This window comes from Blautia sp. An249 (assembly GCF_002159835.1).
GTDB lineage: Bacteria > Bacillota > Clostridia > Lachnospirales > Lachnospiraceae > Blautia_A > Blautia_A avistercoris.
In genome coordinates, this window is the sequence record NZ_NFJL01000008.1 from 57,672 (window position 1) to 112,629 (window position 54,958).

A 54,958-nucleotide genomic window follows, 5' to 3' on the forward strand; every position below is an offset into this window, starting at 1 on the left:
TGTGGGGAACTGTGCTGGCTGTAATATTACTGGTGCTGGTTATAGGAGGGCTGATCTGGGGATTCCTGAAAGGCCCCAAATACAAAGGGCCTTTGAAATACCGTTACAACGTACCTCTGGTTCTGGTGGGAGTTCTGGCTTTTGCCGGACTGACCCATCAGGCACTGGATAAGAGAATACTGTCCAACTATTTCGGCAATATTGCTTTTGCCTATGAGGATTACGGGTATCCCTACTGCCTTATGACAACGATTTTCAATACGGGAATTGACTGTCCGCCGGATTATTCTGAGGAAGAAATCCAGAGGATTACAGACAGTGAAAAGGAGCTGCCAAAGACAGAGACGAAGAATCTGCCCAATATTTTATTTCTGCAGTTAGAATCCTTTTTTGATCCCACCCTTGTAAATTATCTGGATATATCGGAAGATCCCATTCCCACGTTCCGGAAACTGATGGAAGAGTATTCATCCGGATACTTTAAAGTTCCTTCGGTGGGAGCCGGAACAGCCAATACGGAATTTGAGACCATTACGGGAATGAGCCTTCACTATTTCGGACCGGGAGAATATCCCTATAAAAGCATTTTAAAAGAGAGAACCTGTGAAAGCGCGCCCTATGTGCTTAAGGAGCTGGGGTATTCCACCCATGCCATTCACAATAACGAGGCCAATTTCTACGGCAGGCGGAGTATCTTCCCCAATCTGGGATTTGATACCTTTACTTCGGAAGAGTTTATGAAAGAAGAAGATCAGAAGAATCCTCTGGGCTGGGTAAAGGACAGTGTGCTGACCGCTCACATTCTGGATGCGATGGAGTCCACAGAAGGCCCGGACTATGTGTATACCATTTCCGTACAGGGGCATGGAGCTTATCCGGACGAACCCCTCCTGGAAGATCCGGAAATTACGGTTACCGGGGCGCCCACAGAAGAGGAAAACAACCGGTGGGAATACTATGTAAATGAAATTCACGAAATGGATGAATTCGTATCTGAGTTAATTGAGACTCTTTCTGAACAGGAGGAAGACGTCGTTTTAGTGATGTACGGAGATCATCTGCCCACTATGGGACTGGAAGTGGAAGATGTGAAAAACCGTTATCTCTTCCAGACAGAGTATGTGATCTGGGATAATATGGGACTGGAAAAGAAGGATGAAAACCTGTCTTCCTACCAGATTGCAGCGGAAGTGATGAACCGGGTGGGAATTCACGAAGGAACCATTTTCCGTTACCATCAGGCAAGGAGAAATACCAAGGATTACCAGGTGAATCTGGAAACCCTCCAGTACGATATTCTCTATGGAGAGGAATATTGCTATGAGGGGGAGGATCCTTTTGAAAGAACCAATATGCGTCTGGGAATTCATGATACGACCGTGGAAGAGATTACCCCGGTAACGGGCAGTACGGACAGTTATCTGGTAAAAGGAACCTACTTTACTCCGTCCACAGAAGTGATGGTTAATGAAGAATGGTGCGAGACCCAGTATATTAACGATACCACCGTTATGATTACAGGCTGTCAGCTAAAAAGCACCGATGAGATTATTGTGTCCCAAAGGAGCAACAGTTCTACCAGAAAGGCTCTGACCACAACCGAGCCGAAAACTTATGCCCGGCTTCTGAAATCCACCAAAGCCGGGACAGTAAAAGTGACAGAAACTCCTGTTCCTCAGGAGGAGAAGTCAGGTACCGGGAAATAATGTCGTATAAAATATTACGATTAGGTCTGGACATCTATCACCACTATATTATAATGAAAAGGTGACAGGGAGGCCCCTGTTGCGATACATTATGATAAAGTGGTGATATTTTTATGAACTATAAACAAGCAGTTGATTACATTGAAGAGACACCGAAATTTACAACGAAAAATAGCCTGGATCATACGAAAGAGTGCCTGAGACGGCTGGGCAGCCCCCAGGAACGGTTTTGGGTGATCCATGTGGCGGGAACCAACGGGAAGGGAAGCACCTGCGCCTTTCTGGCTTCTGTTTTAAAAGAGGCGGGAATTTCCTGCGGTCTGTTTACTTCTCCTCATCTGGTAGAGATTACGGAGCGGTTTCAGATACAGGAAGAACCGGTAAGCAGGGAGAAATTCCTGGAGGCTTTCCACAAAGTAAAAGAAATGGTGGACGCCCTTGTAGCTGAGGGGATTCATCATCCCACCTATTTTGAAATGCTGTTTCTGATGGGCATGGTAATCTTTGCCGACGCAGGGGTGGATTACGTAATGCTGGAAACGGGACTGGGAGGACGGATGGACGCCACGACTTCCATAGAGAACCCGCTGGCATGTGTCATTACCTCAGTGAGTCTGGATCATATGCAGTATCTGGGAAATACGGTAGAGGAAATCGCAGGAGAAAAAGCGGGAATTATCGTACCCGGAGTACCTGTGATTTATGATGGGAATGATCCCAGAACGGCGCAGGTCATCCGGGAAAAGGCAAAAGGGCTGGAAAGTCCCTGCTATGAAGTCAGACAGTCTCAGTGCAGGATTGTGAAAAACACACCGGAAGGCATTGATTTTATACCGGAGAGTCCGTATTATGAAGGTAACACCTTTCACATTCCTTTCCTGGCTGTGTACCAGGTGATGAATGCCGCCCTGGCGCTGACGGCCCTGGAGGTTCTGAAAGAGGATCTGCCTCTTGAAAGGGCTGTTATACAGAGAGGGATTTCCAAAACCCGCTGGCAGGGAAGGATGGAGACCATCCTGCCGGGAGTGATTGTAGACGGCGCCCATAACGAAGACGGAGTGAAAAAGTTCGTGGAAACAGCCGCCCATTTTTGCAGGGAATATACCATAGGCATTCTGTTTTCTGCCGTGGCGGACAAGGATTATCAGGATATGGCCGCGCTGATTAGCAGAGAGATACGGCCGGATTATGTGATTACCACACAGATCGAGGGAGAACGTGTAGTTCCCGCCGGAACGCTGGCGCAGGAGTTTGAAAGACAGGGATGCGCCGACGCCAGAGGAATTCCCTGTGTGGAGGAAGCTTTTGACAGAGCCTGTGCAAAAATGACAGAAAAGACTCTTCTTTTCTGCGTAGGCTCATTATATCTGGTAGGGGAGATAAAGCGTTATGTCAGGAGAAAAACGAATGATTAACTACGAGGAAGAACTGAAAAAATTTGAGCCCAGTCTGGATGTAACAGACGCAGAAGGGGCTATTTATAACAGAGAACTGACGGATGTTCTGGATATTCTTCAGGAAATTTTAAAAGAAACAAAAACCGGAACCAGAAGAAAGTAAGGAGATACGGATGAATTGTATGTATTGCGGCGCTTTGCTTACGGAAGAGGATTACTGTCCCCGCTGCGGAAGAAATATCCTGATTCAGAGAAAAGCGTACTATTTATCAAACCTTTATTATAACCGGGGTCTGGAAAAAGCCAGTATCCGGGATTTATCCGGCGCCATCGAATGTCTGAGGCGGAGTCTGACCTTTAATAAAAGGAACATTCAGGCCAGAAATCTGCTGGGACTGGTATATTATGAAACCGGAGAGGTGGTTTCCGCGCTGAGCGAGTGGGTAATCAGCAAGAATTTAAGACCGGTGCAGAATCTGGCTTCCGGTTATATTCAGAAACTGCAGGCCAATCCCAACCGCCTGAATATGATTAATACCACGATCCGGAAGTACAACCAGGCTCTGGAGAACTGCCAGGCCGGTCATGAAGACATGGCGGCCATTCAGCTTAAGAAAATTCTGACCCAAAACCCGAAATTAATCAAAGGGTATCATCTTCTGGCCCTGATACAGATTAAAAATCATGCATATACCAAAGCGCGCAGGACGCTCAGGAAAGCGGCGCGGATAGATAAGACAAATACCACGACTCTGCGTTTCTTAAAAGAGATTGACGAGCGGACAGGAGTTCCCACCCGTCTGGATGACCGAAAAACCAGAAAAGAGAAAGAAGATAAAAAGGAGTCCAACGGCAGCATTGCTTATCAGTCCGGAAATGAACTGATTATTCAGCCGCCGGCTTTTAAAGAGAAATCCACCATGTCCATGATGATAACCCTGGCTGTGGGATTTCTGGTGGGAGCCGCAGTATTCTGGTTTTTGGTGCTGCCTGTAAAGACACAGGAAATTCACCGGCAGGTGAATCAGCAGATCACCGATTACAGCAATGCCATCGCAAGCCAGGAGGCGCAGGTTTCCGAGCTGAAAGGACAGGTGGCGGATTCTAACAGCTCCACAGGAGAGCTGGAACAACAGGCGAATCAGGCCCAGGATCAGAGCAGCAGCTATGAGGCCCTTCTGCTGGCTTACAGCGCCATGCAGTCAGAAAATCTGGACGAGGCGGCTCTGCAGATTCAAAACGTACAGACGGCACAGCTTTCAGACAGCGCAAGGGCAGTATACGATTTGGTAAAAGAGGCTACCGGAGTTTCCGGCATTGAGGAAGACGCCGGAGAGGATGAGCAGGAACAACAGACACAAGAACAGGACGTACAATAACAGAAACCGTAAGTAAGGGTTGCTGTGGAGATGAAAGAAAAAACATTTCTGCGGCAGCCCTTTCCTGCATCATGCAGTGAAAGCAGCCGGCCGCAGGAAGGACAGACGGTTTATGAGAAAGGAGCAGGACAATGGATTCAGAAATGCAGATTGCAGGAGCGCATCTGACCGTTCATCTTCCGCCGGAACTGGATCATCCCAATGCGGACAGAATCCGGGAGAAGACAGATGCCGTAATAAAAAAGCAGTATATAAAGACAATTACCTTTGACTTTCAGGACACCGTTTTCATGGACAGCTCCGGCATCGGGCTGCTGATGGGCAGATATAAGGCGCTGGGCTTGCGAGGGGGAAGTATCTATGCAGTGCATGTAAATGCGCATATATTTAAAATCCTGCATTTGTCAGGGGTTTACCGGTTCCTGGAAATCCAGAAGGAGGAACCGAAATCAGGGGAGAGCAAAGAAGGGAGAGAATTATGGAGAACACCAATGAAATGACAATTTCATTTGACAGCCGCACGTGTAATGAAGGGTTTATCCGTGTGGCTGTGGCGGCCTTTTGCACACAGTTAAATCCTACTTTAGAAGAAGTGGCGGATATAAAAACCGCAGTCTCAGAAGCGGTAACCAACTGTATTATTCACGGATATGAGGGAGAAGTACATAAGATAATCATACGCTGTAAAGCAGAGGGACAGTATTTTTACGTGGATGTGGAAGATACCGGAAGAGGAATCGAGGATATTGAAAAGGCCATGGAGCCTTTATTTACAACGAAACCAGAGCAGGATCGTTCCGGTATGGGATTTGCGTTTATGGAAGCTTTTATGGATGAAATACAGGTAGAATCAGAAGTGGATAAAGGAACGACTGTGCACATGAAAAAGAAGATTGGGAGGTAGCCATGGAGCATACTCTTGCCCTTTTAGGGCTTGCACACCAGGGTGATAAAGAGGCAAGAGATACATTGTTTCAAGAAAATACAGGACTTATCTGGAGTATTGCAAAGCGGTTTCTGGGACGGGGCGTGGAGATGGAAGATCTGTTCCAGATAGGGAGTATCGGGCTTCTGAAGGCGGTAGATAAATTCGATCCTCAGTACGATGTGAAATTTTCCACCTATGCCGTTCCCATGATTACCGGGGAAATTAAGCGGTTTCTCAGGGATGACGGGATGATTAAAGTGAGCCGTTCTTTAAAAGAAACAGGAAGAAAAGCATATAAAGAAAAAGAAGAATTAGAGAAAAAACTGGGTCGGGAGCCCTATTTATGGGAACTGGCGAAAGAGATGGGAATTGACGAAGAGGAGCTGGTAATGTCCATGGAAGCCCAGGCGGAAGTGGAGTCTCTGCAGAAAACCATTTATCAGGGCGAGGGAAATGAAATCTCCCTGATGGAGAAGCTTCCTCAGAAAGAAAATGTACAGGATGCGGTCCTGGATAAAATTTTGCTGGAAGAGATGCTGAATTATCTGGACGCCCGGGAGAGAAAATTAATCTATATGAGGTATTTTGAAGAGAAGACTCAGACAGAAATTGCAAAAGAAGTGGGTGTTTCACAGGTGCAGATTTCCAGAATGGAAAAAAAGATTTTAGAACGTTTGCGGGAAAAGCTATAGGCTCTTCCCGCATTTTGCATAGTCCGGAAAAAACAAGACATACTAAGGGGTAACAAAAGAATGAGAAAGGAGATTCTCATGAGTAACACACTCTATATGCAGTTTGATAAAAATGTGGAAGTCCGTCATCCTCATGTTTATCTGCAGGATGTGGCAGAGCTTTCCTGTACAGATCCGAAAGTGCTGGATCGGTGCCGGGTAATAAAAATCCTTCATCTGGATGAGAAAAAGCCCGGGCGTTATGTGGTATCTGTCAATGATATTTTAAAACTGCTGCTGGAAAAAGAAGAAAAACTGGATGTTACGGCTACCGGAGAGACCACCTTTGTTGTCACATACAGAAAAGAGCAGCAGGGAAGGATGACAAAGGCTCTGAAAGCAGCCTTTGTGTGCCTGATCACCTTTTTCGGAACAGCCTTTGCGATTATGACTTTTAACAACGATGTAAGCGTAGAAGACTTATTTGCACAAATTTATCAGCAGGTAACCGGGGAAGTCTCCAATGGATTTACAGCGCTGGAAATTTCATATTCTGCGGGGATAGGATTTGGGGTTCTGTTCTTCTTTAATCACTTCGGACGAAGAAAAATAACGGAAGATCCCACTCCCATGCAGGTGCAGATGCGGCTTTATGAGGACAATGTAAATAAAACCATAGTGGAGGATATAAACAGAAAGCAGGAGCAGAATAAGGGGAAAAAGGGATAAGAAGGAGGAGTACAGAATGTGGCAGCAAGTGTTTCTGAGTTTTATCGGTCTTTGCGCCGGATGGATTGTGGCCAGCGGGGCTGTGGGACTGCTGATTGGACTTGCCCTGGTACCCCGGTACGCCGGGATCACCCATACCGGGGATAAGATTCTGCTTTACGAAGATGCAACCATGCTGGGGGCAATTCTGGGAAATCTGTTTTATCTTTTTCACTGGCAGATTCCGGCAGGAACTTTGGGACTGATTCTATACGGGGGATTTTCCGGGATTTTCCTGGGGGCCTGGATTTTAGCTCTGGCGGAGATGGCCAGTATTTTTCCCATTTTAACAAGGCGAATCAAATTTGAGAAAGGACTGCCCCTGGTCATTATCTGTGTGGCAGTCGGAAAAGCCGTCGGATCTTTATATTTTTTCTATAAAGGCTGGTGGAACGGATAGGAGGTTTCTATGGTGGAACAGTTTCAGGACATAGCAAAGAAGAAAAAAGAAAAGGAGTACCAGAAATACGTTAAAAAAATGACGCCCACCCATAATCTCGCACTGAATATGCTGAAAGCATTTCTGGTGGGAGGCCTGATCTGTACGCTGGGACAGGTGATCCTGCATACGGCAGAAGTGATGGGAGCCGATGAGAAGACGGCGGGAAGCTGGTGTTCTCTGATACTGATATTTATCAGTGTGGTGCTGACGGGATTAAATATTTATCCCAGGATCGGCAAGTTTGCCGGAGCGGGCGCTCTGGTTCCTATCACCGGTTTTGCCAATTCCGTAGCTGCCTCGGCAATTGAATTTAAGAAAGAAGGACAGGTTTTCGGAATCGGATGTAAGATTTTTACCATTGCGGGGCCGGTGATTTTGTACGGGATTCTCAGCTCCTGGGCGCTGGGAGTTATCTATTATATTCTTTTACAGTTAGGAGTGACAGGATGAAACAGTATGTGGGAAAACAAAGCATCGCATTTCAAAGCCCGGTCTGTATCCTGGCCGGGGCGTCCATTGCAGGAAAGAAAGAGGGGGAAGGCCCTCTGGGAGAACAGATTGATTTTATCTGCGAGGAACCTATGTTTGGAGCGGACACCTGGGAAGCGGCGGAGAGCACCATGCAAAAAGAGGCTCTGCAGACTGCCATCGGGAAGGCGGGGCTGACCAGGGAAGAAATCCGTATGATTTTTGCCGGAGATTTGCTGGCCCAGACCATTGCCTCCTCCTTTGGAATCCGGGATCTGGAAATTCCCTGTTATGGATTATACGGAGCCTGTTCCACCATGGGAGAAGCCCTTTCCCTGGGAGCGATGGCGGTGGCAGGAGGATATGGAGAATATGTGGGAGCAGTTACTTCCAGTCACTTTGCCAGTGCGGAGAAGGAATTTCGCTTTCCCCTGGGATATGGGAATCAGCGGCCTCTGTCTGCTACCTGGACGGTGACAGGAAGCGGCGCCTGCATTCTGGGGGAAACCGGGAGCAAAGTGGGGATAACCGGTATTACCACAGGGAAAATTGTGGATTACGGACTGAAGGACTCCATGAATATGGGAGGCTGTATGGCTCCGGCCGCCTGTGACACCATCTATCAGAATCTGATGGATTTTAACCGTCAGCCGGAAGATTATGACCGGATTGTAACCGGAGATCTGGGAGCGGTGGGGAAACAGATTTTACTGGATTTGCTGGCGGAAAGAGGATTTGACATCAGCAGACAGCATGATGACTGCGGTCTGTTAATTTATGACAATCAGAGGCAGGATACTCACTCGGGAGGAAGCGGCTGCGGCTGTGCGGCTGTGGTTTTCACTTCCCATCTTCTGCCGGCGGTGGAAGCGGGGAAATGGAAACGGATTCTCTTTGTTCCCACGGGAGCCATGCTCTCTAAGGTAAGCTTTAATGAAGGGCAGCCCATCCCGGGAATTGCTCAGGCCGTTGTGGTTGAAAATTTATCAGAATAAGGAGGGAATGAAATGGAATATGTCCGGGCTTTTCTGGTGGGAGGAATCATCTGTGCACTGGTTCAGATTCTGCTGGATCGAACGAAACTGATGCCGGGAAGAGTGATGGTACTTTTAGTCTGTTCGGGAGCTGTATTAAGCGCCGTGGGTCTTTATCGTCCCCTGTTTGATTTCGCAGGGGCAGGCGCCAGTGTGCCCCTTCTTGGGTTTGGTCATCTTTTGTGGAACGGAATGAAAGAAGCCATTCAGGAAAACGGGATTCTGGGGCTGTTTATGGGAGGATTTACCGCCTGTGCCACAGGGGTGTCTGCTTCCCTGATCTTTTCTTATCTGGCCAGTCTGATTTTTAATCCGAAAATGAAAGAATAGAAATCTGTACATTTTCTTTGCCAGATAGTATAATAATCTATTATCGGCTGGGAGGACAGAAAATGCAAAACGAATTTTCACGCATGGAAATGCTGGTGGGGGAAAAGGGAATGGAGATTCTTGCTTCTGCGAAGATTGCAGTTTTCGGTCTGGGAGGAGTAGGCTCCTACGTTGTGGAGGCGCTTGCCAGATGCGGCGTGGGGAGCCTGACTCTGGTAGATCATGATACGGTTTCTCTGACAAATATCAATCGTCAGATTTATGCACTGCATTCTACCCTGGGGAGAGCAAAAACACAGGTTGCAAAAGAGCGGATTCAGGATATTAATGAAAATATCCTGGTACATGTCTATGAAACTTTTTATAACAAAGATACCGCCTCTATGTTTGATTTCCACGGATATGACTATATTATTGATGCCATTGATACGGTATCATCGAAACTTCTGCTGATTGAAGAGGCGAAAAGATGCGCCACTCCGATTATTTCCTGTATGGGAACGGGGAATAAGATGTTCCCTTCCGGATTTGAGATTGCAGATATATCCAAAACCAGCGTGTGTCCTCTGGCAAAGGTGATGAGGACGGAGCTGAGAAAAAGGGGAATCAGGAAAGTAAAAGTTTTATATTCCCGGGAGAAGCCTGTGAAGGTGAAGGCCGCGCAGGAGACCAAAGGCTCTGCCGGGCGGCCGGTTCCGGGCAGTATTTCCTTTGTGCCTGCAGCAGCAGGCCTGATGATTGCCGGGGAAGTGGTAAGAGATTTGCTGTCAAATCAATCAGGACTTTACAAATGAGTGAGAAATGAATAAGATAGATAGGCAAAAGGAAAGTTTAAGGAGAGGATTGTAAAGTGAAAGAAGCAATAAAGAAAGCATTGGAAGAGATCGTAGGTCAGGACGCGGTCCTTGTGAATGAACCTATGGAAAAACACACCACATTTCGTGTAGGCGGGCCTGCAGATTATTTTGTATGTCCTTCCGATACCGAACAGGTACAGAAAGTTTTGAAATTCTGCAGAGAAAGTGAAACTCCTTACTTTATCCTGGGAAAGGGAAGCAACCTTCTGGTAAGTGACGAAGGATTCCGGGGCGTTATTCTTCAAATCGGAAAGAATATGAGCCGGATAGAAAGAGAAGGGAACCGTATCTGGGCTCAGGCAGGAACACCACTGGCGATCTTTGCCAAAGAGGCCGCAGACGGAGGACTGACAGGCGCGGAATTTGCGGCGGGTATCCCTGGAACCTTAGGCGGCGCAGTGGTTATGAATGCAGGCGCCTATGGGGGAGAGATGAAAGATATACTGAAAGAGGTCACGGTGGTATCTCAGGAGGGAGAGCTGATACGGATTCCGGCTCAAAAACTGGAAATGGGATACCGTACCAGTATCGTGAAGAAAGCAGGATATATTGTCCTGGAAGCCACAGCAGAATTAGAGCCTGGAAAGGAAGAAGAGATTCGTGCCAGGATGAAGGAACTGGCGGACTTAAGGGTACAGAAACAGCCTCTGGATTATCCCAGCGCAGGCAGCACCTTTAAACGTCCGGAAGGCCACTTCGCAGGAAAGCTGATTATGGATGCAGGACTGAGAGGATACCGGGTGGGAAACGCCCAGGTTTCCGAGAAACACTGCGGATTTGTGATTAACCTGGGAGGAGCCACAGCGAAAGACGTCTATCAGCTTATGCAGGACGTTGGCCGGATTGTGAAAGAGAAATATCAGATTGAACTGGAACCGGAAGTAAAAATGCTGGGGAAATTTTAACAGGAGATAACTATGCGCTTTGTAATTGTAACCGGGGTTTCGGGAGCGGGAAAGACCACTGCCTTAAAAATACTGGAAGATTCCCATTATTTTTGTGTGGATAATCTGCCGATTCCTCTTATAGAAAAATTTGCTTCTATTGCGTTGGAGATGAATTCCGAAGAAGTACAGGATGTGGCCCTGGGAATCGACATCCGAAGCGGCCGGGCCCTGGATGAACTGGAACAGGTTCTGGATAAGATGAAGCATTTGGGGTATCATTTTGAAATCCTGTTTCTGGACGCAGACGATACTGTACTGATTAAGCGGTATAAGGAAACCAGACGGGCCCATCCTCTGGCTGCGTCGGGCCGTGTGGACGCCGGCCTGAAGCGGGAGAGGGAAATGCTGAAATTCCTGAAGCAGAAAGCGGATTACATTATTGATACTACATATCTTCTTACAAGAGAGTTAAAACAGGAGATGGAGCGGATTTTCGTAGAAAACCAGAAGTTTAAAAACCTGATGATCTCTGTGCTGTCTTTTGGATTTAAGTATGGAATTCCCAGTGATTCGGATCTGGTTTTCGATGTGCGTTTTCTTCCCAATCCCTATTATGTGGATGAGCTTCGGGCTCTGACCGGAGAAGACGAGGAAGTATATCATTATGTCATGGATTCGCCCACAGCCTTAACCTTTGCCAGGAAGCTGGAGGATATGATTGAGTTTCTGATTCCCAATTATGAAAAAGAGGGAAAGACCAGTCTGGTTATCAGCATTGGATGTACGGGAGGCAAGCACCGTTCCGTCTCTATTGCCAGGGAACTGTACCGCAGGCTGAAGGACAAAACAGAATACGGACTGCGGATTGAACACCGGGATATAGAAAAGGACGCGGTACGGAAAAAATAGGGTAAGAGGTGAATGTGGTGTCTTTTTCATCAGAAGTAAAAGAAGAAATAGGGAAAAATATCAGCCCTGCCCGTCACTGTCAGATTGCAGAGCTTGCGGCTGTCTTAAGCGCCTGCGGCCGTCTGAAGCAGAATGAGAACGGGGAGCATTTTCTGCACTTCCAGACAGAAAATGAGGCTCTTGCCAGAAAGTGCTTTACATTATTGAAAAAAACATTTAATATAGATGTAGTGATGAAAACCGGAAAAAGCCCGTACCTGAAAAAAGGAAACATCTATGTAATTGAAGTTTCGGATCAGGAAAAGGTTCGCAAGGTGTTACAGGGAACAAAATTAGTGGACGAGGGAAGCCGCATGTCAGAGCTGACCATGTTTTCAAAACCCATTGTTACACAGAAAGTCTGCTGTAAACGCGCTTTTATCAGAGGCGCTTTTCTGGCGGCCGGGTCCATCAGCGATCCGGAAAAAGGGTATCATTTTGAAATCGTGTGTGCAGAGAGAAGAAAGGCGGAACAAATCCAGGGATTGATTCAATGTTTTGATATTGATGCAAAAATTGTGGTGCGTAACAAGTCTCATGTGGTTTACGTGAAAGAGGGAGCTCAGATTGTGGAACTTTTGGCGGTAATGGAGGCAAACGTTTCCCTGATGAATCTGGAGAATATCCGTATTGTGAAAGAAATGAGAAACAGTGTGAACCGGAAAGTGAACTGTGAAACGGCTAATATACATAAGACGGTGAATGCGGCGGTCAGACAGGTGGAAGACATCCGCCTGGTAGAAGAGAAAATAGGACTTGAAAATCTGAACGAGGGGCTGGCTGAGATCGCAGAGCTTCGTCTTAAATATCCGGAAGCTACGCTGAAAGAGCTGGGGATGATGCTGTGTCCTCAGGTGGGGAAATCCGGAGTGAATCATCGCTTGCGAAAGCTGAGTGAACTAGCGAAAGATTTGCGGAGGCGCAAGGAGGAGAATTTGTTATGATTAAAAGAACGGTAACGATTAATTTATCTACAGGGTTAGAGGCAAGACCTGTTGCACAGCTGGTACAAGTGGCAAGTCAGTTTACAAGTGAGATTTATGTAGAAATCGGCCGGAAAAAAGTAAATGCGAAAAGCATAATGGGAATGATGACACTGGGACTTGACACCGGAGAAGAAATCACTCTTTCAGCCAACGGACAGGATGAGCAGGATGCCATGGACAGCATGGAGAAATTTCTGCGGGTACAGTAATCGGATTCCTTTCAAATAAAAGAGAGAACATAAGAAACAGGCTGCTGAGTTTTCAGCAGCCTGTTTTTTTTCCAATTTTCCCCGGGGTAAACCGGGTGAACAAAGCCGGATAAAGACCCGTAATCCACAGAATCACCAGAAAATAACGAAAATAGTGGGAAATAAGGGCTGTTCCCAGGACAACCTTCAATCCCTCCTGAAGGAGAACGGTAACGGCAATTCCCAAAAGGAAACGGAAAATCCGTCCTCTCACATCGCCTGGAAGAGAAAAACGAATCCAGGTTCGTTCCCAGTAAAAACCCAGGGCAAATCCGGCGCCCGCTCCCGCGGCCTTGATGCAGTCTTCGGCGTAAACAGTTTCCAATGTGCCGACAGAAAGCAGGAATACGGTATAAGCGACCAGAAGAAGGGACAGAACAACCAGGAGAACGCCCAGAATTCGGTCCGGGAGAAAGAAGGTATCTTTCTCGTAGAAAAAACGGTAGAAAAACCAGGAAACAAAAAGAGCCAGCGCCATGGAAACAAGAACATCCCGGGGTGTATGGCAGCCCAGATACATACGGGAGAAGCCCACAAGGAGCACCAACAGGAAACAGAGAGTTTTCAGAAGTTTCCTGCCCAAAAAGAAGCCAAGGGTGGAAAATAAAGTAGTCCCGCTCTGGGTATGTCCGCTGGGAAAGGAATATCCGGTAGCGGCGTCTACAGCCGAGGAAACCGGATGGAAAGAGGGATCCAGTATCCAGGGACGGGGAACACGGAAGGTGATTTTTAATCCCTGGGCGGCCAGACCGGAAACAAAGTAGGAAAAGCCAAGGGTGTAAGCCAGCTTTTTGTTCTGACACCAGTAGAGCCAGCAGATAACTGCAACCACAAAAAGTTCCTGTCCCAGATAAGTTACTGACTGAAAAAAGACGTTCAGAAAAGCACAGCGGTGCTGTTCCAGAAATATAAGAAAATCCATTTGAAACCTCCTGTCACAATAGGAATAGATTTATTATAAAGGCAGTTTTCAGGGAAAACAAGGAATAAATTGAAATTTAGAGTGTACAGAAAAGGATTTAAATGTTAAAATAGAACCGTTCCTGAAAAAACAGAACGAATGGAAACATGAAAACAGAGAATACAAAAGCAAGGAGCGTCTGAGATGTCAAGATTTTTGAAATTTATTGTTCACCTTGTAATTATATGTACCATTTTGGATGTGGTAGCGCTTGCAGTACCGCCGTTTGTGGGCATTAAAACCAATGTGGTGGATGATTCTTATACGGAAAGCAACTTACCTACCGGATCGGTCACCTATTCCCAGAGTATGCAGGCCGGTGAAGTGCAGCCGGGAGACGCTATTCTGGTTCAGGAAGGGACGACCATATACCGCTATCAGGTAAAGGAGCTGAATCAGGAAGATGAGACTTATACAGTGGAAAACACGCTGACTTCCAGTGGGGAGACCACGGTGGTATCTTCCAAGGGCACCATTGAAAAAGTGATTATTACCATAGGGTATATCGGTTATCTGCTTGTGGCTGTTCAAAGTGTGGAAGGCATGATTGTCCTGGGACTGGGCATTCTGTTTCTGATTATTCTTTATGTGATTGCGGAGCTTTGGAGAAAAGAGCCGAAAGAGTCTGAAGAAGAGGAGGAGAAAACAGAAGAGACCGAAGAACTCCAGTTGAGTAAGAAAGAACGGAAGAAAAGAGAGAAAGAACAGGCACGTCTGGCAAAAGAAGAGAGCAAAAGAGAAAGAAAAGAAGAGAAAAACCGAAAGAAAGAAGAAAAGAAACATAAGAAGGTTAAGACGGGCGGATTCATTGATGAAATCTATGAAGAAGATCTGGATCTGGAACATGCTCCGGCTGCAGAAGTGGAGACACCGGTATATGAGCAGGCCGCAGCCAGCGAAGCCCATGAGGAACTGAAAAAAGAGATTGCGGCAGCAACCGCAGAAGAAACCGAAGAACCAGGACAGCCTGCAGCGCAGCCGGTATCCGGCGAGACGGCAGAAACATCCGGGGAAGTAATGGAGAATGAGAAAGAGGCAGAACCGGAAATGGAAGAGACGGTAGAGATCAGAAAAATGGCAATTCCCCTGTACAGTAAAGAGGAACTTTCCAAAAAGGCAAAAGCCGAGGGAGACAATCCCGTCCTGATGGAAGATAAAGAACTGGGCGTAACACTTTTTGATTATTCAGAGATTATCGCCGGAAAGAAAGAAGAGGAATAGGAAGAATTCCTTCTATATTAATAGGAAGAGATGCTTCGTGGAGGCATCTCTTTTTTATGTAATAGGAAATTCCGTCGGATTTCCTATTACATAAAAATCGCTCCGCTGTGGATGCGACCAGATGCATGTGGAATTATGACTGCCTGCGGCAGTCTGCATCTGGCGCGCAAAGAGTACAAGTCCCTCATGAGTGAGGGATATAGGGAGTTGAAGAGGACTTGTCCTCTTTGTTCTATCATAGGATTAAGGTGTCAAAAGCCTCTTATGGAATTATGAAGCCCTTGCTGAACAGACACCTTAATCCGATTACGAAAAAAATACAAAAAGTAAAAAAAGTCCTTGCATTTCTGGAAAACTTTGTGTATACTCTTAAGTGCTGTGGCATGATAGCAATGAAGCGTGAGGTTGCTGCCTGAAAATGGCAGGTTTTCCGTGGAGCGAATGTCAAGTTAGGAAACTGACGACAAGTCACTGTACAAGTTCATTAGAAACTGCTTTTGATAAGCAGGATGTGTGTAAGAGTTTAAGACACACACGGAGATGTGTACAGTCACCGCTTGTCGTACTGATAATTAGTGCGAAAAGGAGGCGACTTTTTTTATGGCAAGTCAAGTAATGAGAATTACACTGAAAGCGTATGATCATCAATTAGTAGATGCATCAGCAGCAAAGATTATTGAAACTGTAAAAAAGAACGGAGCAATGGTGAGCGGACCGGTACCTCTTCCTACTAAGAAGGAAGTAGTAACTATCTTAAGAGCGGTTCATAAATACAAAGACTCCAGAGAACAGTTTGAACAGAGAACTCACAAGAGACTGATTGATATTTTAACACCAACCCAGAAAACAGTTGATGCATTATCCAGACTGGAAATGCCGGCAGGTGTTCATATCGACATTAAAATGAAAACGAAATAAATTTGTGTAACAGGTTTTGCCTTGCCGAAAGGCGGGACGAAACTTCATATAACTATATGATTACCGACAGGTAATCCGCTATAAGGAGGAAGAAAGAATGAAGAAAGCTATTTTAGCTACAAAAGTCGGAATGACCCAGATCTTCAATGAAGAAGGCGCGTTAATCCCTGTAACTGTACTGCAGGCCGGCCCATGTGTGGTAACTCAGGTAAAGACAGAAGAAAACGATGGATACAGCGCTGTACAGGTTGGTTTTGCTGACAAGAGAGAGAATCTTGTAAATAAACCGGAAAAAGGACATTTCGATAAAGCAGGCGTTGCTCCGAAGAGATATGTAAAAGAGTTCAGACTGGAAGACGCTGAAAGCTACGAAGTAGGACAGGAAATTAAAGTAGACGCTTTTACAGCAGGCGATCACATTGATGCAACTGCTGTTTCCAAAGGTAAAGGATACCAGGGCGCGATTAAGAGACATGGCCAGTCCAGAGGACCTATGGCTCATGGTTCCAAATATCATCGTCATGCAGGTTCCAACGGCGCTGCATCCGATCCCAGCAAGGTATTTAAAGGAAAGAAAATGCCGGGACATATGGGACATGTGCAGGTAACTGTTCAGAATCTGGAAGTAGTAAAAGTAGACGCTGAAAACAACTTACTGTTAGTAAAAGGTGCTGTTCCAGGACCTAAGAAATCTTTAGTAACTATTAAAGAAACAGTAAAGTCCTTATAATAGGAAAGGAGGAGCACACAGATGGCAAACGTATCTGTTTATAATATGGAAGGCAATGAAGTGGGCACCATGGAATTAAATGATGCCGTGTTCGGAGCTAAAATTAACGAACATTTGGTTCATCTGGCAGTTGTTCGCCAGCTGGCAAACAAACGTCAGGGAACACAGAAAGCGAAAACCCGTTCTGAAGTAAGAGGCGGTGGAAGAAAACCATGGAGACAGAAAGGAACTGGTCATGCAAGACAGGGTTCTATCCGGGCTCCACAGTGGACAGGCGGCGGAGTTGTATTCGCACCGGTTCCGAGAGATTACGAAGTAAAGATGAATAAGAAAGAAAGAAGAGCTGCTCTTCGTTCCGTACTTACATCTAAAGTTCAGGATAACAAACTGGTAGTTGTAGACGAACTGAAACTGGATGCAATCAAGACAAAAGAAATGAAAAAAGTTCTGGAAAATCTGAAAGCAGAGAAAGCGCTTGTTGTTATGGCACAGGATGATCAGAATGTGATTATGTCTGCAAGAAACCTGGCAGGCGTTGAAACTGCAACTACAAATACCATCAACGTATACGATGTTCTGAAGCACAGCACTCTGGTACTGACCAAAGACGCTGTTGCATCTATCGAGGAGGTGTACGCATAATGGCAGATATTAAGTATTACGACGTGATTTTAAAACCGGTAATTACAGAAAAAAGTATGGACGCTATGAGCGACAAGAAATATACTTTCTTAGTACATCCGGAAGCAAATAAAGCACAGATTAAAGAAGCTGTTGAAAAAATGTTCGAAGGAACAAAAGTAAAATCCGTAAACACCATGAACATGAATGGAAAGAAGAAAAGACGCGGTATGGTATACGGAAGAACAGCAAAAACCAAAAAAGCCATTGTTGCTTTAACAGAAGACAGCAAGGATATTGAAATCTTCGAGGGACTTTAAGATTCCCCAGTGGCGGTAAACCGCTGCGGATATATGCTGGAAAGCATGACAGATAATATTCGAAAGGAGAAACAAAAATGGGAATTAAAACCTATAACCCATATACACCTTCCAGAAGACATATGACTGGTTCTGATTTTTCAGAAGTGACAAAATCAACTCCGGAAAAGTCTCTGGTGGTATCTTTAAAGAAGAACGCCGGCCGTAACAATCAGGGTAAAATCACCGTGAGACACCGCGGAGGCGGAAGCAGAAGAAAATACAGAATCATTGATTTTAAAAGAAATAAAAAAGATGGTATTCCGGCAACTGTTACAGCTATCGAATACGATCCGAACAGAACAGCAAACATTGCTCTGATCTGCTATGCAGACGGCGAGAAAGCTTATATCCTGGCTCCGGAAGGACTGAAAGTCGGCGCAAAAGTTATGAGCGGTGCAGAAGCAGAAGTAAGAGTTGGAAACTGCCTGCCTCTGTCAGAAATTCCGGTAGGTACTGTAATCCATAATATTGAACTGTATCCTGGAAAAGGCGGACAGCTGGTTCGTTCTGCAGGAAACGGCGCACAGTTAATGGCAAAAGAAGGTAAGTATGCAACCTTAAGACTTCCTTCCGGTGAAATGAGAATGGTTCCGATTGTTTGCCGTGCTTCCATCGGCGTTGTTGGAAACGGAGATCACAATCTGGTAAATATCGGTAAAGCAGGACGTAAACGTCACATGGGTATCCGTCCTACCGTTCGCGGTTCCGTTATGAACCCGAATGACCATCCACACGGTGGTGGTGAAGGAAAGACTGGTATCGGACGTCCGGGTCCATGTACTCCATGGGGTAAACCTGCTTTAGGTCTGAAGACCAGAAAGAAAAACAAACAGTCCAACAAGCTCATCGTAAGAAGACGCGATGGCAAAGCATTAGCGAAATAATAAGGAGGGTAAACAATGGCTCGTTCACTGAAAAAAGGACCATTTGCAGATGCAAGCTTACTGAAAAAAGTAGATGCATTAAACGCATCCAATGAAAAGACCGTAATCAAGACCTGGTCCCGTCGTTCCACAATCTTCCCGTCATTCGTTGGACATACCATCGCAGTTCATGACGGAAGAAAACATGTGCCGGTATATATCACAGAAGATATGGTAGGCCATAAACTGGGTGAGTTCGTAGCAACAAGAACTTACAGAGGACATGGAAAAGACGAAAAGAAATCAGGCCGCTAGAACTGAGACGAAAAAATAGATGCAAGGAGGCACCGCTGCCGCAGCTCTGACTGAAAGTCAGAATGTGGAGGAGGTGCGTATTCCTGCGAAAAGCAGTCACTATGAAAGGAGGAGCTTTCCGATGGCAAAAGGACATAGAAGCCAGATAAAGAGAGCAAGAAATGAGAATAATAGAGAGACAAGACCATCTGCGAAATTATCTTACGCAAGAATCTCTGTACAGAAAGCCTGCTACGTATTAGATGTAATCCGTGGCAAAGACGTACAGACAGCGCTTGGTATCCTGACATACAATCCCAGATATGCTTCCAGCGTATTAAAGAAACTTCTGGAATCTGCAATTGCAAACGCAGAAAATAACAATGGTATGAATCCGGAGAACCTTTACATTGCAGAATGTTATGCAAACAAAGGACCGACAATGAAGAGAATTCAGCCAAGAGCTCAGGGCAGAGCTTACAGAATCGAAAAAAGAACAAGCCATATCACGATTGTACTGGATGAAAGATAGGAGGTAGAACATGGGACAGAAAGTTAACCCACATGGTCTTAGAGTCGGAGTTATTAAAGACTGGGACTCCAAGTGGTATGCAGAAGGCGACTTCGCAGACTATTTAGTAGAAGATTACAACATCAGAACTTTCTTAAAGAAGAAATTATACAGCGCAGGTGTTTCCAAGATTGAAATCGAAAGAGCATCTGATCGTGTGAAAGTGATTATTTATACAGCAAAACCGGGTATCGTTATTGGTAAAGGCGGTTCCGAAATTGAAAAAGTAAAAGCAGAATTACAGAAATACACAGACAAAAAACTGATCGTAGACATCAAAGAAGTAAAGAGACCGGACAGAGACGCTCAGTTAGTAGCAGAAAATATTGCACTTCAGCTTGAAAACCGTATTTCTTTCCGTCGTGCAATGAAATCCACCATGTCCAGAACCATGAAAGCAGGAGCAAAAGGTATTAAGACTGCAGTATCCGGACGTCTGGGCGGTGCAGATATGGCGCGTACAGAATTTTACAGTGAAGGAAACATCCCTCTGCAGACACTCCGCGCAGATATTGATTATGGTTTCGCTGAAGCAGATACCACCTATGGCAAGGTTGGTGTAAAAGCGTGGATCTATAATGGTGAAGTACTTCCAACAAAAGGAGCTAAGGAAGGGAGCGATAAATAATGTTAATGCCAAAAAGAGTAAAACGTCGTAAACAATTCCGTGGATCCATGAGAGGAAAAGCTTTAAGAGGCAATAAAATCAACTATGGTGAGTACGGTCTTGTTGCAGCAGAGCCATGCTGGATTAAATCAAATCAGATTGAAGCAGCACGTATTGCAATGACCCGTTATATCAAACGTGGCGGAAAAGTTTGGATTAAAATATTCCCAGATAAACCAGTTACAGCAAAACCGGCAGAAACACGTATGGGTTCCGGTAAAGGTACTTTAGAGTACTGGGTAGCAGTAGTAAAACCGGGACGCGTAATGTTCGAAATCGCAGGTGTTCCCGAAGCAACCGCACGCGAAGCTTTACGTCTTGCAATGCATAAGTTACCCTGCAAATGTAAAATCGTTTCTCGTGCAGACTTAGAAGGCGGTGATAACAGTGAAAATTAATAAATTTGTAGAAGATTTAAGAAGCAAATCAGCTACAGAATTGAATCAGGAATTAGTAGCTGCTAAAAAGGAACTCTTTAATTTGAGATTTCAGAATGCAACCAACCAGTTGGACAATACCAGCAGAATCAAAGAGGTTCGTAAAAATATTGCCAGAATTCAGACCGTAATCGCTCAAAAAGCTGCTGAATAAAAAAGCTGGCAAAGGCAGGAAAGTATGCCGGAAAATATCATAAGGAGGCAAATCTCGTGGAAAGAAATCTGAGAAAAACCCGTGTGGGTAAGGTAGTCAGCAATAAAATGGAAAAAACCATCGTTGTTGCCATTGAAGACCATGTAAAGCATCCTCTTTACAAGAAAATCGTAAAGAGAACGTATAAATTAAAAGCTCATGATGAAAACAATGAGTGCAATATTGGTGATACCGTAAAAGTTATGGAGACAAGACCTTTATCCAAAGACAAGAGATGGAGACTTGTAGAAGTTGTAGAGAAAGTGAAATAAGGAGGAAACCAGTATGATTCAGCAGGAAACGAGACTGAAAGTTGCCGACAACACTGGTGCAAAAGAAATCCTTTGTATTCGTGTTATGGGCGGCTCTACAAGAAGATATGCAAGCATTGGCGATACCATCGTTGCTACTGTTAAAGATGCAACACCAGGAGGCGTTGTAAAAAAAGGCGACGTTGTAAAGGCAGTTGTTGTACGTACAGTAAAGGGAACACGCCGTAAAGACGGTTCTTACATCAAATTTGATGAGAATGCTGCCGTTATCATAAAAGACGACTTAACTCCGAGAGGAACACGTATCTTTGGACCAGTTGCCAGAGAGCTTCGTGAAAAGAAATTCATGAAAATCGTGTCCTTAGCTCCGGAAGTATTATAGGAGGGTGCGTATGTCAGCTATGAAAATTAAAAAAGGCGATACTGTAAAAGTAATTGCCGGTAAAGATAAAGGCAAGGAAGGAAAAGTTCTTGCTGTAAACAAGAAAGACAATACCGTTCTTGTGGAAAACGTAAACATGATTACCAAACATACAAAACCATCTGTTGCCAACCAGCAGGGCGGAATCGTGAACAAGGAAGCTCCGATTCATGCATCCAACGTAATGTATGTTTACAAAGGAAAGGCAACCAGAGTCGGATTTAAAATGGATGGAGACAAGAAAGTCCGCATCGCAAAATCCACTGGTGACGTTATCGATTAATTAAGAGAGGAGGCATGACAAATGAGCAGATTAAAAGATCTTTATAAAAACGAAATCATGGATGCCATGACAAAGAAATTTGGATATAAAAACGTAATGGAAGTGCCAAAACTCGAAAAAATCGTTGTCAACATGGGTGTTGGTGAGGCAAAAGAAAATGCAAAACTTCTGGATGCCGCCATTGCAGATATGGAATTGATTACAGGACAGAAGGCAGTTGCCACAAAAGCAAAGAAATCTGTGGCAAACTTCAAAATCCGTGAAGGTATGCCAATCGGCTGTAAGGTCACATTAAGAGGCGAGAAAATGTATGAGTTTGCGGATCGCCTGATCAACCTGGCTCTTCCGCGTGTACGTGACTTCCGCGGCGTAAATCCAAACGCATTTGATGGAAGAGGAAACTATGCTCTGGGTATTAAAGAGCAGTTAATTTTCCCGGAAGTAGAGTATGACAAGGTAGACAAAGTAAGAGGTATGGATATTATTTTCGTAACTACTGCTAAGACAGATGAAGAAGCCCGTGAGTTACTGAAATTATTCAACATGCCGTTTGCGAAATAATAGGAGGAATGATTCATGGCTAAAACAGCAATGAAAATCAAACAGCAGCGTAAAGCGAAATTCTCCACAAGAGAATACAACCGCTGCAGAATCTGTGGCCGTCCACATGCTTATTTAAGAAAATACGGAATCTGCAGAATTTGTTTCCGTGAATTAGCATATAAGGGACAGATCCCTGGTGTGAAAAAAGCAAGTTGGTAAGATAAGGAAGGAGGCAAACTGATATGACAATGAGTGATCCGATTGCAGATATGCTTACAAGAATCCGTAACGCGAACACTGCAAAACACGATACCGTAGATGTACCGGCTTCTAAAATGAAAATTGCGATTGCAGACATTCTTTTAGATGAAGGATATATTGCAAAATACGATCTGGTAGAAGATGGAAGCTTTAAAAATATCCATATTACATTAAAATATGGTGAAGATAAAAACGAAAAAATTATCACAGGCCTGAAGAGAATTTCCAAACCGGGTCTGCGTGTATACGCCGGAAAAGACGAACTGCCGAAGGTTCTCGGAGGACTGGGCGTGGCTATCATTTCCACAAACAAAGGCGTAATCACAGATAAAGAAGCCAGAAAACAGCAGGTAGGCGGAGAAGTATTAGCTTTCGTTTGGTAAAGCCAGACAACCTGCAATCACTGAAAACAGAGAGGAAGCCTATTCCTCTCCGACAATCTAAGTAAGGAGGACAATCTTATGTCACGAATCGGCAGACTGCCAATCGAAGTTCCTGCAGGAGTAACTGTAGACATTAAAGATGGCAATTTAGTAACCGTTAAGGGACCAAAAGGAACCTTAGAGAAAGCTCTTCCAACAGAGATGGAAATCAAGATGGAAGACGGTCATGTGGTAGTAACAAGACCAAACGATTTAAAGAAAATGAAATCCCTGCATGGTTTAACCAGAAGCCTTCTGCACAACATGGTTGTTGGCGTAAGCGAAGGATATACAAAAACTCTGGAAGTAAACGGTGTAGGTTACAGAGCTCAGAAACAGGGCAAGAAATTAGTATTATCCTTAGGTTATTCCCATCCGGTAGAAATGGAAGATCCAGAAGGACTGGAATCCAAAGTAGAAGGAAATCAGATCATTGTTTCTGGTATTGACAAAGAAAAAGTAGGACAGTTCGCTGCTGAAATCAGAGACAAGAGAAGACCTGAGCCATATAAGGGCAAAGGTATTAAATATGCGGATGAAGTTATCAGACGTAAAGTTGGTAAAACTGGTAAGAAATAAATAAGGAGAGTGTGAAAATGATAAAGAAAGCATGTAAGGCAGATATTCGCCGTAATAAGCATAGAAGATTACGTCATCATTTAAGCGGCACCGCACAGTGCCCGCGTCTGGCTGTATTCAGAAGCGACAAGCATATGTACGCCCAGATTATTGATGACACAGTTGGCAAGACTTTAGTATCAGCTTCTACTCTTCAGAAAGACGTAAAAGCAGAATTAGAGCATACCAACGATGTAAAAGCAGCAGCATATCTGGGAACTGTAATCGGAAAGAAAGCAGTAGAAGCAGGTATTTCCCAGGTTGTTTTTGACAGAGGCGGCTTTATATATCACGGAAAAGTGAAAGCACTGGCAGACGCAGCAAGAGAAGCTGGACTGGATTTCTAAGAAAGGGAGGACGCAAACGCATGAAACGTAATCTTATTGATGCTAGTCAGTTAGAATTAGAAGATAAAGTAGTATCAATTAAGCGTGTTACCAAGGTTGTTAAAGGTGGTCGTAACTTCCGTTTCACAGCTTTAGTTGTTGTGGGAGACGGCAATGGCCATGTTGGTGCAGGCTTAGGAAAAGCAACTGAAATTCCGGAAGCAATCCGCAAAGGAAAAGAAGATGCAATGAAGAAACTGGTTACTGTAGCAAGAGATGAAAACGGAAGTATTACCCATGACTTTATCGGTAAATTCGGAAGCGCTCAGATGCTTCTGAAACGTGCCCCGGAAGGTACCGGTGTTATCGCCGGAGGTCCTGCCCGTGCCGTAATCGAATTAGCAGGTATTAAAAACATCCGTACAAAATGCATGGGTTCCAGAAATAAGCAGAACGTAGTACTTGCAACCATCGAAGGATTAAAGCAGTTAAAGACTCCGGAAGAAGTAGCAAAACTTCGCGGAAAATCTGTTGAAGAGATTTTTGCTTAAGGAGGAAAAGAAGATGGCAGACTTAAAAGTAACATTAGTAAAATCTACAATCGGAGCTGTTCCGAAACATAAAAAAACGGTAGAAGCAATGGGGCTGAAGAAAACCAATAAAAGTGTTATCATGCCGGACAATGCAGCTACCAGAGGTATGATTAAACAGGTTCAGCATTTAGTGAAAGTAGAAGAAGCTTAAAACAGATATACAGATAGCAGATTAAAAGGAGGTGCCCACATGGATTTATCAAACTTAAGACCGGCAGAAGGTTCTAAGCACAGCAATAATTTCAGAAGAGGCCGTGGCCATGGTTCCGGTAACGGAAAGACCGCTGGTAAAGGACATAAAGGACAGTTAGCACGTTCCGGCGCTAAGAAGGCAGGATTTGAAGGCGGTCAGATGCCTTTATACAGACGTATCCCGAAGAGAGGTTTCACAAACCGCAACTCCAAGGATATTGTTGCAATTAACGTCAGCGTGCTGGAGAGATTTGAAGACGGAACAGAAGTAACTGTAGAAAAACTTCTGGAAAGCGGAGCAATCTCTCATGCAAGAGATGGTGTTAAGATCCTCGGAAACGGTGATCTGACAAAGAAGCTGAATGTGAAAGTAAACGCCTTCAGCGAAAGTGCGAAAGCAAAAATTGAAGCAGCGGGTGGAACAGTTGAGGTGATTTAATGTTTGAGACTCTTCAGAACGTAGTTAAATTAAAAGACATTCGCCGAAAACTGTTGTATGTAGTCTGGATGATTCTGGTGATCCGTATCGGTTCCAATATGCCGATTCCGGGAGTTGACACTTCCGAAATCCAGAACTGGTTTGCAAGCCAGTCCTCGGATGCATTTAACTTTTTTGATGCATTCACCGGCGGATCTTTCACCCAGATGTCCATACTGGCATTAAACATCACGCCATACATTACATCTTCCATCATTATGCAGCTTTTAACCATTGCTATTCCCAAACTGGAAGAGCTGCATAAAGACGGCGAAGAAGGCAGAAAGAAAATTACAGCAATTACCCGTTACCTGACAATTGGTCTTTCTCTGTTTGAGTCTACCGCAATGTGCATCGGATTCGGACGCTCCAATTTAATTCCGGATATGAACTTCGGAAAAGGAATTGTAGTTGTTGCCTGCCTGACAGCAGGTTCCGGATTCCTGATGTGGATGGGCGAACGTATTACAGAAAAAGGAATCGGAAACGGTACATCCATTGTTCTGACTATCAACATTGTTTCCAGAATTCCAAACGACTTTGTACGTTTATATGAAAACTTTGTACAGGGAAAAACCATTGCCAAAGGAACTCTGGCAGCCGTCATTATTATTGCAGTTGTAATTTTAGTAACTGTTTTTGTATTAATTCTCAACGGCGCACAGAGAAAAATTCCGGTACAGTATTCCAAGAAGATGGTAGGCCGTAAGATGATGGGAGGGCAGTCCAGCTCTATTCCGTTAAAAGTGAATACAGCAGGCGTTATTCCTATTATTTTTGCTTCATCCATTATGTCTTTCCCTACGATTATTGCAACATTTATGGGAAAAACAGGAGGAACCGGTATTGGAGGAGAGATTTTAAACACGCTGTCTTCCAGCAACTGGTGTGATCCAAGCAGGCCTGTTTATTCACTGGGACTTTTGATTTATGTGGTACTGGTAGTATTCTTTGCATATTTTTATACTTCCATTACCTTTAACCCGCTGGAAATTGCTGATAATATCAAAAAGCAGGGAGGCTTTATTCCGGGAATCCGTCCTGGAAAACCAACCAGCGATTATTTGACAAAAATCTTAAATTATATTATTTTTATAGGTGCTACAGGTCTTATCATTGTAGCCGTAATTCCATTTTTCTTTAATGGAGTATTCGGTGCGGACGTATCATTTGGAGGAACTTCCCTCATCATTATTGTAGGGGTTATTCTGGATACAATTAAACAGATTGAATCTCAGATGCTGGTTCGCAACTACAAGGGATTCCTGAACAGCTAAGGAAACAGTCTAGGATAAGGTTGTGGCAGATGCCGCAACCTTGCTTTGCTAAAAATGAAAACATTTTTAGCCACAAGTGGGAGGTATTATTTTATGAGATTAATTATGTTGGGTGCACCAGGTGCAGGAAAAGGAACACAGGCTAAGAAAATCGCTGAAAAATACAGCATTCCTCATATCTCTACAGGAGATATTTTCCGTGCCAATATTAAAAACGGAACAGAACTTGGAAAAAAAGCAAAAACTTACATGGATCAGGGACTCTTGGTTCCTGATGAGCTGGTCTGCGACTTAGTTGTGGATCGGGTGGGTCAGCCGGACTGCGAAAAAGGATATGTTCTGGACGGATTTCCGAGAACCATTCCTCAGGCAGAGAGTCTGGATGCCGCTTTAAAAGCAGTGGGAAGCAAAATTGATTATGCCATTGACGTGGATGTCCCCGATGAAAATATCATCAGCCGGATGTCAGGAAGACGTGCCTGCTTAAAATGCGGCGCTACTTATCATTTAAAATATGCAGCTCCCAAAAAAGAAGGCGTTTGTGATACCTGCGGAGAAGCCCTGGTTCTCAGAGAAGATGATAAACCGGAAACGGTTCAGAAACGTCTGAATGTCTACCATGAGCAGACCCAGCCTTTAATTGATTATTATACAAAGGCAGAAATTTTAGTGACCGTAGACGGAACGAAAGACATGGAAGAAGTCTTCCAGGCAATCACAGAGATTTTAGATAAATAACAGGAAAAGTCAGATTATAAGCGTAAATGGCAGGATGGAGTGAAAGAAATGTCGGTGTCGATAAAAACAGAAAAAGAAATAGAGCTTATGAGAAAAGCCGGTGAACTGCTGGAACAGGTGCACAATGAACTGGCTCAGTATATTAAACCGGGAGTTTCTACCTGGGAAGTAAACAAGGTGGGAGAGAAGCTGATTCGGGAATTAGGATGCATTCCCAATTTTCTGAATTACAACGGATTTCCGGCATCTTTTTGTATCAGTTTAAATGATGAAGTGGTTCATGGAATTCCTTCCAAGGAGAAGATTATCCGCGACGGAGATCTGGTGAAAGTGGATGCAGGCCTGATTTATAAAGGTTACCATTCCGATGCAGCCAGAACTTATGCGGTAGGCGAGGTAACTCCGGAAGCGAAACAGCTTATGGATGTGACCAGACAGTGCTTCTTTGAAGGTTTAAAATATGCAAAAGCAGGAAATCATTTAAATGATATTTCTTCTGCGATTGGCGCTTATGCAGAGAAATTCGGATATGGAGTTGTCCGCGATCTGGTTGGACATGGAATCGGCACCCATCTCCATGAAGATCCGCAGATCCCCAATTTCGCACAGAAACGCAGAGGGATTCGTCTGATGGCAGGCATGACCTTTGCCATTGAGCCTATGATCAACATCGGGCGTCCCGATGTGGCATGGCTGGATGATGACTGGACCGTTGTAACAGAAGATGGTTCTCTTTCAGCTCATTACGAGAATACCGTTTTGATAACAGACGGGGAACCGGAGCTCTTAACGCTCAGCAGTAAATAGTTAGCAGAGACATTGGAGGTTAAATATGTCGAAAGCAGATGTAATAGAAGTGGAAGGCACGGTATTGGAGAAACTGCCAAATGCCATGTTTAGAGTAGAACTGGAAAATAAACATGTGGTACTGGCACATATCAGCGGAAAACTTCGTATGAATTTTATCCGTATCCTGCCAGGAGATAAGGTTACCATTGAACTTTCTCCCTACGATTTGACAAAAGGCAGAATTATCTGGCGTGATAAATAAAGAAGAAAAATGTAAAAAGATACTTGCAATTTCTGCGCGTAAATGCTAGAATATAATCCGAGCGTTTACGCGTAGCATTTTGATTCAGGAATGGAAGGAGGATTTCCAGTGAAAGTAAGGTCATCTGTAAAACCGATTTGCGAAAAATGCAAAATTATCAAAAGAAAAGGAAGTATCAGAGTAATCTGTGAAAATCCGAAACACAAACAGCGTCAGGGTTAAGAACCATCCGGCTGTTTGGAACAGAAACGTGCGGCTGCAGTGCGGAACACCAGGAAACGTTGTTCCGGACTGTTTAAAATAATGTAAGAGGAGAAATCTTCTTATTTTATAAGATATTGCCTAATACCGAGAGGGCAATGACTGGCCTCTGGCCAACAGATAGCGCAGCTATCGCTCGGAAAGGCCGGATTTTCCGGCTGGGTGTTTACCGAGACACCCCAATTAGGAACAATATTAACGAAGGCCAAAGAAGAGAGATACCCCATTTCACCGCGTGCTTTTTGCACCGTGGTATCCGAATCGGGCGGCTTTCTGCAGAAAATGGAGGAAATAATTACATGGCTCGTATCGCTGGTGTAGACTTACCAAGAGACAAACGTGTAGAAATCGGTCTTACCTATATCTATGGAATTGGAAGATCAAGCGCAACAAAGATTGTGGAACAGGCTGGAGTAAATCCAGATACCCGTGTCAGAGATCTGACTGACGAAGAAGTTAATAAAATGCGTGAAATTATTGATGAAACCATGATGGTGGAAGGTGATTTAAGAAGAGAAATCGCTCTGAACATCAAGAGACTTCAGGAAATTGGATGCTATCGCGGAATCCGTCACAGAAAAGGACTTCCTGTTCGTGGACAGAAGACAAAGACAAACGCAAGAACACGCAAAGGTCCTAAGAGAACGGTAGCGAATAAGAAAAAATAAGTAACTTAAAATTCGATTAAAAGGAAAGTGTAGGTTAGTTTTAAAATGGCAAAAGTGACTAAGAAAACGACAAAACGTCGTGTCAAGAAAAACGTTGAACGCGGACAGGCACATATCCAGTCTTCTTTTAACAATACCATTGTTACATTGACAGATACAGAAGGAAACGCTCTTTCATGGGCAAGTGCCGGTGGTCTGGGATTTAGAGGTTCAAGGAAATCTACTCCTTATGCAGCACAGATGGCAGCAGAGACAGCAACAAAGGCTGCATTAGTGCATGGCTTAAAAACAGTTGATGTTATGGTAAAGGGACCTGGTTCCGGACGTGAAGCAGCAATTCGTGCCCTTCAGGCATGCGGTCTTGAAGTAACCAGTATCCGTGACGTAACTCCGGTTCCGCATAACGGATGTCGTCCACCAAAACGTAGAAGAGTTTAATTAGGAGGTAGCTTACCATGGCAGTAAATAGAGTGCCTGTTCTGAAAAGATGCAGATCTCTTGGTCTGGATCCGATCTATTTAGGAATTGATAAAAAGTCCACAAGACAGTTAAAACGTGCGAACCGTAAAGTATCTGAATACGGACTTCAGTTAAGAGAAAAACAGAAAGCAAAATTCATTTACGGAGTACTGGAAAAACCTTTCCGTAACTACTATAAGAAAGCCGACAGAATGAAAGGCCAGACAGGTGAAAACCTGATGGTTATGCTGGAAACCCGTCTGGACAACGTAGTATTCCGTATGGGATTCGCAAGAACCAGAAGAGAAGCAAGACAGATCGTTGACCACAAACATGTAATGGTAAACGGAAAATGTGTAAACATTCCGTCTTACCTGATCAAAGCCGGCGATGTGATCGAAATCAAAGAAAAATGCAAAGGTTCTGAAAGATATAAGAGCATTCTGGAAACCACCGGCGGAAGATTAGTTCCGGAATGGCTGGATGTGGATCAGGAAGCTTTAAGAGGAACTGTAAAAGAACTTCCAACCAGAGAAATGATTGATGTACCAGTAGACGAAATGCTTATCGTCGAATTGTATTCTAAATAATTTCATCTAATTTAAAGAATAGATACCCTCAAACAATGATGAACCCAGAAGGAGGGAAACTAATAAGTGTTTGATTTTAATAAACCTAAAATTGAGATCACTGAAATTTCTGATGATAAAAGATATGGCAGGTTTGTCGTAGAACCTCTGGAAAGAGGTTATGGTACTACTCTGGGCAACTCCCTGAGAAGAATCATGCTTTCTTCTCTTCCGGGAGCAGCCGTAAGCCAGGTGAAAATTGACGGAGTGCTTCATGAGTTCAGTTCAATCCCTGGTGTAAAAGAAGATGTAACAGAAATTATTATGAATCTGAAAAGCCTGGCAATTAAGAATCACAGCAGTGACAACGAGCCGAAGACCGCATACATTGAATGCGAAGGCAAGGGAGTTGTAACGGCTGCTGATATTCAGGCGGATCAGGATATAGAGATTATGAATCCGGATCAGGTAATTGCCACATTAAACGGCGGAAAAGACTGCCGTCTTACTATGGAACTGACAATTACCAAAGGACGCGGCTACGTAAGTGCAGACAAGGGAAAATCAGACGACATGCCAATCGGCGTTATCGCTGTGGACGCTATCTACACACCGGTTGACCGTGTGAATCTTACGGTTGAGAACACCCGTGTGGGACAGATTACCGATTACGATAAACTGACTCTGGATGTTTACACCAACGGTACTCTGGATCCGGACGAGGCAGTCAGCCTTGCGGCAAAGGTATTAAGCGAGCATTTAAGCCTGTTTATCGACCTTTCCGAAAATGCGAAGACTGCGGAAGTTATGATTGAGAAAGAGGACAATGAGAAAGAAAAAGTTCTGGAAATGAGCATCGATGAACTGGAACTTTCCGTTCGTTCTTATAACTGTCTGAAGAGAGCCGGAATTAATACTGTGGAAGAACTTTGCAACCGTACTTCCGACGATATGATGAAGGTTCGTAACTTAGGACGGAAATCCTTAGAAGAAGTTCTTGCAAAATTAAAAGAACTGGGGCTTCAGTTACAGCCTACAGAAGAATAATGCCACGGGCAGACTGCCTGTGAGAATGAGGGTGGGGCGCCAAAGCAGACTGGCAGTAAGACCGAACAAGCATGTCAGCCTGTCCCACAGATGGAGGAAAAATCATGGCAAAATATAGAAAATTAAGCAGAACATCTGCACAGAGAAAAGCTTTATTAAGAAGCCAGGTAACAGCTCTTTTATACCATGGAAAGATTGTTACTACAGAAGCAAAAGCAAAAGAAATCCGTAAAATCGCTGACGGCGTAATCGCTATGGCAGTTCGCGAGATGGACAACTTTGAAACAGTAACCGTAACTGCAAAAGTTCCGAAAAAGGACGCAGACGGAAAAAGAGTAAAAGAAGTTGTTGACGGAAAGAAGAAAACGGTATATGATGAAGTACAGAAGGAAATCAAAAAAGACGCTCCTTCCAGACTTCATGCAAGACGTCAGATGATGAAAATTTTCTATCCGGTGAAAGAAGTACCTGCAAAAGGCGCCGGAAGAAAGAAAAACACCAAAGACGTTGATATGGTTAAGAAAATGTTTGAAGAAGTTGCACCGAAATATGTGGGACGTAACGGCGGTTATACCAGAATCGTAAAGATTGGACCACGTAAAGGCGATGCAGCTATGGAAGTATTAGTTGAATTAGTTTAAGGGCCCAGGGGGACTGTCCATGTGACGGTTCCCTTTTAATATTACAGGGAAATCCCGGAGGACAGTCCGGCTGTAAGGGAGATAAGCCATAAATATATTGTAGTAGGAGGAATATTGGATGGTTAGTAAAGAATTTCATGCCTCAAGACGGGCGAAATACAAAGAACTGTTAAAGGATAATTCTGTGGGGTTCCTTTTTTCCGGAATTGAGAAGGAAGATCGGGGAGATCAGCTTTTCCCCTTTACGCCCTATGCCAACTTTTATTACTTAACGGGCTTTTCCTATCCGAAAGCCATATTTATGGCCGTGAAAGTCGGCGGCAGATACAGAGAAACCTTATTTATTGACCATCCCGATGAGACGAAGGCCAGATGGCTGGGAGTGGTATATACCAAAGAAAGCGTCAGAGAAGAGACAGGGATTGAATGTGTAGAATATCTGGAACGGTTTGAGGAGAGTCTTCCTTTTGCAGGAAGAAGAAATGAGATTGAGAATCTGTATGTGGATATTGCAAACTGGGAAGAGCCTCTGGGAAACAATCAGGCTCAGAAATTTGCAGCGAAGGTTTTAAAGAGCTACCCTTACCTCCATGTGTACAACACTTTTCAGAAACTGGCTTTGATTCGTCAGGTGAAATCAAAAGAAGAGATTGCTCTTCACAGAAAAGCATGTGAAATTACCCGAAAAGGCGTGGAAAATATTCTGAGTCATCTGGAGCCGGGGATGCATGAATACGAAGCGGAAGCGTATTTTGATTATACCCTGAAGGCAAACCACGCCCGCCACGCCTTCCCAACCATAGCCGCATCAGGAAAAAACGCATGCATTATGCATTATGTTGCAAACGACAGGAAGATGAAAGATGAGGATCTGATTCTCTTTGACCTGGGGGCAGAATGGGGCTATTATGCTTCAGACGTAAGCCGTACCTATCCGGTGGGCGGAACCTTTACCTCCCTGCAGAAGAAGCTGTATAATGTGGTTTTAAAAGGACTGGAGGCGGCCATCGCCCACACAAGGCCGGGACAGCCGAAAAACGAACTGCAGAATATCAGCAAAAGGGTCATGGCAGAAGAATTGATAAAAATCGGCATGATTCAGAAACCGGAAGAGATTCAGAAGTATTATTTCCACAGCTCCGGACATTATATCGGTCTTTATACCCATGACGTGGGCAACGATGAGGCCGCATTAGAGCCGGATATGATGTTTACGCTGGAGCCGGGACTTTATTTTGATGAACTGGGAATCGGAATTCGTATAGAAGATACGATTCTGGTAACAGAAGACGGCTGCGAGGTACTGACTGCCTCAATTCCAAAGACCATTGAGGAGATCGAAGCCTTCCTGAAAAAAAAGAAAAAATAATTTGAAATTTTTTGTAATTTTTCCCTGTGTATTACGTTTACTATATATAAGTAAGAAAATGAGGAAATCGAAAAGCGGGGGAAATCAGGTGTATGATTCAAAAATCATAGGAGAACGTATTCAGACTCTGTGTCAGGATGGAAGCATAAGTTACTATACCTTGTCTTACCGTGCCGCGATTCCCATTTCTACGCTGATGCGAATCATAAATGGTACTACGGAAAATCCGGGGATCTTTACTGTTGCAAAAATCTGTTCCGGGTTGAAGGTATCGCTGAGTGAATTTTTCAATACGCAGGAATTTGAAGAAATACGGGAGAGGGAAAAATATAACAGAATTTACGGACTGGGACAGAAAAAGGAAGACTCCCTTTGCAATTAAAAGTTTCACGAAACAGAAGCGCCAGTGGACAAAAAACCTTTCAGGCCATATAATTTTAGTAACCTGAAAGGAGTGACTGTCTGCCGGCGCTTTTTTGTGTAATAGGAAATTGTTCAATCAGAACCATCCCCCGTCAATCTGTACAATCTGGCCGGTGAGGTAGGTCTGCTCTGCCACGAGGGTGTAGACCAGGGCAGCGATTTCCTCCGGCTTCGCCAGACGTCCATAGGGAATTTCCTCTTTAAGCAGATCCAGGGTTTCCTGGCTGAGACAGCGACTCATATCGGTATCCACGGCTCCGCAGGCCACGGCATTTACCCGGATATGGCTGGGAGCCAGTTCTTTGGCCAGGGAACGGGTAAAACCGTTAATTCCCCCTTTACTGGCGGAATAAATGGTTTCGCAGGCGCTTCCCACATTTCCCCAGATAGAAGAAACATTTACAATGGCGCCCTGATGATTTTTCAGAAAATGGGGAACGGCCTGGCGGGAACACAGGAAGACGGAAGTTAAATTGGTCTGAATCACCCGGTTCCACTCTGCGGCAGTAACATCCTGCAGAAGTCCGTAGGAGGCGATTCCCGCATTATTTACCAGGGCGTTCAGAGTTATCCCCTGTTCTTCTATCATTTGAAAAAGAGCTTTTACATAAGATTCTTCTCCCACATCTCCCAGAGAGGTAAAGCAGGAGACAGAATACTGTTCTTCTAATTCTGTTTTTAAAGTTTCCAGAAGATCCTTTCTTTCCAGACAATTGGCAATGACATTCCAGCCCCGGGAAGCGAAACAGCAGGCGCAGGCCCGGCCGATGCCCCGGGAGGCCCCGGTAATCAAAACATATTTCTGAGTCATAGTAATTCCTCCTTCTATCCAGAACTTTCCTTAGTATACAGGAGAGAAAACGGGAGCACAAGGGCTTTTAAGGAAAAGGGGCTGCAAGTTTTTTCTTGCGTCATTGGTGGCGCCGTAGTAAAATAAAAGGAAATATGCAATCATTTGTCGTGGGAGGTTTCATATGAGTAAACGGCTTTTGTTTCTGTTTAATCCCAGATCCGGCAAAGGGCTGATAAAAAATAAGCTGATGGATATTGTGGATATTTTTGTCAAACACGAATATGAGGTAATTGTTTATCCGACACAGAAAGCCCAGGATGCCTATGAAAAGGCAAAGGAGTATATTAATCAGGTGGATTTGATTGTCTGCAGCGGCGGAGACGGCACGCTGGACGAGGTAGTCACCGGCATTGCGGAGATGGAAAGCGAGAAGCCAATTGGGTATATTCCCGCCGGAAGTACCAATGATTTCGCCCACAGTCTGTTTATCCCCAAGAATATGATAAAGGCTGCGGAAATGATCATGGAGGAAAATTTATACCACTGTGATATAGGGAAGTTTAATACCCAGACCTTTGCGTATATTGCCGCTTTCGGACTGTTTACGGACGTAGCTTATCAAACGGATCAGGATCTGAAAAATATTCTGGGGCATGTGGCCTATGTACTGGAAGGAATGAAACGGATCTTTGAAATCAAATCTTATCATATGCTGGTCTATGTGGAGGATCAGGTCATAGAGGATGATTTTATCTATGGAATGATTACCAATTCCCGTTCCGTGGGAGGATTTAAACATCTGACCGGAAAGAATGTGGATATGAACGACGGCTTATTTGAGGTGACTCTGATTACCAGACCGAAGAATCCTCTGGAACTGCAGGAAATGCTTGCTTCTGTTTTAAAAGCGGAAGACCATACAGACCGGATCCATTCTTTTAAGGCAAGCAAACTGAGAATTGAGGCTCAGGAAAGCGTCCCCTGGACGCTGGACGGAGAATACGGAGGAGAACATCAGAACGTTCAGATTGAAAACCGTCACCGGGCCTTAAATATTTATTTAGGAAAGAAACAAAAAGGAATATAAAACCAAGGGAAAAAGGAGATTATTATGAGTGAATACGTAAATGTTGCTGAAATTTTCGGATGTGACGTTTTTAACGATTCGGTGATGCAGGAGCGTCTTCCCAAGAAGACTTACAAAGAACTGAAAAAAACCATTGAAGAAGGAAGAGAACTGTCTTTGGAAGTGGCAGATGTTGTGGCTCATGAAATGAAAGAGTGGGCAATCGAAAAGGGAGCTACCCATTATTCTCACTGGTTCCAGCCATTAACCGGAGTTACGGCAGAAAAGCATGACGCATTTATCTCGGCTCCTATGGAGAACGGCAAGGTTCTCATGTCTTTTTCCGGCAAAGAATTAATTAAGGGAGAATCGGATGCTTCCTCTTTTCCCTCCGGGGGCTTAAGAGCCACCTTTGAAGCCAGAGGATATACAGCCTGGGACTGTACGTCACCGGCTTTCGTACGCCACGATGCGGCAGGAGGAATCCTGTGTATCCCCACAGCTTTCTGTTCTTATACCGGAGAGGCTCTGGATCAGAAAACCCCTCTGCTGCGTTCCATGGAGGCCATTAATACCCAGGCCCTCCGTCTGATCCGCCTGTTTGGAAATACCACTTCCAAAAAAGTAACCCCGTCTGTGGGTTCCGAACAGGAATACTTTTTAATCAGCAAAGAAAAATGGCTTCAGAGAAAAGACCTGATTTATACAGGCAGAACTCTGTTCGGCGCCATGCCGCCCAAGGGCCAGGAGATGGATGACCATTACATGGGAGCTGTCCGTCAGCATGTGGGCGCCTATATGAAGGATGTCAATGAAGAGCTGTGGAGACTGGGGGTTTCCGCAAAGACGCAGCACAACGAAGTAGCGCCGTCCCAGCATGAGCTGGCGCCTATTTATTCCCAGGCCAATATTGCCGTGGACCACAACCAGATTACCATGCGGATCCTAAAGAAGGTGGCCAGCCGCCACAATATGCACTGCCTCCTTCACGAAAAACCTTTTGCGGGCGTCAACGGTTCCGGTAAACACAACAACTGGTCTCTGACAACCGACGACGGGATTAATCTTCTGGATCCGGGAGAAACTCCTCATCAGAATATCCAGTTCCTTCTGGTTCTGACCTGTCTGTTAAAAGCAGTGGATCGTCATGCGGATTTATTAAGAGAATCCGCCTCCGACGTGGGCAATGACCACCGGCTGGGCGGACATGAAGCGCCCCCTGCAATTATCTCTGTATTTTTAGGGGAACAGTTAGAAGACGTGCTGGAACAGCTGATTCGTACCGGAATGGCCACCAGAAGCAAACAGGAGACGCCTTTGTCCACCAGAGTAAAGACCATACCGGAAATTATGAAAGACGTTACCGACAGGAACCGGACTTCACCTTTTGCATTTACAGGAAATAAATTCGAGTTCCGTATGGTGGGTTCCCAGGATTCCATTGCGCCCTGCAACATTGTATTAAATACCATGGCGGCAGAGGCATTTAAAGAAGCCTGTGATATTCTGGAAAAGGCAGACGACTTTGAAATGGCGGTTCATGACCTGATTAAAGATTATGCCATTGATCATCAGAGAATCGTATTTAACGGAAATGCATACGCACCGGAGTGGGAAAAAGAGGCGAAGCGCAGAGGACTGCCCAATCTTCCCACCATGGTAGATGCGATTCCGGCTCTCACCACGGAAAAAGCAGTGAAACTCTTTGAAACTTTCGGGGTATTTACCAAAGCAGAACTGGAATCCCGTGCAGAAATTCAGTATGAAATTTATGCCAAGGAAATGAACATTGAGGCCAGAACCATGATTGATATGGCTACGAAGCAGATTATTCCTGCAGTTATTCATTATACGACAGTACTTGCAAAATCCATTAACGAGATCCGTGCGGTGGGCGTGTACGATGTGAGCGTGCAGACAGATCTTCTGCAGCAGTGTACCAAGTATCTGAAAGCTGCAAAAACGGCCATGAACAAGCTGAAAAAACTGGCAGACCAGGCTTCTGCCATGGAAGAAGGAAGAGACAGAGCTGTTTTCTATAAAGAGAAAATCCGGCCGGCAATGGATGAACTGAGAAAACCGGTGGATGAACTGGAAATGATTGTAGATAAGGAGATGTGGCCGATGCCTTCTTACGGAGATTTGATTTTTGAAGGATAATGAGAGGCCGTCATAGACTGAAAAAGAAATAGCGCCGGTGTATACCGGCGCTATACAGCGTTTCGGCAATAGAAGGGAGTAAATCATGAAAGAAGAATTGCTTTTTTTGAAAGAACAAGACGTGGATGCCGGTCTGATTGAAGCTGTGGAAGAGTTTTCCGGGAAATATCCTGTGCCGGAGCAGGCGGCCGGCAGAATTGTAAAACCGGCCATTCCTTTTTACGGAAAAGAGATTCTGGAGATGGCCATCGCTGCTTTGCTGAAAGGGGAGAATCTTTTGTTGGCAGGCCCAAAGGCCACAGGAAAAAATATTTTAGCGGAAAATCTGGCCTATATTTTCCACAGACCTACCTATAATGTATCTTTTCATGTAAATACCAACAGCGGCGACCTGATTGGAACAGACACCTTCCGCAACAACGAGGTGGAACTGAGAAAGGGAAGTATTTATCAGTGCGCAGAAAACGGCGGTTTTGGTATTCTGGATGAGATTAACATGGCCAAAAACGATGCCGTCTCCGTTTTGCATGCCACTTTGGATTACCGGCGGTCCATTGATGTGCCGGGATACGAGAAAATTGAACTTCACCCGGCGGCGCGTTTTATCGGGACAATGAATTACGGTTATGCGGGAACGAAAGAGTTAAACGAAGCCCTTGTTTCCCGGTTCCTGGTCATAGATATGCCGTCCCAGAGTGAGGAAACGCTCCGGTTTATTTTTGACAAAATGTTCCCCAACGCCAGAAAAGAGGCAGTGGATCAGTTTATCGGTCTGTTTCTGGATCTGCAGTTAAAAGCCGAAAACAGCGAGATTTCGACCAAGTCTCTGGATCTTCGGGGACTTCTGGCGGCCATGAGAATTGTGGAGACAGGGCTTAGCCCGCTGGCGGCTGTACGCATGGGGATTGTAAATAAAACCTTTGATGTGTTTGAGAAAGAAATTATTGAAGATGTGGTAATGACCCGGATTCCGGAAAACTGGACAAAGGATGAAGTTTATGCATAAGCCCAGAGAACTGTATGGAAACGGAGGGATAGAGCCCCCCGAAGAAGGGTTCCGGGAAGATTATGAACTGGAACTGCAGAATCGTATGAAAAATCTCCTCTGGACAGTCAGCGGAGATTATAAACTGGAGATGAAAGCGGATTTGGCGGCTTTTCGCCGTTCCAAATACATTGCCCTGTATGACAGCATAAAACAGGGAGCCTTTGCCAGGTATTACGACAAAGAGCTGATGGGGCTGTATCTGGTAAAGAAAGTTTTTCTCCAGGCGGACGAGGTCAGTCTGACTGCCCTGGCCCAGCTCTGTATTGAAGAAGCGGTGGGAGGAAAACTGGAGCAGGAACGCCCGGGAGTAAGAAACGTCCGGAACAAAGCCTTAAGAGATCTGATGGATCTGGAGTTTGAAAGAATGTCCATGACCACACTTGGCAGGCTGCGGGCGGCTGTTTTCCAGGAAGCGCTCAGGGGTACGTATCCGGTGGAAAAGCGGATTGACAACTGGCGCAGACAGGTGTATCAGTGCCGGGAAACAGAAGATACCATGGAACTGATCCGAATCATAGATTCGCTGTATAATCAGATTATAGATCCGAAATTCGAACAGGTTCACGGCGGACTAAAGAGCGTGCTGGCCGTGACTATGCAGGAGCTGGCAGAATATGACTGGCAGGATTTTCTTACAGAGGAACTGTATGAGGAGGCTCTGGAAGAATATGTGAAGCAGCTCACAGAGAGAATGACGGATCTGGATGATAAAGCCGGGAAAGAAGAGGAGAAAAAAGAGCAGCAGGTACAGAAAAAAATTACGGTCATCTCCCCTGAGCTTCTGGAAAAGTCCCATACCTATGTGGAACTGAATTATGGGAAAAGCTACCTTTCTCCCACAGAGGAAAAGCGGCTGAATCATCTGCTGTGCAGGGATATTCACAGCGACTGCAGTCTTTACTTTACCGAAGGAATTCTGAAAAATCCGGTAAAAAGAAATTATCAGTTAGAATATGCCAAACGTTTAAAAAGCAAGAACATCTTTCTCTATCATGATAAGCACCGGATTGTAAAAAGAAATATCTATGTTCTGACAGAGATTCTGAGAAAAGCCATGGTGTTGAGAAATGAGACAGTGGAAGTGCTGTCAGATTCGGGAAACATCGTGCCTTCCCGGCTCTGGAGAGTGGGAAGAAGTCAGGACGCCCGGCTTTTTACCAGGGAACTGAAAGGGGATACGGCAGACTTCGTAGTGGATGTGCTCATTGACGCCAGCGGTTCCCAGATGAGCCGCCAGGGAGATGTGGCCCTGCAGGGATATATCATCAGCGAGGCTCTCAGCAATGTGGAGATTCCCCACCGGGTAATGAGCTTTTGTACCTTCTGGGATTATACCATCTTACAGCGTTTCCGGGAATATGACGATGACAGAAAGGAAAACGCCAATCTGTTTAATTATGTAACTTCTTCCAATAACCGGGACGGACTGGCCATTAAGGCGACGGGTTACGGGCTGCTGCAAAGGGAAGAAGAAAAGAAGATTCTGATCGTCTTAAGCGACGGAAGGCCCTATGATGTCATTGTAAACCGACCCAACGCCAGAAATCCCAAACCCTATCAGGGGGAGTATGCCGTCCGGGATACGGGGCATGAAATCAGGAAACTGAGAAACCTGGGCGTAAGCGTTCTGGGAGTCTTTGCAGGAGAAGAAAAAGATCTGAAAACAGAGAAAAAAATCTTTGGAAAGGACTTTGCCTATATCCGGGACATTGCCGGTTTTTCCAGGATTGTGGGGAGGTACCTGACAAAACAATTAGAAGAAGACGTCTGAAGACAGATAAGAAAAAGACATATCTTTGTAAAAAATGGGAGAAAACTCACATATTTTTGTGAGTTTTTTCTCTTTTCCTCTTTCATTTTTGGGCACTTTGTATTAAAATAACATTGGGTATGTAACTTTTTATGGGGGAAAAGAAAGAGAAACATATACTTAACATTGAGAAGGGATTGAGAAGAGGATGATATCAAACCAGGTATTGCAAAATACACTAGAAGGCCTTAAGGAAATATCCAGAACAGAGTTTTGTGTTATTGATACAGAAGGTAAGGTGCTTGCCTCCACCTTCACGGATGCAGTTATGAACCCGTCAGACGTACAGGCATTCGCAGAATCACAGGCAGACAGTCAGGTGATTAAGGGCTATCAGTACTTTAAAGTATGCGACGACTATCAGCTGGAATACATTCTTGTGGTACACGGAGAAGATGAAGATACCTACATGGTGGGCAAACTGGCTGCTTTTCAGATTCAGAATTTAATCATTGCTTATAAAGAACGATTTGACAAAGACAGCTTTATCAAAAATCTGTTATTGGACAATCTTCTTTTGGTTGATATTTATAACCGGGCCAAAAAGCTTCACATTGAGGCAGACGTACGCCGCACTGTTCTGATTCTGGAAACTCAGCAGGAAAAAGATTATAACTCCATAGAAAGTGTAAAAGCGCTGTTTGGAGGAAAGAGCAAAGACTTCATTACGGCCGTAGATGAAAAAAGCATTATTATCGTAAAAGAAATGGCAGAGGGCGAGAGCTATGAAGAGCTGGATAAACTGGCTCATACCATTTTAGATACTCTGGGTCTGGATCACCAGGCAGGGGTGCATATTGCATACGGAACCATTGTTCAGGAGTTAAAGGAAGTGTCCCGTTCTTATAAAGAGGCCAGAATGGCTCTGGATGTGGGCAAGATTTTCTTTGGAGAAAGGGAAGTCATCGCATACAGTTCCCTGGGAATCGGCCGTCTGATTTACCAGCTTCCCATACCGCTGTGTAAGATGTTTATCAAAGAAATCTTTGAGAACAAATCTCCCGATGATTTTGATGAGGAGACACTGGTTACCATTGATAAATTTTTTGAGAACAGCTTAAATGTTTCTGAGACTTCCAGGCAATTGTATATTCACAGAAATACACTGGTATACAGACTGGATAAGCTGCAGAAGAGCACAGGACTGGATTTGCGTGTGTTCGAGGATGCAATCACCTTTAAGATTGCCCTGATGGTAGTACGCTATATGAAATATATGGAAACTCTGGAGTATTAAGAAAAAGAATCGCCAGTACGGCAGCCATGCTGTACTGGTTTTTTTCTGCTGCTTCAGAAAGGTGTTGCATTTCTGAAAAAATATGTTACAATATTGTTACGTAAAAATTAAAAAGTAAAAACGCAACCGATGAGATAGATAGAGGAGGATACTATGATTGATTTAGAAAATGTCAGCATGGCATATACAGATAAGGGAATGCCGGCTGTCAGCCATGCCAATCTCCATGTGAATAAAGGCGAGTTTATTTTCGTAGTGGGAAGCAGCGGATCCGGAAAATCCACCCTGATTAAACTGCTTCTAAAGGAACTGGATTCCACAGCCGGAAAAATCACAGTAAACGGACAGGTTCTGGAAGGGATGAAACACCGTAAAGTAGCCAAATACCGCCGTAAGATCGGCGTGGTATTCCAGGATTTCCGTCTTCTGAAAGACAGAAACGTATATGAAAATGTGGCGTTTGCCCAGCGTGTAATAGGAAGACCCACCAGAGTTATTAAAAAACGGGTACCGGAAGTTTTAATGGAAGTAGGTCTGGGAGGCAAGTATAAAAAACGGGTAACAGAGCTCTCCGGCGGAGAGCAGCAGAGAGTGGCCCTGGCCCGCGCCCTGGTCAACCGTCCGGACATTTTGCTAGCAGACGAGCCTACCGGTAACCTGGATCCTCATACTTCTCAGGAAATTATGAAGCTTTTAGAGCAGATTAATAACCGGGGAACTACCGTCTTAGTTGTTACCCATGACCGGGAAATCGTAAATTCTATGAAGAAGCGGGTAGTAACCATGAAAGACGGCTCCATAGTAAACGACGAGAAGGAAGGGGAATATTATGAGAATTAGTACGATTTGGTATACATTTAAGCAGGGATTTAAAAATATTAAAAGGAACTGGACCTTTTCCCTGGCTTCTGTGATTACCATGGCCGCCTGCATTTTTTTATTCGGAATCTTTTATTCCATTATTAACAATGTGAATCACATTGCCCAGAGAATCGAGCAGGACGTACCGGTAACGGTATTCTTTGAAGAGGGAACCACAGAGGAGCAGATGCAGCAGACAGGAGCCGAGATTGAACAGAGGCCGGAGGTGGCCCGTACAGAGTTCATCTCTGCAGACGCAGCCTGGGAGGAATTTAAAGACTTATATTTCCAGGGTTCCGAGGCGGCGGAAGGATTTAAAGATGACAACCCGCTGGCCAATTCCGCCAGTTACCGGGTCTATGTGAATGAGATTGAAAAACAGGCGGAGCTTGTGGAATACATAGAGACACTGCCGAATGTACGATCTGTGGAGCAGTCGGAAACGGCGGCCCAGACCCTGGGATCTTTCAATAAACTGGTGTCTTACGTATCCATCGCGATTATTGTGATCTTACTGATTGTTTCTGTTTTCTTAATCGGAAATACGGTTTCTATGGGTATTTCCGTAAGGAAAGAAGAAATCGCGATTATGAAGATGATTGGAGCTACGGATTTCTTCGTCCGGGCGCCGTTCCTTCTGGAAGGAATGATTCTGGGATTCATCGGAGCTGCCATTCCTCTGGTGGGACTGTACTTCGGCTACGGAAAAGCTGTGGAATATGTGCTGAACAAATTTAATGTTTTAACAGGTGTTGTGGATTTTATTCCGGTAGGTGAGATATATATGGTATTAGTGCCTGTAGGACTGATTCTGGCCATGGGCATCGGTCTGCTGGGAAGTACGGTAATCGTGCGGAAGCACCTGCGTGTGTAAACTTTTAAGGCGTCTGGCCGTCCCCGGGTTCGGGGAGGCAGGCGCCTTTTATTGTAATAACCGTCGGAATGAGGCTGTTTTCAGAGGATTGCATTATTTTAAGCGGGCGTGTATACTTTATATCATTATAAAGCAGCAAAGGAGAGACTATGGACGATTTCAAGAAGAAACCACAGCAGAGGAAAGGATTCTGGCGCGGCTTCCTGACCGGGGCGGTTGTGATTGCGCTGGCAGGGGGGCTGTTCTCACAGGCCAGGGCCACAGGATTCTTTGGTCTGACAGAAACCAATGTGTTAAGTGATCCCAGACACCAGGAGAAGCTTAAGACTCTGGAAGGGATGATTGATAAGTATTATCTGGAAGAGAAGGAAGAGGAAGAGCTGGCGGAAGGAATTTATACTGGTTTGATTTACGGCCTGGATGATCCCTATTCCCGATACTATACAGCCGAGGAGTTTGAAGAGGCAATGAAAGAGACTCAGGGAAGCTATGTGGGAATCGGAGCCCTGATGTCTCAGAGTAAAGACGGCGTTGTTACCATAAACGAATGTTATGAAGGCTCCACCGCAAAGGAGGCAGGGGTGCAGGCCGGCGATCTCCTGCTGAAAGTAGACGGGCAGGATGTACAGGAGATGGAACTTACTCAGATTGTTGCCCTGATTCGGGAGAAAGAAGATCAGACAGTTCTGCTGACCATTGAACGGGATGGGAAGGAGCAGGAAATTCCGGTGCCGGTATCGGAGGTGGAACTGACCTATGTAACCGGAGAGATGCTGCAGGATCAGACAGGATATGTAAAAATCACGGAGTTTGCCGATGTCTCATATAAACAGTATGAGAAAGTAATGGAGACATTAAAAGAACAGGGAATGAAACGGCTGATTATCGATCTCCGGGATAATCCCGGCGGACTGATGACCTCTGTCTGCGATATATTAAATGAGATTCTTCCCAAAGGACTGATTGTCTATACAGAAGACAAATACGGAAACCGGGAAGAGGAATGGGCAGACGGGGAAAATTCCTTTGACTATCCCCTGGCGGTTCTGGTCAATGAAAACAGCGCAAGTGCCTCTGAGATATTCGCAGGAGCCGTCAAAGACTACCAGGTGGGAACCCTTGTGGGCACCACCACCTATGGAAAGGGAATCGTACAGGAAACCAGACAGTTAGAAGACGGCAGCGCAATCAAACTTACCACCGCCAAATATTATACTCCAAATGGAAATAATATTCATGAAGTGGGTATTCAGCCGGATGTTGTATCAGAGCTTTCTGAAGAAGCCCGGGAGCAGGCGGAGCTTACGAAAGAAGATACTCAGCTTCAGAAAGCGATTGAAATTCTGCTTGCAGATCCGAAAGGATAAAGGTATACTAAGGTTATGATTTGTATGATTAAAACAATCACAAATAGTAATCAATACGAGATGAGGCGGGTGTGTTGACTATGAGAAAATACGTAATTACAACAGATAACAATTCTGATTTACCAGACGCTTATATGCAGGAACACGGAGTCGGATGCAGTTATTTAAGTTATGCCATGGACGGGGTAAATTACACCCATGACAATTTCCTTCCTGTGGAAGAATTCTATGCCAGGATGAGGCAGGGCTCAATGCCTACCACAGCCCAGGTAAATCCGGAAAATGCCAAAAACCTGATGGAACCCTATTTAAAAGAGGGGGCAGATATTCTCCATATTGCCTTTTCTTCGGGACTGAGCGGAAGCTACAACAGCTGTAAAATTGCTGCAGAAGAGCTGGCAGAGGAATATCCTCAGAGAAAGATTATTGTAATAGATTCCCTGGCGGCATCTCTGGGACAGGGACTGCTGGTTCACCTGGCTGTACAGAAAAAAGAAGCCGGAGAAGAGATGGAACAGGTTGCCCGGTGGGTAGAAGAAAACAAAAATAAAATAGTCCATGCGTTTACCGTGGATGATTTGAATCATTTGTACCGGGGCGGAAGAGTATCGAAAACAACGGCTGTTTTAGGCGGTATGCTGAATATTAAACCGGTTCTGAAAGTAGACGATGAAGGGAAGCTGGTTCCGGTCGGGAAAGTAAGAGGAAGAAAGAAATCTCTGGCGGCTCTGGTGGACGCCATGGATGAGAAAATCGGAAAATACAAAGACAGCTGTGATACCGTCTTTATGAGCCATGGAGACTGTATTGATGACGTCAATTATGTACTGGAGAAAATCAAGGCCAAATATCCGGTAAAAACAATCCTGGTAAATCACGTGGGCGCTACCATCGGAGCCCATTCAGGACCGGGAACCGTGGCGTTGTTTTTCCTGGGTGAACATCGGTAGAAGAGCGGCCGGAACCCTTACCCGTCCCGCGGTAGTGGCGGTTCTGGCTCTCATATGCTGTGGTTTATGGGGAAGCGCGTTTCCCTGTATAAAAATCGGATACCGGCTGTTTCAGATCCCTGCGGAGGATGCGGGAGCCCAGATTGTCTTTGCCGGCTGCCGCTTTTTTCTGGCGGGAATCTTAGCGCTTCTTTTAGGAAGTCTGCTGGAAAAAAGAATCCTGCTGCCTCCAAAGGCTGCAGCAGGAAAAATTGTAAAACTGTCTATGATGCAGACAGTATTCCAGTATCTTTTTTTCTATCTGGGGCTGGCTCATACCACAGGGGTAAAAGGAGCCATTATCGTAGGGAGCAACAGTCTGGTTACGATTTTAATCGCCGCCTGTCTGTTTCGCCAGGAGCAACTGACCGGACGCAAACTGGCCGGATGTCTGGCAGGCCTGGCAGGAGTGGTGGCTGCCAATCTGGCTCAGGGCGGCCTGTCCTTCTCTTTTACTTTTAACGGAGAGGGCTTCGTATTTTTATCCGTTATATCTTACGGATTTTCTTCTGTGTTTCTGAAGAAATATTCCCGTGATTATGATCCCGTTTTATTAAGCGGCTGGCAGTTTGTGCTGGGAGGCGGGATTCTGGCGCTGATGGGCGCCCTTATGGGCGGCAGACTGGAGTACCTGACCTGGCAGGGAATCCTGATGCTTCTTTATCTGGGATTTCTCTCGGCAGTGGCCTATTCCCTGTGGGGAATTCTGCTGAAATACAATCCTGTGTCCAAAGTTGCCATCTACGGATTTTCCAATCCGGTGATGGGGGTATTTCTCTCGGCCTTACTTCTGGGAGAAGGAGGTCAGGCGTTTTGTCTGCAAAATGTGATTGCCCTTTGTTTAGTCAGCGGCGGAATCTTCCTCGTGAACTACCGGAGCAAGCCGGTATAAATCCGTTCTCCGGTGACAAAGAAGGGGAAGCTGGCTGCGAATCCGGTCAATGAGATCCAGATCCAGTACGGAAATGGTCATTCCCTCCTGTTCGTCCATCTGAGAGAGGACGCTGCCCCAGGGGTCGGTAATAATTGAGTGGCCCCAGGAATGATAAGAGGCGGACAGATCCCTGGCAGGAGCGGTACCTATGGAAAAGACCTGATTATTAACGGACTGGGAACGAAACATCAGCTCCCAGTGAGCCGGTCCGGTGGACAGATTAAAAGCGGCAGGGACAAGAAGAATCTGTGCCCCTTCCAGAGCCATCAGCCGCGCCAGTTCAGGAAAGCGGAAGTCGTAGCAGATACACAGTCCCATGGTTCCGAACTCTGTGGGAAAGACCGTGACCTGATCTCCCGGGGAAAGGGTATCGGATTCTTTAAAATGCTGTCCCCCTTCGATCTGGATGTCGAAGAGGTGCATTTTCCGGTGCTTTGCGATTTGTTTTCCTTCCCGGTCAAAGACATAGGCAGTGTTGTAAATCCGTCCGGCCTCATCCCTTTCGGGTATGGAACCGGCGGAGAGATAGATCTGATACTTTTCGGCCAGCCGGGCACAGAAGCTGTAAGCTTCGCCCCCTGTTTCTTCCGCATAAACAGGAAAGCGTTCTGTTTCATAGGGACAGCAGAACATTTCAGGAAGGGTGATGAGATCCGCCTTTTCTTTACAGGCTTTTTCCAGGAGAACCTCCAGTTTCTGAAGGTTCTCTTTTTTTGAGTCACAGACCCTGGTCTGAAGCTGTGCTACGTTAAGATGCATAAGATCGCCCTCCTTTCTAATCTTTCAGAAGCTGTGCAAATGCAGCCAGGAGAAGATCGTTTTGTTCCGGAAGCATAATACAGAAGCGGATATAACTTTCATCCAGGAAGGGGAAAGTGGAACAGTTTCGTATCATCAGTCCCTGTTTTATACAGTGTTCAAACAGAAGCTGAGCCGTAATTTCCGGTTTCAGGATTTTCATTAAAATAAAATTGGCCTTGGGAGGATACAATTTTACCGTTTGCCAGGAGGACAGTTCCTTCCACATACGTTCCCGCTCTCTGAAAATCAGCTCCCGGGTCTGCCGGATATAGTCCTTATCCTGAAACATGATTTTTCCGGCTACCTCCGCCAGGCTATTGGTGGTCCAGGGATCTTTTTTCCCATGAATTTCCAGTAAAAGCTCCTGGTTTCCGGTGACGGCGTAGCCCAGGCGCAGACCGGGAGAAGCGAAAAATTTGGACGTGCCTCTTAAGATAAACAGATTATTATAGTCGTGGGTCAGGGGAACGGAGGATACCTTCTCTTCTTCATGGGTAAATTCCACATAAGTTTCGTCTATCATCACAAAGATACCGTGAAGCAGACAGGTATCCAGGATTTTTCGCATATCTGGTCTGGAGATTGCGGAAGAAGTGGGATTATTGGGGTTACACAGAATCAGCATATCCAGTCCTTCATAGAGTTTGCGGCACAGATCTTCCACATTCAGTTCAAACTGCTCCGTCTCTTTAAGAGGATAATAGAGACAATTCCCCCCTTCCAGTGAGACGTAACGTTCATATTCCGAATACGTAGGCCCCAGGATTAAGACTTTACGGGGGCGCTTCGTCTGTATCAGAAGAGAAATTAATTCCGTGGCTCCGTTGCCCACCAGAATATGCTCCTTCCGGGTGCTGCAGTAAGAGGCAATACAGGTGCGAAGCCGGGTGTATTCCCGATCCGGATACTGGGTAATAACATCCACATGACCGGACAGTTCCTCTTTTAAACGCTGAGAAATGCCAAGGGGATTTACATTTGCAGAAAAACTGATGATTTTTTCTTTGGGAATCCCATAATACTGCTCGATTTTTTCCAAATCACTTCCGTGAAAATGATCTTTGTGCCTTAACATGACCGCACCTCCTTTAGTTGCGTTGCGTTTATTTGTAGTGTATAATTCATTATAATGAACCAAAGGAATATTAGTCAAGGACAATGGGTGACGGATTTGAGAAGAAAAATAGAACAACTGATAAATGGAAAATTTGAATACGAAATGCCCGAACTGATTCTTTCAGAGAAAGAAATCCGTATCAGGACAGCAGAGGGAAAGAACTGTCAGGGAATCCTGTATCTGGGAACAGAGAACAACCGGAATATAAAAGGTTATGTAAGTTCGGATCATCCCAGGATTCTCCCGGGGATTGAGAAGTTTTCGGACAGCGCCGTTCAGATTCCCTATGGAATCGATGTAAAAGGATTGAAAAGTAAGGAAGAAATTCAGGGAGCGCTGACTTTGCTGACGGATATAGGAGAATTTCAGATCCCTGTTTTTGTACAGATAGAAGAGAAAAAAATAACCAGCTCAGAAGGGGAAATCCAGGATCTTCAGGGATTTGCAAAACTGGCGCAAACGGACTTCATGGAAGCCTTCCGTTTATTTAACAGAGAGAGTTTCCAGAAGATTATTCAGAAGGAAAGCCCCAGAATTCAGGCCTTTTACAAAGGGGCTTTGCAGAATCCTGTTACATATCAGAATTTAGAAGAATTTTTAATCGGATCCGGGCTGAAAAAGGAAGTAACCATTTCCTTAAAAGAGCAGGAAGCTGTCTTTTACCAGTGCAGGGAGACCCGACAGGAGACTGTGGAAATACAGAAACACGGATGGGGTCACCTCCGCCTGGAGATTGAAACCCAGGGGGACTTTCTGGAGGTCAATAAGAAGGTGATCACAGAAGAAGACTTTATCGGAAGTGTTTACCGCCTGGAATATGTGATTCGCAGAAGGAGAAGAGGCAAGGGCAAACATTTCGGGCGGATCTGGATTAAGAGTCCTTATCAGAAACTGGGCTTTCTGGTGGTGGCCTCTGCGGAAAGCCAGACCCCCGTTGATATGAAACTTTTTGAGAAGAAAAAAAGAGCCGCTCTGGTAAGGGTGTATCTGGATTACCGGACCGGAAAATTACAAAAAGAAGCCTGGCTGTCCCAGTCGGAAGAAATCCTGCGCCAGCTTCGGCAGGAAGGATGCGGCTACCCGGAATATCAGATGTATCAGGCCTTTCTGGAGTATCAGAAAAAGAATGTGGAAAAGGCCGGGGAACTGATCCAGGGGTATCAGAAACGGAATTTCGGCCGCCAGGATGCAGAGCTGATGGGAATGTATCTGTATCTGGCCCATCTTACAGGCTCCTATCCGGACAGGGAAAAGGGGGTCCGTCGTCTGCGGGAGCTGTACCGGAAGAAAGAAGAGAGCTGTCTTCTTTTAAATCTGATTCTGAGGATGGATGCATCTCTGTCTCCTTCCAGGGCTGTTTTTATGATGGAGGAACAGTTTGAGAAAGGCTGCAGAAGTCCTCTTTTGTATCTGGAAGCCTATGAACGGTTAAAGAAGGATAAAAATCTTCTGCACCGTCTGACGCCCTTCTGGACCCAGGTGCTGGCCTTTGCCGGAAAAGAGGGACAGATGGATGAGGAAATGTGCATGCGGATTGGTTATTTATCCGGCTATGCCAAAGAGTTTCGCCAAAGTCTTTACCGGGTTCTGGAGATGGCCTATGAGGCCTGCCCTTCAGAAGATTTGCTCAATGCCATCTGCAGATATATTATGAAAGGAAATCCCAGAAAGCAGAAATATTTCCCCTGGTTTGAAAAAGCGGTGGAACAGGGCCTGCGGCTGACCCGCCTCTATGAATACTATATGGAAACTGTGGATACCAGCTATCAGAGAGAACTGCCTAAAACTCTGCTGCTTTATTTTGCCTTTAACAGCAGTACCCTGGGAGATACCAGAAAAGCGTATATTTACGCCAGTGTGGTGAACCATAAGAAGAAGCAGCCGCAGATTTTCGAAAGCTATCGGGACGTGATTGGGAAGTTTACCGAAAGGAAACTGGCAGAAGGAGCCATGAATGAGGATTATGCCGTTTTGTACCAGGAATTCAGCCGGGAACCTCAAAACCTGAAAGAAGCGGAAGAAATCGGTAAGATGCTTTTTACCTACCGTCTTTACTGTGACGATCCTAAGATCCGAAGCGTAATTGTACGGCATCATCAGCTCGGAAAGGAAGAAGAGTATCCCTGCATCAGAGGCATTGCCTATATCCGGCTTTATACAAAAGACGCGGCCGTCTTATTTAAAGACGAGCAGCAGCGCAGATATACTTCCACAGTGGATTATAATGTAAAAAAACTGATGGATGAAAATGAAATTCTGCCCCGCTGCCTGCAGGCAGGATGCCAGAATCCGGGACTTCTGCTGTCCTACTGTGAAAATCATAAAATAGAAGAAAACAATCTGACCGTTTATCAGCAGATGGTGAGATCCAAAGGATTTACCGGAGAGTATAAAAGGCAGATTCGCAAAGAGATTTTAAATTACTGCCTGAAGGCTGTAAAAGAAGATAAAGAGCTGCACCTGAACCAGATGGAATTTCGCAGCTTTGCGGCTGTGGATAAAAAGGCTCTGCTGGAAATTATTGTGGAGAAAGGCATGTTTGCCCGGGCTTTTGAGATTCTGGAAGAATTCGGGACCGAGCAGGTGGATCCGGGTGTTTTGCTTCGTATCTGCAGCTATATGATAGAAGCCCGGGGACAGGAGTATTCAGAAGAGCTGCTGGCTTTGACAGAACAGACGTACCGTCTGGGAAAATACAATGTGACGGCGCTGAACTATCTGCTGAGATATTACAGAGGAACCATGGACGAGGCTTTTCGTATATGGAAAAGCGCCGTGGGATTCCAGCTGGATACCTATGAATTTGAGGAGCGGATTCTCTGCCTTTTAATGTTTACGGAAAATTACCGGGAAGACGGCTGGCAGGTACTGGAATCCTATGTGGAAAACCGGGGCAGGGAGAAGGTCATTGCCGGTTACCTGACTTTTGTTTCTTACGGATACTTTATGAAAGGGAAACCTTTCCCGGACTTTGTGCAGCAGTGCCTTACTTCAGCGGTACAAAGGGAGTGGAAGCTGGATCGCATCTGTCGTTTCAGCCTTCTTCAGAAGCTGACGGAGCAAAAGGAGAGAAGCGAGGCAGAGGAAAGGATTATAGAGAGTATTCTGGAAGAGTGCGGAAAGGAGAATCTGTTTTTTGCATTTTTGCAGAGGCTTCCGGCATCCATGCTCAGCCCTTATCAGTTAGACGATAAAACCTTCGTGGAATACCGGACCGATCCCGGAGCGAAGGTTACCCTCTGTTATGCGCTGGATACCGGACTGGGGAATGCTCTGGAATATACCCAGGAACCTCTGCACCGGATCTATGAAGGTGTGTTTGCCAAAGGATTTACTTTGTTTTACGGTGAAACCCTGCATTATTATTTTGTAATAGAGAAAGATAAGGAAAAGATGAAATTACCCGAACAGAGGATAGCCATGAACCGGGTAGATATGGAAAACGACAGTAAATACCAGCTTCTGAATCAGATGCTGGCTGCCTGCCATCTGGAAAAGGAAGAAGAAGTCAAAAAGAAGATGGAGCAGTATCTCAGACAGGAGCGGTATGTAAAAACCATGTTTACAATAGAAAAGGAAGCATAATATGAACGAAATTAGAGAACTTCTGGTAGGAATTGATCTGGGGAAAGAATTTTCCCAGATCTGCTACTATGACAGAAAAGCCGACGAACCAATGTCCATTTCTATGAAAGCCGGAACCAGCCATTACGAGGCGCCGTCCTGCCTTTGCAGGAAAGCGGAAAACGGGGAATGGAACGTGGGAATTGAAGCGGAATACTTCGCCAGAGAAAGAGGCGGTTTTCTGGTAAAGGATCTCCTTGCTGTAGGAAACCGGAAAGAAAAGATTCCGGTGGGGGAGGAATCCTTTGCCCCGGAAGAGCTGCTGGCGGAATTCTTAAGAGGGATGCTGAAATTTCTGGGCATTGCGGAAATTACAAAAAATATGAAATGTCTGGTCATCACAGTAGAGGAACTGACCTCGCAGATTGTGAAGAATCTCCAGAGCGCTTTAAAAAGTCTGGGATTCAGGCATTCCCAGACCCTTTTAATGGATTATGGAGAAAGTTTTTATTATTATGCTCTGGGGCAGAAGAAAGAAACCTGGAACAGAAATGTGGGCTGGTATGCATTTGCAGGAAATCAGGTGAAATTCAGAAAGCTTACCATGAATGTCAGCACAAAACCTGTTTTAGTGGAGCTGAAGCCTCCGGTGGAAATCTTTCTGGAGGAAGAAGAAGGGAAACGGGACGATCAGTACTGCGAATTTATTAATGAAACCATAGGGAACGACTTGTATTCCAGTATTCTTCTGACCGGAGAGGGCTTTGACCAGAAATGGGCAGTGAAATCCACGGGGGCCCTGTGCCGGCAGAAGCGGAAAGTGTTCTGGGGAAATAATTTATTTGCCAAGGGAGCCTGCTACGGAGCCAAGGAAAAGCTGGAAAATAAAAAATTAAAAGGTTATCTCTATCTCAGCAACGCCCTGGTCCAGACCAATATCGGCATGGAGATGATGATTATGGGCTCCCCGGCCTATTATCCGCTGATTGAAGCAGGAAATAACTGGTATGAATGCAAGGCGGAGTGCGAATTTTTGCTGGATGAGAAAAGAGAACTGGTATTCCTTGTAAGCCGTATGGGGGAAAAGGGGAAGAAAAAAGTGGCAATGTCTCTTCCCGGACTGCCCGTCCGCCCTGCCAAGGCTACGAGAATCCGGTTAAAACTGGAATATGTATCCCGGGAAGAGTGCATCATTCAGGCAGAAGATCTGGGATTTGGGGAGATGTTTTTGTCCGGCCGGAAAGTCTGGACAGAGACAATGAGATGGTAAGGAGGCACAAAAGATGAGCGGATATATATTATGTCAGAGAGAACAGGCGAGATCGCCGTATTTTATTGAGGCCATCCATACAAATATCTATTCTATAGAAGAATTATGTTACTATCTGTATCACAACCTGGAGCTGGCAGATGAAACCCTGTTTAATGAAGGACTGTGCACCTGGATTCAGGAGGAACTGGGAATGGGAGAGCTGGCCGCCCGGCTGAGGACGCGTCTGGGAAAAGGACAGGCTCTGGAAGAGAAGATTTATCCGGTCTTTAAGTCCATTAATTATTTATCCTATGACGAGCTGAAAAAGCTGAACGTCCATCTGAAAAAGCTGGAACAGGAGACCTGGGAAATGCGCTGCAAGATGCGCGGAGACTGTTTCATGGAAAACAGAATGTACGGAAATGCCATTCACGCCTACCAGAAGGTTCTGGAGAAGATGGAAGAAAAGGAAGAACCAAAGGACGCAGGCAAAAGGGGACGGGTATGGAACAATCTGGGCTGTGCCTACAGCTACCTGTTTCAGAAAGAAAAGGCGGCAGAGTGTTTCGGAAAAGCCTATGAATGTCTGAAAGATAAGAAATCTCTGCAGACGTATCTCTGCGCCCTTTACTGGAGCCTTCCCCGGGAAGAGTTTGAAAAACGGCAGCAGGAGCTGAGGGCGGAGGAAGAGCTGGGAAAAGAAGTCCTGGAAAAGATGAAAGCCATTGCCGGGCAGCCGGCGCAGAAAGTGGAAATCGGAGAGATAAACGGTCTGTTGGAAGAGATGATTCGGGAATATCATCGAAATACCGGATTTTGAGAAGGAAGAAACTTGACAGCAGGGTTCTGCTATGGTAGTATGAACCTGTACTTTCACGTGGTAGAGTGACTGAGTGATAAAAAGACAGAATACAGATAAGGAGAATAGAGAAATGAAGAGAAAAGCATTGGCATTGATCTTAACTGTTGTAATGGCAGGAAGCTCTTTCCTGCTGGCAGGCTGTTCCGGTTCAGAAGAGGCTGCTGACAGCGCAGCAGAAGAAACAGGCGGTGAGGAAGCTGCAGAGGAAGAGACCGCTTCCGAAGATTCGGACAGCCGTACCACCTTTGTGGTAGGATTTGACGCAGAATACCCGCCCTTCGGATATATGGATGACGACGGAGAATATGTGGGATTTGATTTGGATTTAGCTCAGCTTGTCTGTGAAAACCTGGGATGGGAACTGGAAAAGAAACCTATTAACTGGGATTCCAAAGATATGGAATTAAATTCCGGAACCATCGAC

At 45.1% G+C, this 54,958-nt stretch carries 69 protein-coding genes (2 of these 69 only partly in view); 65 read left to right on the forward strand and 4 right to left on the reverse strand.

What is annotated here, in order from left to right:
- The 17 genes from B5F53_RS09005 to B5F53_RS09080 form a co-directional block, all read left to right on the forward strand.
- Nucleotides 1–1,706, forward strand: the 3' portion of a protein-coding gene (locus B5F53_RS09005; RefSeq protein ID WP_087222543.1) for an LTA synthase family protein. 358 nt of this gene lie to the left of the window's left edge; the window shows 1,706 of its 2,064 coding nt (coding positions 359–2,064); the start codon falls outside the window, past its left edge; the stop codon is at nt 1,704–1,706.
- A 113-nt stretch (nt 1,707–1,819) separates the two neighbouring features.
- Nucleotides 1,820–3,121 carry a bifunctional folylpolyglutamate synthase/dihydrofolate synthase gene (locus tag B5F53_RS09010; RefSeq protein WP_087222545.1) on the forward strand — a complete coding sequence of 434 codons (1,302 nt, stop codon included), beginning with the start codon at nt 1,820–1,822 and terminating at the stop codon, nt 3,119–3,121.
- Nucleotides 3,114–3,266: a hypothetical protein gene (locus B5F53_RS20100; protein WP_204246924.1), complete on the forward strand. Its 153-nt coding sequence runs from the start codon at nt 3,114–3,116 to the stop codon at nt 3,264–3,266. The genes B5F53_RS09010 and B5F53_RS20100 overlap by 8 nt, the downstream gene beginning before the upstream one ends.
- A 10-nt stretch (nt 3,267–3,276) precedes the next feature.
- On the forward strand, nt 3,277–4,482 hold the full coding sequence (locus B5F53_RS09015; protein ID WP_087222547.1) for a tetratricopeptide repeat protein: 1,206 nt from the start codon (nt 3,277–3,279) through the stop codon (nt 4,480–4,482).
- Between the two features lie 131 nt (nt 4,483–4,613).
- On the forward strand, nt 4,614–4,982 hold the full coding sequence (locus tag B5F53_RS09020; protein ID WP_087222787.1) for an anti-sigma factor antagonist: 369 nt from the start codon (nt 4,614–4,616) through the stop codon (nt 4,980–4,982).
- A complete protein-coding gene (gene spoIIAB / locus B5F53_RS09025) occupies nt 4,961–5,386 on the forward strand; it encodes an anti-sigma F factor (RefSeq protein WP_087222549.1) in 426 nt (141 codons plus the stop codon). The genes B5F53_RS09020 and spoIIAB overlap by 22 nt, the downstream gene beginning before the upstream one ends.
- A 2-nt stretch (nt 5,387–5,388) precedes the next feature.
- The gene (locus B5F53_RS09030; protein WP_087222551.1) at nt 5,389–6,102 is read left to right on the forward strand and encodes a SigF/SigG family RNA polymerase sporulation sigma factor; all 714 of its coding nucleotides are present in this window, start codon (nt 5,389–5,391) and stop codon (nt 6,100–6,102) included.
- 78 nt (nt 6,103–6,180) lie between these two features.
- A complete protein-coding gene (locus B5F53_RS09035) occupies nt 6,181–6,810 on the forward strand; it encodes a stage V sporulation protein AA (RefSeq protein ID WP_087222553.1) in 630 nt (209 codons plus the stop codon).
- A gap of 16 nt (nt 6,811–6,826) precedes the next feature.
- Entirely contained in the window at nt 6,827–7,249 is a 423-nt protein-coding gene (locus B5F53_RS09040; protein WP_087222555.1) for a stage V sporulation protein AB, read from the forward strand.
- Between the two features lie 9 nt (nt 7,250–7,258).
- Entirely contained in the window at nt 7,259–7,741 is a 483-nt protein-coding gene (gene spoVAC, locus B5F53_RS09045) for a stage V sporulation protein AC (protein WP_087222557.1), read from the forward strand.
- Nucleotides 7,738–8,754: a stage V sporulation protein AD gene (locus B5F53_RS09050; protein ID WP_087222559.1), complete on the forward strand. Its 1,017-nt coding sequence runs from the start codon at nt 7,738–7,740 to the stop codon at nt 8,752–8,754. Before spoVAC ends, B5F53_RS09050 begins: the two co-directional genes overlap by 4 nt.
- A gap of 12 nt (nt 8,755–8,766) precedes the next feature.
- Nucleotides 8,767–9,123: a stage V sporulation protein AE gene (spoVAE, locus tag B5F53_RS09055; RefSeq protein ID WP_087222561.1), complete on the forward strand. Its 357-nt coding sequence runs from the start codon at nt 8,767–8,769 to the stop codon at nt 9,121–9,123.
- A gap of 62 nt (nt 9,124–9,185) precedes the next feature.
- Nucleotides 9,186–9,917 carry a tRNA threonylcarbamoyladenosine dehydratase gene (locus B5F53_RS09060; RefSeq protein ID WP_087222563.1) on the forward strand — a complete coding sequence of 244 codons (732 nt, stop codon included), beginning with the start codon at nt 9,186–9,188 and terminating at the stop codon, nt 9,915–9,917.
- 56 nt (nt 9,918–9,973) lie between these two features.
- A complete protein-coding gene (murB, locus tag B5F53_RS09065) occupies nt 9,974–10,885 on the forward strand; it encodes a UDP-N-acetylmuramate dehydrogenase (protein ID WP_242970280.1) in 912 nt (303 codons plus the stop codon).
- Between the two features lie 12 nt (nt 10,886–10,897).
- Complete coding sequence (rapZ, locus tag B5F53_RS09070) at nt 10,898–11,776, forward strand: RNase adapter RapZ (protein WP_087222565.1); 879 nt, start codon at nt 10,898–10,900, stop codon at nt 11,774–11,776.
- A gap of 17 nt (nt 11,777–11,793) precedes the next feature.
- Nucleotides 11,794–12,759, forward strand: coding sequence for a DNA-binding protein WhiA (gene whiA / locus B5F53_RS09075; protein ID WP_087222567.1), 966 nt, complete (start codon nt 11,794–11,796; stop codon nt 12,757–12,759).
- A complete protein-coding gene (locus tag B5F53_RS09080) occupies nt 12,756–13,010 on the forward strand; it encodes an HPr family phosphocarrier protein (RefSeq protein WP_087222569.1) in 255 nt (84 codons plus the stop codon). The genes whiA and B5F53_RS09080 overlap by 4 nt, the downstream gene beginning before the upstream one ends.
- A gap of 52 nt (nt 13,011–13,062) precedes the next feature.
- On the opposite strand, the gene B5F53_RS09085 is transcribed toward B5F53_RS09080, so the two are convergent.
- Nucleotides 13,063–13,971 carry a phosphatase PAP2 family protein gene (locus B5F53_RS09085; protein ID WP_087222571.1) on the reverse strand — a complete coding sequence of 303 codons (909 nt, stop codon included), beginning with the start codon at nt 13,969–13,971 and terminating at the stop codon, nt 13,063–13,065.
- Nucleotides 13,972–14,154: 183 nt separating this feature from the next.
- Between B5F53_RS09085 and B5F53_RS09090 the strand changes: the two genes are divergently transcribed.
- The 34 genes from B5F53_RS09090 to B5F53_RS09260 all read left to right on the forward strand — a co-directional run bounded on the left by B5F53_RS09090 (nt 14,155) and on the right by B5F53_RS09260 (nt 33,758).
- Nucleotides 14,155–15,231, forward strand: coding sequence for a hypothetical protein (locus tag B5F53_RS09090; protein WP_087222573.1), 1,077 nt, complete (start codon nt 14,155–14,157; stop codon nt 15,229–15,231).
- Between the two features lie 600 nt (nt 15,232–15,831).
- Nucleotides 15,832–16,149, forward strand: a complete 318-nt coding sequence (rpsJ, locus tag B5F53_RS09100; RefSeq protein WP_087222577.1) for a 30S ribosomal protein S10 — start codon at nt 15,832–15,834, stop codon at nt 16,147–16,149.
- 97 nt (nt 16,150–16,246) lie between these two features.
- Complete coding sequence (rplC, locus tag B5F53_RS09105; RefSeq protein WP_087222579.1) at nt 16,247–16,879, forward strand: 50S ribosomal protein L3; 633 nt, start codon at nt 16,247–16,249, stop codon at nt 16,877–16,879.
- Nucleotides 16,880–16,900: 21 nt separating this feature from the next.
- A complete protein-coding gene (gene rplD, locus B5F53_RS09110; protein ID WP_087222581.1) occupies nt 16,901–17,521 on the forward strand; it encodes a 50S ribosomal protein L4 in 621 nt (206 codons plus the stop codon).
- Nucleotides 17,521–17,820 (forward strand): 50S ribosomal protein L23, encoded by a 300-nt coding sequence (gene rplW, locus B5F53_RS09115; protein WP_087222583.1) that lies wholly within the window; start codon nt 17,521–17,523, stop codon nt 17,818–17,820. The genes rplD and rplW overlap by 1 nt, the downstream gene beginning before the upstream one ends.
- A gap of 77 nt (nt 17,821–17,897) precedes the next feature.
- The gene (rplB, locus tag B5F53_RS09120) at nt 17,898–18,746 is read left to right on the forward strand and encodes a 50S ribosomal protein L2 (RefSeq protein WP_087222585.1); all 849 of its coding nucleotides are present in this window, start codon (nt 17,898–17,900) and stop codon (nt 18,744–18,746) included.
- Between the two features lie 15 nt (nt 18,747–18,761).
- Nucleotides 18,762–19,040: a 30S ribosomal protein S19 gene (gene rpsS, locus B5F53_RS09125; protein ID WP_087222587.1), complete on the forward strand. Its 279-nt coding sequence runs from the start codon at nt 18,762–18,764 to the stop codon at nt 19,038–19,040.
- 121 nt (nt 19,041–19,161) lie between these two features.
- A complete protein-coding gene (rplV, locus tag B5F53_RS09130; protein ID WP_087222590.1) occupies nt 19,162–19,551 on the forward strand; it encodes a 50S ribosomal protein L22 in 390 nt (129 codons plus the stop codon).
- A gap of 10 nt (nt 19,552–19,561) precedes the next feature.
- Nucleotides 19,562–20,218: a 30S ribosomal protein S3 gene (gene rpsC, locus B5F53_RS09135; protein ID WP_087222593.1), complete on the forward strand. Its 657-nt coding sequence runs from the start codon at nt 19,562–19,564 to the stop codon at nt 20,216–20,218.
- On the forward strand, nt 20,218–20,655 hold the full coding sequence (gene rplP / locus B5F53_RS09140) for a 50S ribosomal protein L16 (RefSeq protein WP_087222595.1): 438 nt from the start codon (nt 20,218–20,220) through the stop codon (nt 20,653–20,655). Before rpsC ends, rplP begins: the two co-directional genes overlap by 1 nt.
- Nucleotides 20,645–20,848 (forward strand): 50S ribosomal protein L29, encoded by a 204-nt coding sequence (gene rpmC / locus B5F53_RS09145; RefSeq protein WP_087222597.1) that lies wholly within the window; start codon nt 20,645–20,647, stop codon nt 20,846–20,848. Before rplP ends, rpmC begins: the two co-directional genes overlap by 11 nt.
- Nucleotides 20,849–20,904: 56 nt before the next feature.
- Nucleotides 20,905–21,159: a 30S ribosomal protein S17 gene (gene rpsQ, locus B5F53_RS09150; RefSeq protein WP_087222599.1), complete on the forward strand. Its 255-nt coding sequence runs from the start codon at nt 20,905–20,907 to the stop codon at nt 21,157–21,159.
- A 13-nt stretch (nt 21,160–21,172) separates the two neighbouring features.
- Complete coding sequence (gene rplN, locus B5F53_RS09155) at nt 21,173–21,541, forward strand: 50S ribosomal protein L14 (RefSeq protein ID WP_087222601.1); 369 nt, start codon at nt 21,173–21,175, stop codon at nt 21,539–21,541.
- A 10-nt stretch (nt 21,542–21,551) separates the two neighbouring features.
- Nucleotides 21,552–21,863, forward strand: coding sequence for a 50S ribosomal protein L24 (gene rplX / locus B5F53_RS09160; RefSeq protein ID WP_087222603.1), 312 nt, complete (start codon nt 21,552–21,554; stop codon nt 21,861–21,863).
- A gap of 21 nt (nt 21,864–21,884) precedes the next feature.
- Nucleotides 21,885–22,424: a 50S ribosomal protein L5 gene (rplE, locus tag B5F53_RS09165; protein ID WP_087222605.1), complete on the forward strand. Its 540-nt coding sequence runs from the start codon at nt 21,885–21,887 to the stop codon at nt 22,422–22,424.
- Nucleotides 22,425–22,439: 15 nt separating this feature from the next.
- Complete coding sequence (locus tag B5F53_RS09170; RefSeq protein WP_022461653.1) at nt 22,440–22,625, forward strand: type Z 30S ribosomal protein S14; 186 nt, start codon at nt 22,440–22,442, stop codon at nt 22,623–22,625.
- Nucleotides 22,626–22,648: 23 nt separating this feature from the next.
- Nucleotides 22,649–23,050, forward strand: a complete 402-nt coding sequence (gene rpsH / locus B5F53_RS09175) for a 30S ribosomal protein S8 (RefSeq protein WP_087222607.1) — start codon at nt 22,649–22,651, stop codon at nt 23,048–23,050.
- A 78-nt stretch (nt 23,051–23,128) separates the two neighbouring features.
- The gene (gene rplF, locus B5F53_RS09180; RefSeq protein WP_087222609.1) at nt 23,129–23,668 is read left to right on the forward strand and encodes a 50S ribosomal protein L6; all 540 of its coding nucleotides are present in this window, start codon (nt 23,129–23,131) and stop codon (nt 23,666–23,668) included.
- A gap of 17 nt (nt 23,669–23,685) precedes the next feature.
- A complete protein-coding gene (rplR, locus tag B5F53_RS09185; protein ID WP_087222611.1) occupies nt 23,686–24,054 on the forward strand; it encodes a 50S ribosomal protein L18 in 369 nt (122 codons plus the stop codon).
- A 20-nt stretch (nt 24,055–24,074) separates the two neighbouring features.
- Entirely contained in the window at nt 24,075–24,584 is a 510-nt protein-coding gene (gene rpsE / locus B5F53_RS09190; protein ID WP_087222613.1) for a 30S ribosomal protein S5, read from the forward strand.
- A 13-nt stretch (nt 24,585–24,597) separates the two neighbouring features.
- Nucleotides 24,598–24,777, forward strand: coding sequence for a 50S ribosomal protein L30 (gene rpmD, locus B5F53_RS09195; RefSeq protein WP_087222615.1), 180 nt, complete (start codon nt 24,598–24,600; stop codon nt 24,775–24,777).
- Between the two features lie 39 nt (nt 24,778–24,816).
- Entirely contained in the window at nt 24,817–25,257 is a 441-nt protein-coding gene (rplO, locus tag B5F53_RS09200) for a 50S ribosomal protein L15 (RefSeq protein ID WP_087222617.1), read from the forward strand.
- The gene (gene secY / locus B5F53_RS09205) at nt 25,257–26,573 is read left to right on the forward strand and encodes a preprotein translocase subunit SecY (protein ID WP_087222619.1); all 1,317 of its coding nucleotides are present in this window, start codon (nt 25,257–25,259) and stop codon (nt 26,571–26,573) included. The genes rplO and secY overlap by 1 nt, the downstream gene beginning before the upstream one ends.
- A 93-nt stretch (nt 26,574–26,666) precedes the next feature.
- On the forward strand, nt 26,667–27,311 hold the full coding sequence (locus B5F53_RS09210) for an adenylate kinase (RefSeq protein ID WP_087222621.1): 645 nt from the start codon (nt 26,667–26,669) through the stop codon (nt 27,309–27,311).
- Nucleotides 27,312–27,359: 48 nt separating this feature from the next.
- Nucleotides 27,360–28,118: a type I methionyl aminopeptidase gene (gene map, locus B5F53_RS09215; RefSeq protein ID WP_087222623.1), complete on the forward strand. Its 759-nt coding sequence runs from the start codon at nt 27,360–27,362 to the stop codon at nt 28,116–28,118.
- 25 nt (nt 28,119–28,143) lie between these two features.
- Complete coding sequence (gene infA / locus B5F53_RS09220; protein ID WP_087222625.1) at nt 28,144–28,362, forward strand: translation initiation factor IF-1; 219 nt, start codon at nt 28,144–28,146, stop codon at nt 28,360–28,362.
- Nucleotides 28,363–28,470: 108 nt separating this feature from the next.
- Nucleotides 28,471–28,584, forward strand: coding sequence for a 50S ribosomal protein L36 (gene rpmJ, locus B5F53_RS09225; protein WP_003497809.1), 114 nt, complete (start codon nt 28,471–28,473; stop codon nt 28,582–28,584).
- A gap of 338 nt (nt 28,585–28,922) precedes the next feature.
- A complete protein-coding gene (gene rpsM, locus B5F53_RS09230; protein ID WP_087222627.1) occupies nt 28,923–29,291 on the forward strand; it encodes a 30S ribosomal protein S13 in 369 nt (122 codons plus the stop codon).
- 45 nt (nt 29,292–29,336) lie between these two features.
- Nucleotides 29,337–29,729, forward strand: coding sequence for a 30S ribosomal protein S11 (gene rpsK, locus B5F53_RS09235; RefSeq protein ID WP_087222629.1), 393 nt, complete (start codon nt 29,337–29,339; stop codon nt 29,727–29,729).
- Between the two features lie 17 nt (nt 29,730–29,746).
- Nucleotides 29,747–30,340 (forward strand): 30S ribosomal protein S4, encoded by a 594-nt coding sequence (rpsD, locus tag B5F53_RS09240; protein WP_087222631.1) that lies wholly within the window; start codon nt 29,747–29,749, stop codon nt 30,338–30,340.
- A gap of 66 nt (nt 30,341–30,406) precedes the next feature.
- Entirely contained in the window at nt 30,407–31,366 is a 960-nt protein-coding gene (locus B5F53_RS09245; RefSeq protein WP_087222633.1) for a DNA-directed RNA polymerase subunit alpha, read from the forward strand.
- Between the two features lie 104 nt (nt 31,367–31,470).
- Nucleotides 31,471–32,007, forward strand: coding sequence for a bL17 family ribosomal protein (locus B5F53_RS09250; protein ID WP_087222635.1), 537 nt, complete (start codon nt 31,471–31,473; stop codon nt 32,005–32,007).
- A gap of 118 nt (nt 32,008–32,125) precedes the next feature.
- Nucleotides 32,126–33,376, forward strand: a complete 1,251-nt coding sequence (locus tag B5F53_RS09255; RefSeq protein ID WP_087222637.1) for an aminopeptidase P family protein — start codon at nt 32,126–32,128, stop codon at nt 33,374–33,376.
- Between the two features lie 88 nt (nt 33,377–33,464).
- Nucleotides 33,465–33,758: a helix-turn-helix domain-containing protein gene (locus tag B5F53_RS09260; protein ID WP_242970281.1), complete on the forward strand. Its 294-nt coding sequence runs from the start codon at nt 33,465–33,467 to the stop codon at nt 33,756–33,758.
- 117 nt (nt 33,759–33,875) lie between these two features.
- Here the strand turns inward: B5F53_RS09260 and ymfI are convergent, their stop codons facing one another.
- Nucleotides 33,876–34,610: an elongation factor P 5-aminopentanone reductase gene (gene ymfI, locus B5F53_RS09265; protein WP_087222639.1), complete on the reverse strand. Its 735-nt coding sequence runs from the start codon at nt 34,608–34,610 to the stop codon at nt 33,876–33,878.
- A 163-nt stretch (nt 34,611–34,773) separates the two neighbouring features.
- On the opposite strand from ymfI, the gene B5F53_RS09270 reads away from it, so the two are divergent.
- The 10 genes from B5F53_RS09270 to B5F53_RS09315 all read left to right on the forward strand — a co-directional run bounded on the left by B5F53_RS09270 (nt 34,774) and on the right by B5F53_RS09315 (nt 46,896).
- Nucleotides 34,774–35,679: a diacylglycerol/lipid kinase family protein gene (locus B5F53_RS09270; protein WP_087222641.1), complete on the forward strand. Its 906-nt coding sequence runs from the start codon at nt 34,774–34,776 to the stop codon at nt 35,677–35,679.
- A gap of 24 nt (nt 35,680–35,703) precedes the next feature.
- Nucleotides 35,704–37,818 (forward strand): glutamine synthetase III family protein, encoded by a 2,115-nt coding sequence (locus tag B5F53_RS09275; protein WP_087222643.1) that lies wholly within the window; start codon nt 35,704–35,706, stop codon nt 37,816–37,818.
- 85 nt (nt 37,819–37,903) lie between these two features.
- Nucleotides 37,904–38,824, forward strand: a complete 921-nt coding sequence (locus B5F53_RS09280) for an AAA family ATPase (RefSeq protein WP_087222645.1) — start codon at nt 37,904–37,906, stop codon at nt 38,822–38,824.
- Nucleotides 38,825–38,909: 85 nt separating this feature from the next.
- Complete coding sequence (locus tag B5F53_RS09285) at nt 38,910–40,637, forward strand: nitric oxide reductase activation protein (protein WP_087222793.1); 1,728 nt, start codon at nt 38,910–38,912, stop codon at nt 40,635–40,637.
- A gap of 187 nt (nt 40,638–40,824) precedes the next feature.
- Entirely contained in the window at nt 40,825–41,913 is a 1,089-nt protein-coding gene (locus B5F53_RS09290; protein ID WP_087222647.1) for a PucR family transcriptional regulator, read from the forward strand.
- Nucleotides 41,914–42,066: 153 nt separating this feature from the next.
- Nucleotides 42,067–42,753 (forward strand): cell division ATP-binding protein FtsE, encoded by a 687-nt coding sequence (ftsE, locus tag B5F53_RS09295; RefSeq protein ID WP_087222649.1) that lies wholly within the window; start codon nt 42,067–42,069, stop codon nt 42,751–42,753.
- Nucleotides 42,743–43,648, forward strand: coding sequence for a permease-like cell division protein FtsX (ftsX, locus tag B5F53_RS09300; RefSeq protein ID WP_087222651.1), 906 nt, complete (start codon nt 42,743–42,745; stop codon nt 43,646–43,648). The genes ftsE and ftsX overlap by 11 nt, the downstream gene beginning before the upstream one ends.
- A gap of 149 nt (nt 43,649–43,797) precedes the next feature.
- The gene (locus B5F53_RS09305) at nt 43,798–45,015 is read left to right on the forward strand and encodes a S41 family peptidase (protein ID WP_087222653.1); all 1,218 of its coding nucleotides are present in this window, start codon (nt 43,798–43,800) and stop codon (nt 45,013–45,015) included.
- 80 nt (nt 45,016–45,095) lie between these two features.
- Nucleotides 45,096–45,965 (forward strand): DegV family protein, encoded by an 870-nt coding sequence (locus tag B5F53_RS09310; protein ID WP_087222655.1) that lies wholly within the window; start codon nt 45,096–45,098, stop codon nt 45,963–45,965.
- The gene (locus tag B5F53_RS09315) at nt 45,952–46,896 is read left to right on the forward strand and encodes a DMT family transporter (protein ID WP_242970282.1); all 945 of its coding nucleotides are present in this window, start codon (nt 45,952–45,954) and stop codon (nt 46,894–46,896) included. The genes B5F53_RS09310 and B5F53_RS09315 overlap by 14 nt, the downstream gene beginning before the upstream one ends.
- Here B5F53_RS09315 and B5F53_RS09320 read toward each other — a convergent pair.
- Nucleotides 46,846–47,697, reverse strand: a complete 852-nt coding sequence (locus tag B5F53_RS09320; RefSeq protein WP_087222657.1) for a carbon-nitrogen hydrolase family protein — start codon at nt 47,695–47,697, stop codon at nt 46,846–46,848. The genes B5F53_RS09315 and B5F53_RS09320 overlap by 51 nt on opposite strands.
- A 16-nt stretch (nt 47,698–47,713) precedes the next feature.
- The gene (locus tag B5F53_RS09325) at nt 47,714–48,814 is read right to left on the reverse strand and encodes a pyridoxal phosphate-dependent aminotransferase (protein WP_087222659.1); all 1,101 of its coding nucleotides are present in this window, start codon (nt 48,812–48,814) and stop codon (nt 47,714–47,716) included.
- Nucleotides 48,815–48,910: 96 nt separating this feature from the next.
- Between B5F53_RS09325 and B5F53_RS20325 the strand changes: the two genes are divergently transcribed.
- The 4 genes from B5F53_RS20325 to B5F53_RS09345 form a co-directional block, all read left to right on the forward strand.
- A complete protein-coding gene (locus B5F53_RS20325) occupies nt 48,911–52,441 on the forward strand; it encodes a DUF5717 family protein (RefSeq protein WP_242970283.1) in 3,531 nt (1,176 codons plus the stop codon).
- A 1-nt stretch (nt 52,442) separates the two neighbouring features.
- Nucleotides 52,443–53,690, forward strand: a complete 1,248-nt coding sequence (locus tag B5F53_RS09335) for a DUF5716 family protein (RefSeq protein ID WP_087222661.1) — start codon at nt 52,443–52,445, stop codon at nt 53,688–53,690.
- A gap of 13 nt (nt 53,691–53,703) precedes the next feature.
- Nucleotides 53,704–54,492, forward strand: a complete 789-nt coding sequence (locus tag B5F53_RS09340) for a hypothetical protein (protein ID WP_087222663.1) — start codon at nt 53,704–53,706, stop codon at nt 54,490–54,492.
- 112 nt (nt 54,493–54,604) lie between these two features.
- Nucleotides 54,605–54,958, forward strand: partial view of an amino acid ABC transporter substrate-binding protein gene (locus tag B5F53_RS09345; RefSeq protein WP_087222665.1) — the 5' portion only. It continues 519 nt past the right edge of the window; 354 of the gene's 873 nt are visible here — the first part of the coding sequence; the start codon lies at nt 54,605–54,607; the stop codon falls past the right edge of the window.

Bases quoted from the DNA above. Each gene is read 5' to 3' on its own strand.
- B5F53_RS09255 (WP_087222637.1), top strand. From the start codon at position 32,126: ATGGTTAGTAAAGAATTTCATGCCTCAAGACGGGCGAAATACAAAGAA.
- rpsM (WP_087222627.1), top strand. From the start codon at position 28,923: ATGGCTCGTATCGCTGGTGTAGACTTACCAAGAGACAAACGTGTAGAA.
- B5F53_RS09325 (WP_087222659.1), bottom strand. From the start codon at position 48,814: ATGTTAAGGCACAAAGATCATTTTCACGGAAGTGATTTGGAAAAAATC.
- B5F53_RS09250 (WP_087222635.1), top strand. From the start codon at position 31,471: ATGGCAAAATATAGAAAATTAAGCAGAACATCTGCACAGAGAAAAGCT.
- rpsC (WP_087222593.1), top strand. From the start codon at position 19,562: ATGGGACAGAAAGTTAACCCACATGGTCTTAGAGTCGGAGTTATTAAA.
- B5F53_RS09335 (WP_087222661.1), top strand. From the start codon at position 52,443: ATGAACGAAATTAGAGAACTTCTGGTAGGAATTGATCTGGGGAAAGAA.
- B5F53_RS09085 (WP_087222571.1), bottom strand. From the start codon at position 13,971: ATGGATTTTCTTATATTTCTGGAACAGCACCGCTGTGCTTTTCTGAAC.
- B5F53_RS09280 (WP_087222645.1), top strand. From the start codon at position 37,904: ATGAAAGAAGAATTGCTTTTTTTGAAAGAACAAGACGTGGATGCCGGT.
- B5F53_RS09310 (WP_087222655.1), top strand. From the start codon at position 45,096: ATGAGAAAATACGTAATTACAACAGATAACAATTCTGATTTACCAGAC.
- secY (WP_087222619.1), top strand. From the start codon at position 25,257: ATGTTTGAGACTCTTCAGAACGTAGTTAAATTAAAAGACATTCGCCGA.
- rplC (WP_087222579.1), top strand. From the start codon at position 16,247: ATGAAGAAAGCTATTTTAGCTACAAAAGTCGGAATGACCCAGATCTTC.
- B5F53_RS09035 (WP_087222553.1), top strand. From the start codon at position 6,181: ATGAGTAACACACTCTATATGCAGTTTGATAAAAATGTGGAAGTCCGT.
- rpsS (WP_087222587.1), top strand. From the start codon at position 18,762: ATGGCTCGTTCACTGAAAAAAGGACCATTTGCAGATGCAAGCTTACTG.
- B5F53_RS09305 (WP_087222653.1), top strand. From the start codon at position 43,798: ATGGACGATTTCAAGAAGAAACCACAGCAGAGGAAAGGATTCTGGCGC.
- rpsK (WP_087222629.1), top strand. From the start codon at position 29,337: ATGGCAAAAGTGACTAAGAAAACGACAAAACGTCGTGTCAAGAAAAAC.
- B5F53_RS09170 (WP_022461653.1), top strand. From the start codon at position 22,440: ATGGCTAAAACAGCAATGAAAATCAAACAGCAGCGTAAAGCGAAATTC.
- B5F53_RS09210 (WP_087222621.1), top strand. From the start codon at position 26,667: ATGAGATTAATTATGTTGGGTGCACCAGGTGCAGGAAAAGGAACACAG.
- B5F53_RS09340 (WP_087222663.1), top strand. From the start codon at position 53,704: ATGAGCGGATATATATTATGTCAGAGAGAACAGGCGAGATCGCCGTAT.
- B5F53_RS20100 (WP_204246924.1), top strand. From the start codon at position 3,114: ATGATTAACTACGAGGAAGAACTGAAAAAATTTGAGCCCAGTCTGGAT.
- B5F53_RS09020 (WP_087222787.1), top strand. From the start codon at position 4,614: ATGGATTCAGAAATGCAGATTGCAGGAGCGCATCTGACCGTTCATCTT.
- ymfI (WP_087222639.1), bottom strand. From the start codon at position 34,610: ATGACTCAGAAATATGTTTTGATTACCGGGGCCTCCCGGGGCATCGGC.
- rpmD (WP_087222615.1), top strand. From the start codon at position 24,598: ATGGCAGACTTAAAAGTAACATTAGTAAAATCTACAATCGGAGCTGTT.
- spoVAC (WP_087222557.1), top strand. From the start codon at position 7,259: ATGGTGGAACAGTTTCAGGACATAGCAAAGAAGAAAAAAGAAAAGGAG.
- rpsJ (WP_087222577.1), top strand. From the start codon at position 15,832: ATGGCAAGTCAAGTAATGAGAATTACACTGAAAGCGTATGATCATCAA.
- spoVAE (WP_087222561.1), top strand. From the start codon at position 8,767: ATGGAATATGTCCGGGCTTTTCTGGTGGGAGGAATCATCTGTGCACTG.
- B5F53_RS09050 (WP_087222559.1), top strand. From the start codon at position 7,738: ATGAAACAGTATGTGGGAAAACAAAGCATCGCATTTCAAAGCCCGGTC.
- map (WP_087222623.1), top strand. From the start codon at position 27,360: ATGTCGGTGTCGATAAAAACAGAAAAAGAAATAGAGCTTATGAGAAAA.
- B5F53_RS09320 (WP_087222657.1), bottom strand. From the start codon at position 47,697: ATGCATCTTAACGTAGCACAGCTTCAGACCAGGGTCTGTGACTCAAAA.
- rplB (WP_087222585.1), top strand. From the start codon at position 17,898: ATGGGAATTAAAACCTATAACCCATATACACCTTCCAGAAGACATATG.
- ftsE (WP_087222649.1), top strand. From the start codon at position 42,067: ATGATTGATTTAGAAAATGTCAGCATGGCATATACAGATAAGGGAATG.
- rplR (WP_087222611.1), top strand. From the start codon at position 23,686: ATGATAAAGAAAGCATGTAAGGCAGATATTCGCCGTAATAAGCATAGA.
- rpsH (WP_087222607.1), top strand. From the start codon at position 22,649: ATGACAATGAGTGATCCGATTGCAGATATGCTTACAAGAATCCGTAAC.
- B5F53_RS09285 (WP_087222793.1), top strand. From the start codon at position 38,910: ATGAAAAATCTCCTCTGGACAGTCAGCGGAGATTATAAACTGGAGATG.
- B5F53_RS09090 (WP_087222573.1), top strand. From the start codon at position 14,155: ATGTCAAGATTTTTGAAATTTATTGTTCACCTTGTAATTATATGTACC.
- rplX (WP_087222603.1), top strand. From the start codon at position 21,552: ATGTCAGCTATGAAAATTAAAAAAGGCGATACTGTAAAAGTAATTGCC.
- B5F53_RS09080 (WP_087222569.1), top strand. From the start codon at position 12,756: ATGATTAAAAGAACGGTAACGATTAATTTATCTACAGGGTTAGAGGCA.
- ftsX (WP_087222651.1), top strand. From the start codon at position 42,743: ATGAGAATTAGTACGATTTGGTATACATTTAAGCAGGGATTTAAAAAT.
- rplE (WP_087222605.1), top strand. From the start codon at position 21,885: ATGAGCAGATTAAAAGATCTTTATAAAAACGAAATCATGGATGCCATG.
- B5F53_RS09275 (WP_087222643.1), top strand. From the start codon at position 35,704: ATGAGTGAATACGTAAATGTTGCTGAAATTTTCGGATGTGACGTTTTT.
- rplN (WP_087222601.1), top strand. From the start codon at position 21,173: ATGATTCAGCAGGAAACGAGACTGAAAGTTGCCGACAACACTGGTGCA.
- B5F53_RS09015 (WP_087222547.1), top strand. From the start codon at position 3,277: ATGAATTGTATGTATTGCGGCGCTTTGCTTACGGAAGAGGATTACTGT.
- rplP (WP_087222595.1), top strand. From the start codon at position 20,218: ATGTTAATGCCAAAAAGAGTAAAACGTCGTAAACAATTCCGTGGATCC.
- B5F53_RS09290 (WP_087222647.1), top strand. From the start codon at position 40,825: ATGATATCAAACCAGGTATTGCAAAATACACTAGAAGGCCTTAAGGAA.
- infA (WP_087222625.1), top strand. From the start codon at position 28,144: ATGTCGAAAGCAGATGTAATAGAAGTGGAAGGCACGGTATTGGAGAAA.
- rapZ (WP_087222565.1), top strand. From the start codon at position 10,898: ATGCGCTTTGTAATTGTAACCGGGGTTTCGGGAGCGGGAAAGACCACT.
- rpsE (WP_087222613.1), top strand. From the start codon at position 24,075: ATGAAACGTAATCTTATTGATGCTAGTCAGTTAGAATTAGAAGATAAA.
- rplV (WP_087222590.1), top strand. From the start codon at position 19,162: ATGGCAAAAGGACATAGAAGCCAGATAAAGAGAGCAAGAAATGAGAAT.
- B5F53_RS09060 (WP_087222563.1), top strand. From the start codon at position 9,186: ATGCAAAACGAATTTTCACGCATGGAAATGCTGGTGGGGGAAAAGGGA.
- rplD (WP_087222581.1), top strand. From the start codon at position 16,901: ATGGCAAACGTATCTGTTTATAATATGGAAGGCAATGAAGTGGGCACC.
- B5F53_RS09030 (WP_087222551.1), top strand. From the start codon at position 5,389: ATGGAGCATACTCTTGCCCTTTTAGGGCTTGCACACCAGGGTGATAAA.
- rplW (WP_087222583.1), top strand. From the start codon at position 17,521: ATGGCAGATATTAAGTATTACGACGTGATTTTAAAACCGGTAATTACA.
- B5F53_RS09270 (WP_087222641.1), top strand. From the start codon at position 34,774: ATGAGTAAACGGCTTTTGTTTCTGTTTAATCCCAGATCCGGCAAAGGG.
- rplO (WP_087222617.1), top strand. From the start codon at position 24,817: ATGGATTTATCAAACTTAAGACCGGCAGAAGGTTCTAAGCACAGCAAT.
- rpsD (WP_087222631.1), top strand. From the start codon at position 29,747: ATGGCAGTAAATAGAGTGCCTGTTCTGAAAAGATGCAGATCTCTTGGT.
- B5F53_RS09040 (WP_087222555.1), top strand. From the start codon at position 6,827: ATGTGGCAGCAAGTGTTTCTGAGTTTTATCGGTCTTTGCGCCGGATGG.
- rplF (WP_087222609.1), top strand. From the start codon at position 23,129: ATGTCACGAATCGGCAGACTGCCAATCGAAGTTCCTGCAGGAGTAACT.
- spoIIAB (WP_087222549.1), top strand. From the start codon at position 4,961: ATGGAGAACACCAATGAAATGACAATTTCATTTGACAGCCGCACGTGT.
- B5F53_RS09010 (WP_087222545.1), top strand. From the start codon at position 1,820: ATGAACTATAAACAAGCAGTTGATTACATTGAAGAGACACCGAAATTT.